The sequence below is a fragment of the Paraburkholderia sediminicola genome, assembly GCF_046026895.1.
Taxonomy (GTDB): Bacteria; Pseudomonadota; Gammaproteobacteria; order Burkholderiales; family Burkholderiaceae; genus Paraburkholderia; species Paraburkholderia sediminicola_C.
In genome coordinates, this window is record NZ_JAQQEU010000003.1 from 171,659 (window position 1) to 219,352 (window position 47,694).

The 47,694-nt window shown below is 62.9% G+C and carries 51 protein-coding genes and 1 pseudogene (1 of these 52 running past the window's edge); 27 read left to right on the top strand and 25 right to left on the bottom strand.

What is annotated here, in order from left to right; all coding sequences use genetic code 11:
• Window positions 1-408 carry the 5' portion of a cupin domain-containing protein gene (locus PQR02_RS03770; RefSeq protein WP_408225652.1) on the bottom strand. It extends 9 nt beyond the left edge of the window, so 408 of the gene's 417 nt are visible here — the first part of the coding sequence; the start codon lies at window positions 406-408; its stop codon lies off the left edge, out of view.
• A 249-nt stretch (window positions 409-657) separates the two neighbouring features.
• Between PQR02_RS03770 and PQR02_RS03775 the strand changes: the two genes are divergently transcribed.
• Window positions 658-1,260, top strand: a complete 603-nt coding sequence (locus PQR02_RS03775) for a peroxidase-related enzyme (RefSeq protein ID WP_408225655.1) — start codon at window positions 658-660, stop codon at window positions 1,258-1,260.
• Window positions 1,261-1,310: 50 nt separating this feature from the next.
• On the opposite strand, the gene PQR02_RS03780 is transcribed toward PQR02_RS03775, so the two are convergent.
• Both PQR02_RS03780 and PQR02_RS03785 read right to left on the bottom strand, forming a co-directional pair.
• Window positions 1,311-2,561: an MFS transporter gene (locus tag PQR02_RS03780; RefSeq protein WP_408225658.1), complete on the bottom strand. Its 1,251-nt coding sequence runs from the start codon at window positions 2,559-2,561 to the stop codon at window positions 1,311-1,313.
• 109 nt (window positions 2,562-2,670) lie between these two features.
• On the bottom strand, window positions 2,671-3,609 hold the full coding sequence (locus PQR02_RS03785; RefSeq protein ID WP_408225661.1) for a LysR substrate-binding domain-containing protein: 939 nt from the start codon (window positions 3,607-3,609) through the stop codon (window positions 2,671-2,673).
• Between the two features lie 258 nt (window positions 3,610-3,867).
• Here PQR02_RS03785 and PQR02_RS03790 point away from each other — a divergent pair, with 258 nt between their 5' ends.
• Window positions 3,868-4,608 (top strand): DUF899 family protein, encoded by a 741-nt coding sequence (locus PQR02_RS03790; RefSeq protein WP_408225664.1) that lies wholly within the window; start codon window positions 3,868-3,870, stop codon window positions 4,606-4,608.
• Between the two features lie 68 nt (window positions 4,609-4,676).
• On the opposite strand, the gene PQR02_RS03795 is transcribed toward PQR02_RS03790, so the two are convergent.
• Together PQR02_RS03795 and PQR02_RS03800 are read right to left on the bottom strand one after the other, a co-directional pair.
• Window positions 4,677-6,650, bottom strand: a complete 1,974-nt coding sequence (locus PQR02_RS03795) for a putative bifunctional diguanylate cyclase/phosphodiesterase (protein WP_408225667.1) — start codon at window positions 6,648-6,650, stop codon at window positions 4,677-4,679.
• A gap of 184 nt (window positions 6,651-6,834) precedes the next feature.
• Window positions 6,835-7,233: a hypothetical protein gene (locus tag PQR02_RS03800; RefSeq protein ID WP_408225670.1), complete on the bottom strand. Its 399-nt coding sequence runs from the start codon at window positions 7,231-7,233 to the stop codon at window positions 6,835-6,837.
• A gap of 351 nt (window positions 7,234-7,584) precedes the next feature.
• On the opposite strand from PQR02_RS03800, the gene PQR02_RS03805 reads away from it, so the two are divergent.
• Window positions 7,585-7,863 carry an HU family DNA-binding protein gene (locus tag PQR02_RS03805; RefSeq protein WP_006049832.1) on the top strand — a complete coding sequence of 93 codons (279 nt, stop codon included), beginning with the start codon at window positions 7,585-7,587 and terminating at the stop codon, window positions 7,861-7,863.
• Window positions 7,864-8,048: 185 nt separating this feature from the next.
• Here PQR02_RS03805 and PQR02_RS03810 read toward each other — a convergent pair whose 3' ends face one another.
• From PQR02_RS03810 to PQR02_RS03820, 3 genes are all read right to left on the bottom strand, one after another.
• On the bottom strand, window positions 8,049-9,167 hold the full coding sequence (locus PQR02_RS03810) for a 3-deoxy-7-phosphoheptulonate synthase (RefSeq protein ID WP_408225673.1): 1,119 nt from the start codon (window positions 9,165-9,167) through the stop codon (window positions 8,049-8,051).
• A 206-nt stretch (window positions 9,168-9,373) separates the two neighbouring features.
• Complete coding sequence (locus PQR02_RS03815) at window positions 9,374-10,153, bottom strand: DUF72 domain-containing protein (protein ID WP_408225822.1); 780 nt, start codon at window positions 10,151-10,153, stop codon at window positions 9,374-9,376.
• Between the two features lie 196 nt (window positions 10,154-10,349).
• The gene (locus tag PQR02_RS03820; protein WP_408225676.1) at window positions 10,350-11,096 is read right to left on the bottom strand and encodes a TetR/AcrR family transcriptional regulator; all 747 of its coding nucleotides are present in this window, start codon (window positions 11,094-11,096) and stop codon (window positions 10,350-10,352) included.
• A gap of 307 nt (window positions 11,097-11,403) precedes the next feature.
• On the opposite strand from PQR02_RS03820, the gene PQR02_RS03825 reads away from it, so the two are divergent.
• From PQR02_RS03825 to PQR02_RS03840, 4 genes are all read left to right on the top strand, one after another.
• Window positions 11,404-12,585 carry an isovaleryl-CoA dehydrogenase gene (locus PQR02_RS03825; protein ID WP_408225679.1) on the top strand — a complete coding sequence of 394 codons (1,182 nt, stop codon included), beginning with the start codon at window positions 11,404-11,406 and terminating at the stop codon, window positions 12,583-12,585.
• A 119-nt stretch (window positions 12,586-12,704) separates the two neighbouring features.
• On the top strand, window positions 12,705-14,312 hold the full coding sequence (locus tag PQR02_RS03830; protein ID WP_408225682.1) for a carboxyl transferase domain-containing protein: 1,608 nt from the start codon (window positions 12,705-12,707) through the stop codon (window positions 14,310-14,312).
• Between the two features lie 31 nt (window positions 14,313-14,343).
• The gene (locus tag PQR02_RS03835; RefSeq protein ID WP_408225685.1) at window positions 14,344-15,129 is read left to right on the top strand and encodes an enoyl-CoA hydratase/isomerase family protein; all 786 of its coding nucleotides are present in this window, start codon (window positions 14,344-14,346) and stop codon (window positions 15,127-15,129) included.
• An 89-nt stretch (window positions 15,130-15,218) separates the two neighbouring features.
• Window positions 15,219-17,285: an acetyl/propionyl/methylcrotonyl-CoA carboxylase subunit alpha gene (locus PQR02_RS03840; protein WP_408225688.1), complete on the top strand. Its 2,067-nt coding sequence runs from the start codon at window positions 15,219-15,221 to the stop codon at window positions 17,283-17,285.
• Window positions 17,286-17,302: 17 nt separating this feature from the next.
• On the opposite strand, the gene PQR02_RS03845 is transcribed toward PQR02_RS03840, so the two are convergent.
• Window positions 17,303-18,094 carry a phosphate/phosphite/phosphonate ABC transporter substrate-binding protein gene (locus tag PQR02_RS03845; RefSeq protein ID WP_408225691.1) on the bottom strand — a complete coding sequence of 264 codons (792 nt, stop codon included), beginning with the start codon at window positions 18,092-18,094 and terminating at the stop codon, window positions 17,303-17,305.
• An 18-nt stretch (window positions 18,095-18,112) separates the two neighbouring features.
• Window positions 18,113-18,391, bottom strand: a complete 279-nt coding sequence (locus PQR02_RS03850; RefSeq protein WP_408225694.1) for a DUF1488 family protein — start codon at window positions 18,389-18,391, stop codon at window positions 18,113-18,115.
• Between the two features lie 276 nt (window positions 18,392-18,667).
• Here PQR02_RS03850 and PQR02_RS03855 point away from each other — a divergent pair, with 276 nt between their 5' ends.
• The gene (locus PQR02_RS03855; protein WP_408225697.1) at window positions 18,668-18,856 is read left to right on the top strand and encodes a hypothetical protein; all 189 of its coding nucleotides are present in this window, start codon (window positions 18,668-18,670) and stop codon (window positions 18,854-18,856) included.
• Between the two features lie 40 nt (window positions 18,857-18,896).
• On the opposite strand, the gene PQR02_RS03860 is transcribed toward PQR02_RS03855, so the two are convergent.
• The 3 genes from PQR02_RS03860 to PQR02_RS03870 form a co-directional block, all read right to left on the bottom strand.
• Window positions 18,897-19,280, bottom strand: a complete 384-nt coding sequence (locus tag PQR02_RS03860) for a hypothetical protein (protein WP_408225700.1) — start codon at window positions 19,278-19,280, stop codon at window positions 18,897-18,899.
• A gap of 182 nt (window positions 19,281-19,462) precedes the next feature.
• On the bottom strand, window positions 19,463-20,476 hold the full coding sequence (locus PQR02_RS03865) for an aldo/keto reductase (protein WP_408225702.1): 1,014 nt from the start codon (window positions 20,474-20,476) through the stop codon (window positions 19,463-19,465).
• Window positions 20,477-20,607: 131 nt separating this feature from the next.
• Entirely contained in the window at window positions 20,608-21,516 is a 909-nt protein-coding gene (locus PQR02_RS03870; RefSeq protein ID WP_408225705.1) for a LysR family transcriptional regulator, read from the bottom strand.
• 202 nt (window positions 21,517-21,718) lie between these two features.
• Here PQR02_RS03870 and PQR02_RS03875 point away from each other — a divergent pair, with 202 nt between their 5' ends.
• Together PQR02_RS03875 and PQR02_RS03880 are read left to right on the top strand one after the other, a co-directional pair.
• Entirely contained in the window at window positions 21,719-22,438 is a 720-nt protein-coding gene (locus tag PQR02_RS03875; protein ID WP_408225708.1) for a carboxymuconolactone decarboxylase family protein, read from the top strand.
• A gap of 290 nt (window positions 22,439-22,728) precedes the next feature.
• Window positions 22,729-23,148, top strand: a complete 420-nt coding sequence (locus PQR02_RS03880) for a DUF1810 domain-containing protein (RefSeq protein WP_408225711.1) — start codon at window positions 22,729-22,731, stop codon at window positions 23,146-23,148.
• Between the two features lie 84 nt (window positions 23,149-23,232).
• On the opposite strand, the gene PQR02_RS03885 is transcribed toward PQR02_RS03880, so the two are convergent.
• Window positions 23,233-23,622, bottom strand: coding sequence for a response regulator (locus tag PQR02_RS03885; RefSeq protein WP_408225714.1), 390 nt, complete (start codon window positions 23,620-23,622; stop codon window positions 23,233-23,235).
• A gap of 114 nt (window positions 23,623-23,736) precedes the next feature.
• Window positions 23,737-24,201 (bottom strand): PRC-barrel domain-containing protein, encoded by a 465-nt coding sequence (locus tag PQR02_RS03890; RefSeq protein WP_408225717.1) that lies wholly within the window; start codon window positions 24,199-24,201, stop codon window positions 23,737-23,739.
• A gap of 179 nt (window positions 24,202-24,380) precedes the next feature.
• Between PQR02_RS03890 and PQR02_RS03895 the strand changes: the two genes are divergently transcribed.
• Window positions 24,381-24,833, top strand: a complete 453-nt coding sequence (locus PQR02_RS03895; RefSeq protein WP_408225720.1) for a DUF3597 domain-containing protein — start codon at window positions 24,381-24,383, stop codon at window positions 24,831-24,833.
• A 256-nt stretch (window positions 24,834-25,089) separates the two neighbouring features.
• On the opposite strand, the gene PQR02_RS03900 is transcribed toward PQR02_RS03895, so the two are convergent.
• Window positions 25,090-25,251 (bottom strand): hypothetical protein, encoded by a 162-nt coding sequence (locus tag PQR02_RS03900; RefSeq protein WP_408225723.1) that lies wholly within the window; start codon window positions 25,249-25,251, stop codon window positions 25,090-25,092.
• Window positions 25,252-25,809: 558 nt separating this feature from the next.
• On the opposite strand from PQR02_RS03900, the pseudogene PQR02_RS03905 reads away from it, so the two are divergent.
• Window positions 25,810-25,921: pseudogene (locus PQR02_RS03905) on the top strand (manganese catalase family protein); the annotation flags it as partial.
• 207 nt (window positions 25,922-26,128) lie between these two features.
• Window positions 26,129-26,641, top strand: a complete 513-nt coding sequence (locus PQR02_RS03910) for a phasin family protein (protein WP_408225726.1) — start codon at window positions 26,129-26,131, stop codon at window positions 26,639-26,641.
• A gap of 282 nt (window positions 26,642-26,923) precedes the next feature.
• Here the strand turns inward: PQR02_RS03910 and PQR02_RS03915 are convergent, their stop codons facing one another.
• Window positions 26,924-27,862, bottom strand: a complete 939-nt coding sequence (locus PQR02_RS03915) for a hypothetical protein (RefSeq protein WP_408225729.1) — start codon at window positions 27,860-27,862, stop codon at window positions 26,924-26,926.
• A gap of 270 nt (window positions 27,863-28,132) precedes the next feature.
• Here PQR02_RS03915 and PQR02_RS03920 point away from each other — a divergent pair, with 270 nt between their 5' ends.
• On the top strand, window positions 28,133-28,669 hold the full coding sequence (locus PQR02_RS03920) for a hemerythrin domain-containing protein (RefSeq protein ID WP_408225825.1): 537 nt from the start codon (window positions 28,133-28,135) through the stop codon (window positions 28,667-28,669).
• Window positions 28,670-28,727: 58 nt separating this feature from the next.
• Here the strand turns inward: PQR02_RS03920 and PQR02_RS03925 are convergent, their stop codons facing one another.
• Complete coding sequence (locus PQR02_RS03925; RefSeq protein WP_408225732.1) at window positions 28,728-29,081, bottom strand: hypothetical protein; 354 nt, start codon at window positions 29,079-29,081, stop codon at window positions 28,728-28,730.
• A gap of 189 nt (window positions 29,082-29,270) precedes the next feature.
• Here PQR02_RS03925 and PQR02_RS03930 point away from each other — a divergent pair, with 189 nt between their 5' ends.
• Window positions 29,271-32,489 carry an ATP-binding protein gene (locus tag PQR02_RS03930; protein ID WP_408225735.1) on the top strand — a complete coding sequence of 1,073 codons (3,219 nt, stop codon included), beginning with the start codon at window positions 29,271-29,273 and terminating at the stop codon, window positions 32,487-32,489.
• Window positions 32,490-32,529: 40 nt separating this feature from the next.
• Window positions 32,530-32,778, top strand: a complete 249-nt coding sequence (locus PQR02_RS03935; protein ID WP_408225738.1) for a nickel-binding protein — start codon at window positions 32,530-32,532, stop codon at window positions 32,776-32,778.
• 155 nt (window positions 32,779-32,933) lie between these two features.
• Here PQR02_RS03935 and PQR02_RS03940 read toward each other — a convergent pair whose 3' ends face one another.
• The 3 genes from PQR02_RS03940 to PQR02_RS03950 form a co-directional block, all read right to left on the bottom strand.
• On the bottom strand, window positions 32,934-33,263 hold the full coding sequence (locus tag PQR02_RS03940; protein WP_408225741.1) for a hypothetical protein: 330 nt from the start codon (window positions 33,261-33,263) through the stop codon (window positions 32,934-32,936).
• Window positions 33,260-33,634: a phage holin family protein gene (locus PQR02_RS03945; protein ID WP_408225744.1), complete on the bottom strand. Its 375-nt coding sequence runs from the start codon at window positions 33,632-33,634 to the stop codon at window positions 33,260-33,262. Before PQR02_RS03945 ends, PQR02_RS03940 begins: the two co-directional genes overlap by 4 nt.
• Window positions 33,635-33,699: 65 nt before the next feature.
• Window positions 33,700-33,987: a CsbD family protein gene (locus PQR02_RS03950; RefSeq protein WP_408225747.1), complete on the bottom strand. Its 288-nt coding sequence runs from the start codon at window positions 33,985-33,987 to the stop codon at window positions 33,700-33,702.
• 214 nt (window positions 33,988-34,201) lie between these two features.
• Here PQR02_RS03950 and PQR02_RS03955 point away from each other — a divergent pair, with 214 nt between their 5' ends.
• Window positions 34,202-34,543: a Kelch repeat-containing protein gene (locus PQR02_RS03955; protein WP_408225750.1), complete on the top strand. Its 342-nt coding sequence runs from the start codon at window positions 34,202-34,204 to the stop codon at window positions 34,541-34,543.
• 673 nt (window positions 34,544-35,216) lie between these two features.
• Window positions 35,217-35,495 (top strand): hypothetical protein, encoded by a 279-nt coding sequence (locus tag PQR02_RS03960; RefSeq protein ID WP_408225753.1) that lies wholly within the window; start codon window positions 35,217-35,219, stop codon window positions 35,493-35,495.
• A gap of 148 nt (window positions 35,496-35,643) precedes the next feature.
• On the opposite strand, the gene PQR02_RS03965 is transcribed toward PQR02_RS03960, so the two are convergent.
• The 3 genes from PQR02_RS03965 to PQR02_RS03975 all read right to left on the bottom strand — a co-directional run bounded on the left by PQR02_RS03965 (window position 35,644) and on the right by PQR02_RS03975 (window position 38,726).
• The gene (locus PQR02_RS03965; RefSeq protein WP_408225756.1) at window positions 35,644-36,630 is read right to left on the bottom strand and encodes a tetratricopeptide repeat protein; all 987 of its coding nucleotides are present in this window, start codon (window positions 36,628-36,630) and stop codon (window positions 35,644-35,646) included.
• A 66-nt stretch (window positions 36,631-36,696) separates the two neighbouring features.
• A complete protein-coding gene (locus tag PQR02_RS03970; protein WP_408225759.1) occupies window positions 36,697-37,404 on the bottom strand; it encodes a winged helix-turn-helix domain-containing protein in 708 nt (235 codons plus the stop codon).
• A gap of 17 nt (window positions 37,405-37,421) precedes the next feature.
• A complete protein-coding gene (locus tag PQR02_RS03975) occupies window positions 37,422-38,726 on the bottom strand; it encodes an MFS transporter (RefSeq protein ID WP_408225762.1) in 1,305 nt (434 codons plus the stop codon).
• A gap of 735 nt (window positions 38,727-39,461) precedes the next feature.
• On the opposite strand from PQR02_RS03975, the gene PQR02_RS03980 reads away from it, so the two are divergent.
• From PQR02_RS03980 to PQR02_RS03990, 3 genes are all read left to right on the top strand, one after another.
• Complete coding sequence (locus tag PQR02_RS03980; RefSeq protein WP_408225765.1) at window positions 39,462-39,899, top strand: cupin domain-containing protein; 438 nt, start codon at window positions 39,462-39,464, stop codon at window positions 39,897-39,899.
• A gap of 71 nt (window positions 39,900-39,970) precedes the next feature.
• Window positions 39,971-40,327, top strand: a complete 357-nt coding sequence (locus PQR02_RS03985; RefSeq protein WP_408225768.1) for a nuclear transport factor 2 family protein — start codon at window positions 39,971-39,973, stop codon at window positions 40,325-40,327.
• A gap of 182 nt (window positions 40,328-40,509) precedes the next feature.
• Window positions 40,510-40,905 (top strand): VOC family protein, encoded by a 396-nt coding sequence (locus PQR02_RS03990; RefSeq protein WP_408225771.1) that lies wholly within the window; start codon window positions 40,510-40,512, stop codon window positions 40,903-40,905.
• A 39-nt stretch (window positions 40,906-40,944) separates the two neighbouring features.
• On the opposite strand, the gene PQR02_RS03995 is transcribed toward PQR02_RS03990, so the two are convergent.
• A complete protein-coding gene (locus PQR02_RS03995; RefSeq protein ID WP_408225774.1) occupies window positions 40,945-41,925 on the bottom strand; it encodes a helix-turn-helix domain-containing protein in 981 nt (326 codons plus the stop codon).
• 490 nt (window positions 41,926-42,415) lie between these two features.
• Between PQR02_RS03995 and PQR02_RS04000 the strand changes: the two genes are divergently transcribed.
• The 6 genes from PQR02_RS04000 to PQR02_RS04025 all read left to right on the top strand — a co-directional run.
• Window positions 42,416-42,919, top strand: coding sequence for a tautomerase family protein (locus PQR02_RS04000; protein ID WP_408225777.1), 504 nt, complete (start codon window positions 42,416-42,418; stop codon window positions 42,917-42,919).
• Window positions 42,920-43,350: 431 nt separating this feature from the next.
• A complete protein-coding gene (locus tag PQR02_RS04005) occupies window positions 43,351-43,803 on the top strand; it encodes a MaoC family dehydratase (protein WP_408225780.1) in 453 nt (150 codons plus the stop codon).
• 231 nt (window positions 43,804-44,034) lie between these two features.
• Complete coding sequence (locus PQR02_RS04010; protein WP_408225783.1) at window positions 44,035-44,745, top strand: flavin reductase family protein; 711 nt, start codon at window positions 44,035-44,037, stop codon at window positions 44,743-44,745.
• A gap of 27 nt (window positions 44,746-44,772) precedes the next feature.
• Complete coding sequence (locus PQR02_RS04015; protein ID WP_408225786.1) at window positions 44,773-45,954, top strand: alpha/beta fold hydrolase; 1,182 nt, start codon at window positions 44,773-44,775, stop codon at window positions 45,952-45,954.
• A gap of 33 nt (window positions 45,955-45,987) precedes the next feature.
• Window positions 45,988-46,881: an alpha/beta hydrolase gene (locus PQR02_RS04020; protein WP_408225789.1), complete on the top strand. Its 894-nt coding sequence runs from the start codon at window positions 45,988-45,990 to the stop codon at window positions 46,879-46,881.
• A gap of 28 nt (window positions 46,882-46,909) precedes the next feature.
• Window positions 46,910-47,694 (top strand): enoyl-CoA hydratase/isomerase family protein (locus tag PQR02_RS04025; RefSeq protein WP_408225792.1); only part of this gene is annotated, 785 nt, incomplete at its 3' end.

The window sequence follows — 47,694 nt, forward strand, 5'->3', positions numbered from 1 at the left end:
CGCCGCCGGATCATACGGCACCACACGTTCGTGCTCGTCCGCATGGTTGCGCGCCACGATCGCTCGGGCGGCGGTAGTGGCGTCGAGATTGAACGGCTGATGCGGCACGCCCGGGGGAATGAACAGGAAGTCGCCCGCTTCGGTAATGACCGACTCGCGCAGACCTGGCCCATAGCGGGTTTCGATTCTGCCTTCGAGCTGGTAGATCGCGGTTTCGTAGTCGGCGTGAAAGTGAGGCTCGGCATGGCCGCCGGGCGGCACCACCACCATGTACATGGACAAACCCGTGCTGCCCGCCGTGCCCGCGGAAATGCCGACAAAGTAGGGCAGCCGCTGGGCCGTCGCCATCTCCCGGTCGGGGCGCACCTTGACGACGGGCGCCCGCGCGTCGCGCAAAACGTCTGACATAGTCGCTCCTGCGATGACTGCGATGACTGCGATGACTGCGATGCTCGCCGCCGCTGCAATCCGGTTTGCACCGCTCGCCGCAATCCGGCTCAAGCTCCCTGAACCGAAAGTCTAGACGATACAGGAGCCGATATCGGCCTTTGTCGAGCGTAACGGCCGCGGGCGGCTCGCCGCAGGTACGCCTCACGGCGTATTAGCCCCGTTGCTACAATCGTCGTCATGCTCATACAGATATAACGGAGACACCCCATGGCACATCCTCAGCCGATCAGCCGCTATCCCGTGCCGGAGCCGGGCGAATGGCCGGACGACATCCGCGCCCGCATCCTGGAGGTGCAGGAGAAAGCCGGCTTCGTTCCGAACGTGTTTCTGACTCTGGCGCATCGCCCTCACGAATTCCGCGCGTTCTTCGCGTATCACGACGCGTTGATGCTGAAGGAAGGCGGCCTCACCAAAGGCGAGCGCGAGATGATCGTGGTCGCCACGAGCGCGGTGAACGAGTGTCTGTATTGCGTGGTCGCGCACGGCGCGATTCTGCGCATCTACGAGAAGGCGCCGCTGCTTGCCGATCAGGTCGCCGTCAATCATCGCAAGGCCGATCTCACGGCGCGCCAGAAGGCGATGCTCGACTTCGCGCTGAAGGTCTGCCGCGCGTCGGGCACGGTCGGCGAGTCCGATTTTCAGACGCTGCGCGAGCACGGCTTCAGCGACGAAGACATCTGGGACATCGCGGCGATCACCGCATTTTTCGGCTTGTCGAACCGCATGGCCAACGTCATTTCGATGCGGCCGAACGACGAGTTCTTTTTGATGGGACGTGTGCCGAAGGCGCCCGACGCGCCGCGCAAATAGCCGCGAGCAAGCGGGTTTGGCGCGCTGTGGGCTCACGCTCAAGCTCGCGCTCACGCACCGGCCGGTTCGGCGCGAAGCGCGGGCGGATTCACGGCGGTGTCGTCGATCGGGAAATGCAGCATCGCGGCGATCAATCCCGTGACCACCGTCGCTTCCCACAGCAGCGCATAGGAGCCGGTCAGATCGAACGCGAGGCCGCCCAGCCACGCACCGAGAAACGAGCCGATCTGATGGCTCAGAAAGCACACGCCGAACAGGCTGCCCAGGTGGCGCGTGCCGAACACTTTCGCGACCAGTCCGCTCGTGAGCGGAACGGTGCCGAGCCAGGTCAGGCCCATCACGGCCGCGAAAATCACCACTGACGCGGCGCTTTTGGGCAGCAGGAAGAACGCGCCGATCGTCACGCTGCGAATCAGATACAGCCAGCCGAGCACATGATGCTGCCGGAACCGGCCGCCCAGCCAGCCGCATGCCCAACTGCCCGCCATGTTGAACAGGCCGATCAGCGCGAGCGCGGTGGCGCCGAGTCCGACCGGCATATGGCAGAGCGACAGATACTCGGGCAGATGCGTCGCGATGAACGCCAGCTGGAAACCGCACGTGAAGAAACCGAGCGTCAGCAGCCGGTAGCCGCGATGCCGGATCGCCAGAGCGAGCACTTCGCGAAGCGGCGCGGCGGCCGGCTCGTGGCTGGGTGTGCCGACGCTCGCGCGCCGGTCGAGCACGATGCCGAGCGGCGCGATCAGCAGCATCAGGAACGCGAGGGCGAAGAGCGATGCGGCGACGCCCGAGCTCAACCGGATGCCTTGCACGAGCGGAATCATCAACACCTGCCCGGCCGAGCCGCCGGCGCTCACGAGCCCCATCGCCATGCTGCGCTGTTGCGGCGTCGCGATCCGGCCGACTGCCGGCTGCACGACGCCGAACGTCGTGCAGCTCACGCCGATGCCGACCAGCACTCCCATGCCGACGATCAGCAGCGCGCCGTTCGGCGCCACCGCCGCAAGTCCGAGGCCGGCCGCGAAGGTCGTCGCGCCGAACGCGACCACCGGCGCCGAGCCGTAGCGGTCCGCGGCTGCGCCCGCGAACGGCTGCGCGAAACCCCACACGAGGTTGTGCAGCGCGATCGCGAACGCGATCAGCGTGACCGGCAAGCCGCGGTCGAACGAGAACGGTCCGATGAAAAGCCCGAAGGTTTGGCGGATGCCCATCGCGGCGCTCAGAATCAGCGCGCCGGCGACGATCACGAGCGTGGTCGGATTGAAGACGGTGGCGAAGCGTCTGCTGTTGGCGGTCGACATGGATCTGATCTCCTTCGACGCCATGGTCGCAGCGAGCGCGCAACGCGGCAAAGGAAAAGATTTCGACGACAGGTGAGCGCGGCTCACCTGTGCGCGCCCCGCACGCGCTTCAGTTCGACGCGCTGCGCGAGCCGGATTCCGTGGCCGCGGATCGCAGGTCGAACGGTTCGGCCTCGCTCACGAGCCAGCGTTTGAAATCGAACAGTTCCGGCCGGCGGTCCGTGCTTTCCGCGCTTACCAGCCAATACGCGGTGGTCGAGGCGACCGTCGTGGAACTCGCTTCGACGAGCGCGCCGCTCGCCAGATCGCTATCGACCAGCGGCCTTCTGCCGAGCGCGACGCCGAGGCCCATGCAAGCCGCTTCGAACGCGAGCTGGATCGTGTCGACGCGCAAGCCGCCGGCGGTTTCGATGCCGTCGGCGCCGGTCGCGTCGAGCCAGGTTTGCCAGTCCTCGCTCGCGGCGTTCACGTGAATCAGCGTCGCGTGCCGTAGTTCGATTTGGCCGTGCGCGCCGCGCAAGTTCTCCAGATAAGCGGGACTGCAGACCGGCACGAGCCGTTCGTCGAACAGGCGCGTCCAGGCCGTGCCGGCCACCGGCGCCCGGCTCAGGCGAATCGCGAAATCGAAGCCGGCGACCGGAAAACCGACCTGGCGATGCGACGTGTCGACGCTCACGTTCAGCTTCGGCCAGCGCGCGCGAAAACCGGCGAGGCGCGGCAGCAGCCAGCGTGACGCGAAGGTCGGCGCGCAGCTCAGCGCGATCGGGCGATCCGCCCGATGGTTCGGCAGCCGCTGCGTGCCGATGGCGATCAGTGAAAACGCCTCGGCAACGTAGGACAGGTAATCCGCGCCCGTCGCCGTCAGCGAGATGCCGCGCGGTTCGCGCACGAACAGTTCGACGCCGAGCGCCTGTTCCAGACCGACGATGCCGTGACTGACCGCGCTCGGCGTGACGTTCAACTCGGCGGCGGCAAGCTTGAAACTCTGATGCCTGCCGGCCGCTTCGAAGAAACGAAGGGCGGGCAGAGGTGGCAGACGAAGCGGCATGGTGCATCCCCATGAACGGCGCGCGGTGCGCCAGACGGCGGTTCTGGCGCGTTGGGCGCGCCTGGCTGTTTCGGGAAAGGATACCGCGCTGGACGGTTGAGGTTGCCGTTAGGGTTTTTTGCCGTGCGGGTGAGGCGGCGTTCGAACATGTCGGAAATTTTTTGCCATCGCCGTCGATTTGCGTTGCCCCCATTCGTCGTGGCTATATGGAGGGCGACCACTTGCCCTCTACCCCTTTCCCGCACAAGGAGACGGCCGATGACTGAAGCAACTCCATTCGCATCCACATCCACCCCGACCCTGAAGCCGGCCCGGCAGCTGGCCGACTTGCCGCCGCGCTTTCCCGGCGAGAGCGCCGAGTACCGCCGCGCGCGCAACGAGCTGCTGGCCGAGGAAATCGAATTGCGCCGCCATATCGAACGGGTCGCCGAGGAGCCCCGCGCGTTGCCGCCCGGCGGCCTCGTGCCCGAGGACTATCGCTTCGAAGGCGAGGCGGGCCCGGTGACGCTGTCGGAGATGTTCGGCACGCACGATACGCTCGTCACCTACAACTGGATGTTCGGCCCGCAGCGCGCCCGGCCCTGTCCGATGTGCACGTCGCTGCTGAGCGCCTACGACGGTGAAATGCCCGACATCCTGCAGCGTGTGGCGTTCGCGGTGATCGGCCGCGCCCCAATCGAAAAGCTCGTCGGGTTCGCCAAGGAGCGCGGCTGGCGGCATTTGCGGCTCTACTCGTCGGGCGGCAACACGTTCAACCGCGTTTACGCGGGCGAAGACCCCGCCGGCGACGACCTGCCCGCGCTCAATGTGTTCACGCGTTCCGGGGGCACGGTGCGGCACTTCTACGGCGCGGAGATGGGGGCGTCGACGGCGGACCCGGGCCAGGATCCGCGCGGCGCGCCGGACCTGATGCCGCTGTGGACCGTGCTCGACTTCACGCCGGCCGGACGTGGCCGCGACTGGTATCCGAAGCTGGAGTACCCGGGCACGCCGCGCTGAAGCGGTCGTCGCGCGGCGGCATTCCGGCGGCGGGGCGGCGCGGCGGCCCGAGATGGCGCGCGGCGTGTCTACCGCTGCGCCTCCAGGGCCAAGGCCTGCTCCGACGCCGCCTGCAAATACGCGCCGACGGCGCCGGCGCGCAGGGGCGGGCTGAACAGATAGCCCTGCACGGCGCGCGCACCCAGCCGCTTGACGACCTCGGCTTGCAGCGCCGTTTCGAGCCCCTCCACCACGCATTCGAGCCCGAGATTCCCGCACAGGTCGAGCACCGACTTGACGATCTTCTTCGACGCGCTGTTCGAGTCCACGTCGGTCACGAAGCTGCGGTCGATCTTGATCGTATCGAATGGCAGGCGGTGCACGTAGCTCAGGCTCGAATAACCGGTGCCGAAGTCGTCGAGCGACACGCGGCAGCCGGCTTGCTTGATCATCGTGAGCGAACGGCGGGCCTGTTCGAAATCGCGCGTCACGGCGGTCTCCGTGATTTCGAACGCCACGCGACCCGGCGGCACGCCGCTCGCCGACACGATATCGATCAGACGGCGGGCACGCGCCGAAGTGGAGATATCGATCGCGGACAGGTTGAACGACAGAAACAGATCGCAGGGCCAGCGCGCGGCTTCGTCGAGTGCCTTGCGCAGCAGCACTTCCGTGACGCGCAGAATCAGTTCGGTACGCTCCGCGATGCGAATGAATTCTTCCGGCTTGACCGTGCCGAGCCGCGCGTTATGCCAGCGCCCGAGCGCTTCCAGGCCAATCGGGCGATGCGTGAGCAGATCGTAGATCGGTTGCAGTTCCAGAAACAGCTCCGCCTCGAGGTCGGCATGGCGCAGCTCCTGGGTCAGGAGACTCGAACGGCGGATGCGCGTTTCATGTTCGGTGGAGAAGATCACCGGCGAGCCGCGCCGGCTTTCCTTGCCGAAGTACAGCGCGGCATCGGCGTGTTCGAACACTTGCGCGACCGTGGTGCCGGCTTCGGGAAACGCGGCCCAGCCGATCGTGCCGGACAGCCTGGCGATGTTGCCGCCCACCCGGTACGGCTGGCTGAGCGTCTCGCAGATGCGCTGGCCCACCGCGACCAGCATCTCGTTCGAGCGCTTGTGCTGGACGAGCACGCCGAATTCGTCACCGCCCAGCCGCGCGAAGAACAGACCCGGGTCGGCGAGCGCGAGCAGGCGCAAGCCGACTTCCTGTAGCACGAGATCGCCGCTCGCGTGTCCGTAGAGATCGTTGACCTGTTTGAAGCCGTCGAGATCGATCAGCCCGACATTGAAGCCGGTGCCGGCGGCGAGCGCCTGTTCCGACATCGCGCGCAGCGATGCGAAAAAGCTGCGCCGGTTCGGCAGGTCGGTGAGACTGTCGATGCTGGCGAGCCGGAAGTTCTCGTCACTGAGCCGCTGCGTATGCTGCTGGCTTGCCTGCAGCTCGCGCTGCGCGTGCACCACATCGGCAAAGGTGCGGCAATAAAGCTGGATGATGACGGCCAGAGCGATGCCGACCAGCGTCATGTCGACCGCCATCGCGATGAACACCGGATAGCCCGTGGAAACGAGGAAGCTGGAAAAGCTCAGGATGACGATTGAAAGCAGCAGCAACGCTGCCGCGCGCAGATGCATCAGGCAGAATACGCAGCCCACCAGCGTCGTCGCCATGTAGAACGCGACCTGCGCCTGTTCGAAGTCCGTGCCGTAAGGGAATAGTAGAAGTGACCAAACGCTGAACGCGACGCCGAGAATGCCAGCAAGCCAGATCACCTTGCGCAATTCGGGCACGGCTTTGTCGTGGGTCAGCACACGGTGACGGATGCGCCACCATCGAACGCAACGGATAATGCACAGCGCGCAGAGCGAGGCGGGCACATAGATGGACAACCATGCCGGGGCGCTGCGCAGATGTGTAACCGCGACGGCCATCGTGTTGACGAGCAGGATGAAATAAAGAAGTGGTATCTGACGGCTGAAAGCCTGAACCTGTGAACGCACGAGTTCAGGGTCGCCCTCGGCAACCGATAGTGCTTCCCTCAACTTCGCTAGCCCAACCATTCCCATTCCTTTCACGTTTGCAGGCGCACGTAACCTGATATATCGGCTGCGCATTTTGGACCTTGAGAGGTCCTGAAAGCAAAATAAATGGGGCGCTGGGCAAGCGGTAACTCCGACCGGGCAGTATCAGGCCGGACGTCATTTGTGCGCTGCGTATGGCACAGCTGACGCGCTTTTTACCGATTTAAAGCGCGGGGCACGACAGCACGACTTGCGGCGCAACGGTCGTGCCGGATTCGCCGTTGCCGGCCGGCGTCCCTCGCGGCGGCGTCGACACGAGGCGCACGGTGTTCACGCCCGCATTCGCCAGCACGTATTTTTCCGGGCTATTGTCGGGTTGCCAGTAAGCGCGAAACACCGCGTTGTCGCTGAACACCAGCAGCCTGCCGTGGACCACCTTCGTTGCGCTCACCAGATCGACCGGTTCGCCATCGCGCATTTGAAAGCCTTGGGGCGAATTCGAGCCGGATGGCGCGCCGACCAGTGTCGCGCAGCCTGCATTGTCGTCGGCGAAAGCGGTCAGAGACATTGCGGACACGGCGGCAAACAGCGCAGCTTTTGTTGCAAGACGGCAAAATTTCATTCTTTCACTCCCGCGGAATCCCTGATTTTTATCAGCACTGAACCCGCCCATGCCGAATCCCCGTAACCGAACCTAACATGGGAAGAAAGCCTGCCGAGAGCCGTCGCCCCACCGCTAAACCACTGAAATTGCAACGGATTGTGATGGAACGCAAGCACGGGGAAAACGCCGGAAGCACGTAAGCGCGCGATTCTTAGGGCAGTTTGCGACGAAAAATCGTCGAATCGGCTGTGGGCGGGTGATACAAGCCTTACACCGAAGGTTTGCGCGAATGCGCGCCTATGCGTTAGTGTGTCGGTCCCGGCGCGACAGATGTGGCGCCGGTTCCATGATTACCATACGGGAAGTGCTATGAACAAACAGGAACTGATTGATGCAGTCGCCGCAGCGACCGGCGAAAGCAAAGCGGCCACCGGCCAAACCATCGACGCGATCGTCGAAGCGGTGACCAAGGCCGTGGTGGGTGGCGATACGGTGCAACTGGTCGGTTTCGGTTCTTTCTCGACTGGCGCGCGCGCAGCACGCGTAGGCCGCAATCCGTCGACGGGTGCCGAGATCCAGATCGCGGCTGCCAAGACGGTGAAGTTCACCGCCGGCAAGGCGTTCAAGGAAGCAGTCAACGCGTCGTAATGCAACGCGCTTCGCGCCGGAGCATCCACGTGCGCCGTGAAGCGCGCGGCGAGCCATGCATCGGGCGCGAGGAATCACGCGCTGCCCAACCCCGGCAAGCTTGACCGACCGGCGGGTGGTGCGGCGCGTGTGCCTGAACTTGTCCCGAGTTTGCCGCGGGTTCTGTCGCGGCTTGTAACGCGCGCTCAGCCCGCGCGGCGCTTGCGGGTTGCGGCGGCAAGGGTGTCGAGCACCGGCTCGGTTTGCGCCCAGCTCACGCAGGTATCCGTGATGGACACGCCATAACGCAACGGCACCCCGGCTTTCAGGTCCTGACGGCCTTCTTCCAGATGACTCTCCAGCATCACGCCCATAATGCGGCGCTCGCGCTGCGATAGCTGCTGCGCCAGATCCTGCACCACCTCCAGTTGACGCAAATGCGACTTGCCCGAGTTCGCATGCGAGCAATCGATCATCACCTGCTCGCGCAGGCCGGCTGATTTGAGCGCCGCGCATGTGGCGTCCACCGATGCGCTGTCGTAGTTCGGTCCTTTCTTGCCGCCGCGCAGGATCACGTGCGCGTCGTCGTTGCCGCGCGTTTCGAAGATCGCGGCCATGCCCATTTTCGTCATGCCCATGAACGCGTGGCTCGCGCGTGCCGCGACAATCGCGTCCGCGGCGATCTGCACGCCGCCGTCGGTGCCGTTCTTGAAACCGATCGGGCAGCTCAACCCCGAAGCCAGTTGCCGATGACTCTGACTCTCGGTCGTGCGCGCGCCAATGGCGCCCCACGCGATCAGGTCGGCGATGTATTGCGGACTGAGCAGATCGAGAAACTCGGTAGCCGTGGGCAGCCCCAGACCGTTGATGTCGAGCAGCAACTGCCGCGCGAGCCGCAGGCCTTCGTTGATGCGGAAGCTGCCGTCCAGACGCGGGTCGTTGATATAGCCTTTCCAGCCGACCGTAGTGCGGGGCTTTTCGAAGTAGACGCGCATCACGATCAGCAGATCGTCTTTATAGGCGTCGGCCGCGGCCTTCAGCTTGCGTGCGTATTCGATCGCCTGGTCATGGTCGTGAATCGAACAGGGGCCGACGATCATCACGAGCCGGTCGTCGCGGCCATGCAGAACGTCGGCGATTTCCGCGCGCGTTTTCTCGACGAGCGTCTGCACGGCGAGCGGCACCGGCAGCTCGTCTTGCAGCAACGCGGGGGAAATCAGCGGACGGACCGCGCCGATCCGCACGTCGTCGATGCGCGTGGTGTCCTGGGTGGCGTCGGCCGAGCCGACTTCCTGATCGTGCAAAGGATTGTCGATGGCGCTCAAAATATTCTCCCGGGGCTTGATGGTGAGGCGGCGTGGCCGCCTGAATGTGCGCGCGTCCGCGCGCCGGCTTGGCGGGGACGCTGCGTGGGGTTGGTGTTCGATCGGCGTTACCGCTGCACTGCAAGCGCGCGGGATTCGCATGGAGTTTGCACCGATCCGCTGGCGCGATTATGACACCCGCCAGCCGTGGCCGGTCCTGCGCCGGCTCAGAGTTTGCCGATCAGTGCCATGGCGGCGGCCGGGTTGCGCTCCTTGAAGCCGCTGATCACGTATAGATAGACATCGCGCGCGGCTGCTTTGGCCGGCGGTTCGGCGGCGGTTTCGAGGTCGTCCGGCGTCGCGCCCGCGGCCAGCTGGCGCGCGCGTTGGGCCCATGCGTCGAGCGCTTTGGCCGAATAGCCTTTGGCCTGTTTATCGGTCGTGCCCATGATGCGCGCATATACGAACGGCGCGGTGAGGTCGGCGATTTGCGGGTAGTCGCTGTCGCCCGCCAGCACCACCGCGACTTTGTAATTGCGCGCGAGCGCGATGAAGTCCGGCGTTTTGAACGTGTCGTTGCGGACTTCGACGGCGTGCCTGAGCTTCTGGCCTTCGATGCTCGCGGGCAGCAGTTTCAGAAAAGCCTCGAAGTCTTCGGGGTCGAACTTTTTGGTCGGCGCGAACTGCCAGTTGACCGGACCGAGCTTCTGTTTGAGCAGCAGCACGCCGCTCGCGAAGAAGCGTTCGATCGTTTCACCCGCGTCGGCAAGCACTTTTCTGTTGGTCGCGTAGCGCGGCGCCTTCAGTGAAAAAACGAAATCGTCCGGAGTCTCCTGATACCACTTCTCATAGCTCGCCGGCTTTTGCAAACCGTAGAACGTGCCGTTGATTTCTATCGAAGTGAGTTGGCGGCTCGCGTATTCGAGTTCGCGGCTTTGCGTGAGGTCCGACGGGTAGAAGGTGCCCCGCCACGGCGCGTAGGTCCAGCCGCCGATGCCGATGCGGATATTCGCGCTTCCGGCGCTCCTGGCGGGTTTCGTGCTCTTCGTGCTGTTTGCACGCTTTGCGCTTGTTGCGCTTTTTTCTTCGGCCACGTGGGTTCTCCTTCTGGCTCCAGCCGGGGGAAGCAGTAGATTAGCTTCTTTTCGGCCGCGAGACAGAAGCGCGCAATCGTGCTGGCGGAAAACCGCGCGACATGACCCGCTACGCGTCGCGCGGCGCACCTGGCGCGCGGCGCGCGGCTTCTTCTTCGAAGCGCCGGTTCGCCTCTGCAACTTCCGCCCTGAACCGTTGCAACGCGTTCACCGCCAGGTCCGGCGGCGTGAGCGCGGTCCACAACACGTCGATCAACTGGTCCGCGGTCGCGTCGATGTCGATGCGCCGTTTGGTCAGCGTGGCGTCCCACAGCACATGCTCCATCGGCCCGAACACCATCGAGCGCAATAAACGCAGTGGCATGTCGGTGCGAATCTGTCCGCTCTGCTGGCCTTGCGCCAACACGCGCATCAACGGTGCGGTATAGCTGCGCTGCAGCTCGGTCAGCGCTTCACTCAGTTCGTGATGACGCGCGCGTCCCTCTGACAGCACCAGCGCGCAGAGATCGGTGCCGTTCACCAGCATCAGCCGCAAGTGCGTGCGCACGATGAAGGCGAACTGCTGGCGCACGTTGCCGTCGCGCGGCAAGCCCGCTTCGATCGCGCCGATGATCTCGTCGTACCAGTCGCCGATCACGCGCGCGCATAGCTCGCGCTTGCCGCGGAAATAGCTGAACACGGTCGCCTCGGAAATGCCTAAGCGCTGCGCGATCTCGGCGGTCGTCGCGCGCTCGTAGCCTTTCTCGGAGAAAACGTCGCGCCCCGCCTGAAGAATTTCCTTCACGCGTTGCTGCGATTTGCGCCCGGCCGGCTGGCGGCGCGACACGGGTAACTCGGCCTTCACGGCAACCGTCATATGAGTGGAGTTCAGATTTGAGGCGCGGACGGAGCCCGGTGAGCGCGCCCAATGAGCCAACCGAGGCTGATGAGCACGATTTTAACTGCAAAGCGGCGTCGAAGGCACGTCCGAACATTTTCTGAGTAACACTCAAAAATACCTATTGACGCATACGTCAATCTGGCGTGAAATGCGCAGTGAAACTTGTCGCGCGTCGTGCGGAGCGGCAGCAGTGGTGCAACCCGCCGCAGCCCACCGGCCCGCGCGCGGACCCGGCGGCGCCCACGAGGCCGACCCGCCGCCATCGAACTCTGGAGACACAGCAATGCGCAACCTGCCCGGTTTGCAGTTCCCGCTCGGCGAAGAAATCGAAATGCTGCGTGACAGCATCGCGGGATTCGCCGCCAAGGAAATCGCCCCGCGTGCCGCGGAAATCGACCGCACGGATCAATTCCCGATGGACCTGTGGCGCAAGTTCGGGGACCTCGGCGTGCTCGGCATGACGGTCTCGGAGGAATACGGCGGCGCGAACATGGGCTACACCGCGCATATGATCGCGATGGAAGAGATCTCGCGCGCGTCCGCGTCGGTCGGCCTGTCTTACGGCGCGCATTCGAACCTGTGCGTGAACCAGATTCATCGCAACGGCACCGACGCGCAAAAGCGTCAATACCTGCCCAAGCTCGTGTCCGGCGAACATGTCGGCGCACTCGCGATGAGCGAGCCGAACGCGGGCTCGGACGTCGTCAGCATGAAGCTGCGCGCCGAGAAGAAGGGCGACCGCTACGTGCTCAACGGCACCAAGATGTGGATCACGAACGGCCCGGATTGCGACACGCTGGTGGTCTATGCGAAGACCGATCCCGAAGCGAATTCGCGCGGCATTACCGCGTTTATCGTCGAGAAGGGCATGAAGGGTTTTTCGGTTGCGCAAAAACTCGACAAGCTTGGGATGCGCGGTTCGCATACCGGCGAACTGGTGTTCGAGAACGTCGAAGTGCCCGAAGAAAATATTCTCGGCCAGTTGAACGGCGGCGCGAAGGTGCTGATGAGCGGGCTCGACTATGAACGCGCGGTGCTCGCGGGCGGCCCGACCGGCATCATGGTTGCGGTGATGGACGCGGTCGTGCCGTATATCCACGACCGCAAGCAGTTCGGCCAGTCGATCGGCGAGTTCCAGCTGATTCAGGGCAAGGTGGCCGATCTCTACACCACGTTGCAGGCGTGCCGTGCGTATCTGTACGCGGTGGGCCGTCAACTCGATACGCTCGGCAACGAGCACGTTCGCCAGGTGCGCAAGGACTGCGCGGGCGTGATTCTGTACACCGCGGAAAAAGCCACGTGGATGGCCGGCGAAGCGATTCAGATTCTCGGCGGCAATGGCTATATCAATGACTATCCGGTTGGGCGGCTGTGGCGTGATGCGAAGCTCTACGAAATCGGCGCAGGCACGAGCGAAATCCGTCGCATGCTGATCGGCCGCGAACTGTTTGCCGAAACGCTCTGACATGGCGTGAGCGCGTTGCGCGTGCATGACATGTGCAGCACACGTGCGTTGCGCGCGCCGCATCGCGGCGCGCCGGGCACCAGCCTCTATAAGAAGCGGCGAAAAGGAGAAGCTACCCCATGCCGGTCATCGAATCAAAGCTCAATCCACGCTCGGACGATTTTCGCGCCAATGCGGCAGCGCTCGAAGCGCTGGTCGCCGATCTGCGCGCGAAGATCGCCAAGCTCGCACTGGGCGGCGGCCCGGCGGCGCGCGACAAACACACCGGGCGCGGCAAGCTGCTGCCGCGCGATCGCATCGAGAAACTGCTCGATCCGGGCACGCCGTTTCTCGAGTTCTCGCAACTCGCCGCGTACAACATGTATCACAACGATGCGCCGGGCGCGGGCGTGATCACGGGCATCGGCCGGATCGCGGGGCAGGAGTGCGTGATCGTGTGCAACGACGCGACGGTCAAGGGCGGCACGTACTATCCGGTCACCGTGAAAAAGCACGTGCGGGCCCAGGAGATCGCCGCGGAAAATCATTTGCCCTGCGTGTATCTGGTCGACTCCGGCGGCGCGAATCTGCCGAATCAGGACGACGTGTTCCCCGACCGCGATCACTTCGGCCGCATCTTCTACAACCAGGCGAATCTGTCGGCGGCGGGCATTCCGCAGATCGCGGTCGTAATGGGCTCGTGCACGGCGGGCGGCGCGTATGTGCCGGCGATGAGCGACGAGTCGATCATCGTGAAGAATCAGGGGACCATTTTTCTCGGCGGTCCGCCGCTCGTGAAGGCTGCGACCGGCGAAGTGGTGAGCGCGGAAGACCTCGGCGGCGGTGACGTGCATACGCGGCTGTCGGGCGTGGTCGATCATCTCGCGCAGAACGACGCGCACGCGCTGGCGATCGCGCGCAGCATCGTCGGCAATCTGAATCGCACGAAGCACACACCGCTTGCGTTGCAGGAACCCAAGCCGCCGCGCTACGACGTGAAGAGCATGTATGGCGTGATTCCCGTCGACACGCGCAAGCCGTTCGATATCCGCGAGGTGATTGCACGCATTGTCGACGATTCCGCTTTCGACGAATTCAAGGCGCGTTACGGGACCACGCTCGTCACCGGCTTCGCGCATATCTGGGGGCATCCGGTCGGCATCGTCGCGAACAACGGCATTCTGTTTTCGGAGTCGGCGCTCAAGGGCACGCACTTCATCGAGCTGTGCTGCCAGCGCAAGATTCCGCTCGTGTTCCTGCAGAACATCACCGGCTTCATGGTGGGCCGCAAATACGAAAACGAAGGCATCGCGCGCAACGGCGCGAAGATGGTGACGGCGGTCGCGACCGCGAAGGTGCCCAAGTTCACGGTGATCATCGGCGGCTCGTTTGGCGCGGGCAACTACGGCATGTGCGGCCGCGCGTATTCGCCGCGCTTCCTGTGGATGTGGCCGAACGCACGCATCTCGGTGATGGGCGGCGAGCAGGCGGCGTCGGTGCTGGCCACGGTCAAGCGCGACGGCATCGAAGGCAAGGGCGGCTCGTGGAGCGCCGAAGAAGAAGAGGCGTTCAAGCAGCCGATCCGCGACCAGTACGAGCATCAGGGCCACCCGTATTACGCGAGCGCGCGTCTGTGGGACGACGGCGTGATCGACCCGGCGCAAACACGCGATGTGCTCGGCCTCGGCCTCTCGGCGAGCATGAACGCGCCGATCGAAGACACACGTTTCGGCGTGTTCAGAATGTGACGAGGCGCGACGAAGCGCGGGAGCTGCGACGATGCAATATGAAACACTGAATCTGGAAATCGCCGGACAGGTTGCCACGGTCACGCTGAATCGGCCGGACGTGCGCAATGCGTTCAACGAAACGATGATCGCCGAAGTGACCGCGGCGTTCACGGCGTTCAATGCGCGCGACGACGTGCGCGCGGTGGTGCTCGCCGCGAACGGCAAGGCGTTCTGCGCGGGCGCCGATCTGAACTGGATGAAGAAAATGGCGGGTTACTCGGACGACGAGAACCGCGCCGACGCGATGTTGCTGGCGAACATGCTGGCATCGGTGTACCGCTGCAACAAGCCGGTGATCGCGCGCGTGAACGGTGATGCGTACGCGGGCGGTATGGGCCTGATCGCGGCGTGCGACATCGTGGTGGCCGTGCAGAGCGCGCGCTTCTGCCTGTCCGAGGCGCGGCTCGGTCTGATTCCGGCGACCATCGCGCCGTACGTGATCCGCGCGTTGGGCGAGCAGGCGTCGCGCCGCTATTTCGCCACCGCCGAGGCGTTCGATTGCGCGACGGCGTTGCGCCTCGGCTTCGTTAGCGAAGCGGTCGACGCGCAGCAGCTTGACGCCACGGTCGAGCAACTTGCTCAAACGCTGTGCGCGAACGGACCGCAAGCGGTGCGCGCGTGCAAGCAACTCGTGCAGGACATCGCGGGCCGCGAGCTGACCGGCGCGCTGATCGAAGACACGGCGGCGCGCATCGCGCGTACGCGCGCCAGCGCGGAAGGGCGTGAAGGCGTCGCGTCGTTCCTCGAAAAACGCACGCCGGCCTGGCGCAGCTGACGCGCGCGCCACGTCCATTTTGCGGGGCGCGTCGTGCAGCGCCTTGAACGGAACAATCGCCCCGAACCGCACACTTCATCGAGACACTCATGTTCAACAAGATCCTGATTGCCAACCGCGGCGAGATTGCGTGCCGCGTCGCCGCGACCTGCAAGCGGCTCGGCATCGCGAGCGTGGCCGTCTATTCCGACGCGGATGCCAACGCGAAACACGTGGCCGCGTGCGACGAGGCGGTGCACATCGGCGGCTCGACGGCGGCGGAAAGTTATCTGCGGGTCGAGCGCATCATCGAGGCCGCGCGTGCCACCGGCGCGCAGGCGGTGCATCCGGGCTATGGCTTCCTGTCGGAGAACGAAGACTTCGCGCATGCGTGCGAAGCGGCCGGCATCGTCTTTATCGGACCGCCGGTCGCGGCCATCGCCGCGATGGGCTCGAAGGCCGCCGCGAAGGCGCTGATGCACGCGGCCGCCGTGCCGCTCGTGCCCGGTTATCACGGCGACGACCAGGAGCCGCAGTTGCTGCATCGCGAGGCCGATGCGATCGGCTACCCGGTGCTGCTCAAGGCCAGCGCCGGCGGCGGCGGCAAGGGCATGCGCGTGGTCGAACGCAGCGAGGATTTCGCGGCGGCGCTGGCCTCGTGCAAGCGCGAGGCGGCGAGCAGCTTCGGCAACGACCGCGTGCTGATCGAGAAGTATCTGACGCGGCCGCGTCACGTGGAAGTGCAGGTATTCGCTGACCGTCACGGCGGCGCGGTCTATCTGTTCGATCGCGATTGCTCGGTGCAGCGGCGTCACCAGAAGGTGCTCGAAGAAGCGCCGGCGCCGGGACTGAGCGCTGAGATAAAGCGCGAAATGGGCGAAGCGGCGGTAGCCGCCGCGCGCGCGGTGAAATATGTCGGCGCGGGCACGGTCGAGTTCATCATGACCGGCAGCGGCGACTTCTACTTCATGGAAATGAACACGCGCCTGCAGGTCGAGCATCCGGTCACGGAGATGGTGACGGGCCAGGATCTCGTGGAGTGGCAATTGCGCGTCGCCGCCGACGAACCGCTGCCGCTCACGCAGCAGCAGTTGAAGCTCGACGGCCATGCGATCGAGGCGCGCATCTACGCCGAGCATCCGGCGCGTGGTTTCCTGCCGTCGACGGGTACGCTCAAGCATCTGCGCATGCCCGAGGGCGTGGAGTTTGCGATCGATGCGGCCGGTTCAGGCGCGGCGGGCCTGGGCGAGTCCGGACGCAAGGCGCCGGTGCGGATCGACAGCGGCGTGCGCGAAGGCGACACCATCACGCCGTTCTACGACCCGATGATCGCCAAGCTGATCGTCCACGGCGCCACGCGCGAAGAAGCGCTCGCGCGCCTGAGCCGTGCGCTGCACGCGTGTGAAGTGGTCGGGCCGCATACCAACGTCGAGTTCCTGCAACGCATCGTCGCCAGCGAGCCGTTTGCGACCGGCGACCTCGACACCGGTTTGATCGAGCGCCATCATGACGCGCTGTTCGCGCCGCTCAAGAAGCCCTTTAAGGAAGCGCTCGCGCTCGCCTGCGCCGCGTTGCTCACGCGCGAGGGCGGCACGGCTCACGGCGCGTCGCCGTGGGATGCGCTGTCGCACTGGCGTCTGAACGGCGGCTACACGCAAACGCTCGGCTGGCGCGCAATCGACGACAGTAGCAACAAAAGCGGCGACAAGGAACACGGATTCACCGTCACGTTCGCGCGCGACGGCGCCGCGCAAACGCTCGAACACGACGGCGTGCGCGAACACTTTTCGTGGTCGAACGGCACGGGCGCGCACGAGTTCCGCGCGACGCTCGGCGATGCGCGCATCACGGGCCGCGTGTTAGTCGACGGCGACACGTTTCATGTGTTCTGCCTCGGCGCGGCGCTCGCGTTCGAGTGGCAGAACCTGCTCGCGCATGTGGCCGACGCGGAAGGCGGCGAAGGCCGTTTGACCGCGCCGATGCCGGGCAAGGTGATCGCGGTGCTGGTCGAACCCGGCGCCGTGGTCGAGAAGGGCACGCCGCTGCTCGTGATGGAAGCGATGAAGATGGAGCACACCATCGGTGCGCCGGCGGACGGGACCGTGTCGGAAGTGCTGTACGCGGTCGGCGATCAGGTGGCCGACGGCGCGCAGCTTCTGGTGCTGGACGTGCAGTAGCTGCGCAGCCTGGCGGTTCAGCCGAGGCGCGCGTAGCCGGCGGCGCGCGCTTCGTTTTCGAGCTGCTCGATGCGTGCGTAGTCGACGAGCGGCAGCACGGAAAAGCCCTGCAAACGCAGGCGTTTTGCGCGCTCGGGGCGGATTTCGAGCGTTTCGTTCAGTGCCTCGCGCAGTGCGCGGATGGTGGCCGGCGGCACCGTGCTGGAGGCGATCAACGGCAGGCCCGGCGAGGCTGCCGTCATGCCGATCGCGCGAACCCGGCGGACCAGCTCCGGCATCACATCGCCAATGAAAGCGAAGGTCACGCAATCGACCGCGGCGACATCCGCGCGATCGTCCACCACCGCTCGCAACGAGCCGAGATGCGAGCCGGTGCGCAGCACCTTGCTGAAGAACATGCCGGCGCGCGCGTGAGGCGCGACCGCGTGACGGAACACGTTCATGCCGCTATTCGAGTCTTCCTGATTGTAGGCGGCGCGCGCGCCACGGCAGGCGGCGAGTGTATCGAACTGGGCGTCCGCGCGCGTCACCAGCATGCTCGAATAATGCGCGCCTTCGCAGCCCGGCGCGTCGAAGCGCGGCGTCGCGATCAACTGGACCTGCTCGTGCAGGCCACGCATCAGCGGGTAGCCGCAGGTTTGCGAGAGCAGCAGGTTGGGGCGCCGCCAGAAGCCGTGCAACTCCTCGTCCGGTTCGACGATGCGGCATGCCGGCTTGACTCTGCGCAGCACGTCGTCCAGCCATTCGCGCCATTCAAGGTCGAGCGCGGGCGTGACGTTGTACATCGGCAGGGCGGCGATCCAGGGCATGAGCCGATTCTCGCACAGCTAATGTCTGACCATACGGAACTCGTCGAGCCCGAGCCGCACCGGCTCGGTCGGCTTGAACGTCCACCTTTGCGCGGCGACTGACAGAATCTCCTGCTGCGCGTCCTCGAAGGCGGCCAGCAGGTCGCGCTTGCGCTTGCTCGCCGCACCGCAAAACGCGACGAGCGCTTCGGCGCTGACCTCGAAAATCTGCGCGCGATCGTCGCAGCACACGCGGAATGCGACCGTTGCGCATTCCGTCACACAGGGCCGGAACCCTTCATCGACATAGACTGACATGGCGAACTCCCCTACGACGCCCGAATCATGAGCATGACAAAGCGCGCCACTGGGGTATGTGGGAGAACCAGCATTTGCGATCAAATGCCCGTTGGCCCCGGCGCGCGCCGCGGCCGGCAACCGCGGCGAGCGGATTCATCGGCGCAAGCTTTGGTAAGCGTGCGCATCTTTCCGCCCGTTATTCGTCCGTTCTCCGGCTGCTCGCGCTGGCTACACTCGCTGCGGCGATTGCGCCTTGGCACAGGATGCGAACAACCGGAACGGATGGAGAAGAGGATGATCCATGGCAGTCGACATAGCAAGCTCGTGCGCAACCAGGCCCGGCGCCTGTTACTGGCCGCCACGCTGGCGTGCGCTTGCGCCTTGCAAGGCTGCGCGACCTCGCTCGAAACCTTCGGGCTTGGCGCGGGTGTCGGGCTCGTCGGCGCGTTCGGGTTGCTTGGTTGCGCGATCGGGTGCCGGTGAGTAGGCGGCCACGGGCAGGCCGGTGGCTGATCGCGGCGCGTCATGTCCCGGGCAACAAGGACTTCCTGCCGCGTCGGCGCGGCTTAGGCTCGACACCGACGCGATCGTCTCGCGCGAGCACGAGTGCGGTCAGTTTTTCCGCGACGGTTTCGAAAGCCGGATCGTCCTGCGGGACGTAAAGCCACTTTCCGAGCACCGGATGCGGCCGCAACGCAGGCATGTCGTCGATCAGCGCGGCGTGCCGCTCGTGTGACGTGCAGACCAGCAAGCCGTTCCACGGCGCTTCGCGATCGGCGGCGACCAGACACAACAAGCCTTCGACATAGGCGGCATCGCAGCCGAACATTGGCTTGCGTACGTAGGTCGCATCTCGCTCGAAGGCGTCGAATATCCAGACGAGCGAGTTGCGGATGGCAGATGGCATGGTCGTGAAGTCTTGGACGAGTGACGCGATTATGCGCTTGAGGAATAGTGTGATGTTGGTGCTCAAGGATTCTCAGCAAGCCTTCACAAGACCTCGTCGACGTTCTTTCAGCGCATGATGAATCCGCGGACAGCCACTCGCGTGCCATTGCCGCACGCGAGTGGCCTTCAAATGCCCGAAAGTCAGACGATGACGCGACGCCCTTCGACCGGATAGTTCGGGTCCGTATAGCCCGGGGTGGATGCGTGGCCCGGCGCGACCAGATTGTCGACAAACTTTTCGTCGTCCGGTCCAAGCTGCAGCTTGAGTGCCTGAATGTAGTTGTCCCAGTGCGCTTCTGTGCGCGGACCCGCAATCGCGGAGCTCACGAGGCGGTTCTTCAGCACCCAGGCAATGGCGAAGGCAATCGAAGTGGTGCCGCGTTCAGCGGCGTGCGCCGCGACTTTCTGTGCGATGGCCAGCGATTCCGGACGCCACTCGGTCTGTTGGATACGCTTGTCGCCGCGCCCCGCGCGGGAGTCCGCTGGCGGCGCGCCGTCGAGTGCGTATTTCCCTGTCAACACGCCGCGCGCGAGCGGGCTGTACGGAACCACGCCGATCCCGTAGTGTCCGGCCGCCGGCATCAGCTCGACCTCGGCGGTGCGATCGACCATGTTGTACCGCGGCTCGACTGCGACGGGGCGATCGATCCCGAGCTGATCGGCCAGACGCACGATCTCTGCAATGCGCCACGCGCGGAAGTTGGACAGACCAAAATAGCGCACCTTGCCCTGACGGATCAGATCGCCGATGGCACGCAGGCCTTCTTCCAGCGGCGCATCGTTCAACGACCGATGGAAGTAGAGGACGTCGATGTAGTCCGTGCCCAGACGTTTCAGGCTGGCCTCGACCGACTGGCAAATCCATTTGCGCGACTGCCCCTGTTCGTTCGGACCCGCATGGGCCGTCGCGGGATAGCCGAACTTCGTTGCGACGACCCAGCTGTCACGCCGTGGTGCAATCGCGCGGCCGACGATTTCCTCGGAGCGTCCAGCGTGGTAAACGTCGGCGGTATCAAGAAAGTTCACGCCCTGATCGAACGCCTTGTCGATAATCGTCCTGGAGGTGGCTTCGTCCGTTTCGCCGCCGAACATCATGGCACCCAGACACAGCGGCGAAACCTTGAGGGCGTTACGACCCAGATATCGGTAGTCCATCATTTCTCCATGCAGGCCGTGCCTGCGATTGTTCATGTCGAATAGGGGTAGATGATAGGCAGATCGGATCTAGCGATAAAGCCCCTAAAATGGCAAGCCGTTATGAACTGGGATCATGGATGCGGCGGGCGTCACCGCTTCCTCTCTTCCGGGCGATAGCGGATTGCGTCGATCACGATGGTCATTGCCCTCGAAAATTCCCGGCGGCTGGCGTAGTAGGCGTGCAAGCCGGGGAAGGTGGGACACCAATCCTCCAATACCCAGACCAGACGGCCCGCCGCGATATGGGTTTGAACCAGGTCGGCCGGCAAATAGGCCAGACCGTATCCGGACAAGGCCGCCTCCAGCATCTGATAGGTTCCGTTGAACGCGAGCTGGCCCTCCACCCGAGCCTGAACTTCGCGACTGCCCTTTTTGAGTTCCCACGGATAGAAGCCGCCAAGAGTCGGCAAACGAAGATTGATGCAGCTATGCGTGGTCAGGTCTTGCGGTTTCTTTGGCCATTCCCGCTTCTCCAGATACGCCGGCGTGCCGACGATTGCCATGCGCATATCGGGCGCGATGCGGACCGCGATCATGTCTTTGGCGACCTGATCGCCGATGCGAACGCCTATGTCGTAGCGATCGGCGACGATATCGGTCAAACCATAGTCGGTGATGATTTCGACGTTGATTTCCGGATACTTGCGCAGGACTTTCGATAAGCGAGGCCAAAGAACCGTCCTGGTCGCGTAGTCGGTGGCCGTGATGCGAATGGTCCCGGCGGGTTTGTCGCGAAACTCGGTGACGGCTGCCAGTTCGGATTCGATCTCCTCGAAGCGCGGCGCGACTGTCTGGAGCAGACGCTCCCCGGCCTCGGTCGGCGCAACGCTGCGCGTGGTGCGGGTCAGGAGGCGCAATCCGAGCCGTGTTTCGAGCGCGCGGATCGTATGACTCAACGCAGACTGCGATACGCCCAGTTGCGCGGCGGCACGAGTGAAGCTGCGCTCGCGCGCGACGGCGATGAAGGCGATCAGGTCGTTGTAGTTTTCGCGCGACATTAATGAGCTCGTTTCATAGGTGCTTGCCGATTTTAGCGTCTAGTCGGGCGCGCGTGTGAAGGCTAGATTTGCGGATGTCGCGAAACACCCATCGCAGGACTGCCTGGCTGCCGAGGGAAGTGACCCATGAAAATTGCCGCTGCGGCGACGCGGGCGCTTTCCTCAGGTTTCGCAGCCTGCTCACCGATCGAAAGGAAAACAAATGGAAAGCTCAACTCCACGCGCACCCGTCAACGCGATTGATAGTATGCGCACGGTCTCGCCAGCTCTTGAGCGCTATACGGGCGAAGTCGTGCTAGGCGATTTGTGGAAGCGCCCGCAACTGTCCGCGCGAGACCGCGGTCTCGTAACGCTCTCGGTACTGATCGCGCGCAATCAGAGCGCGGAGATGCCGTACTACCTCGATCTGGCGCTCGATAGCGGCCTGAAGGCGAGCGAGATTTCGGAACTCATCACTCATCTGGCCTTCTATTCCGGCTGGGCAAATGCAACGGCGGCCGTCAAGGTGACGAACACTGTCTTTGCAAAGCTCGGAATCGGTGCAGCGCAGCTTCCACCTGCCTCGGGTGCCCTTCTTCCTCTCGACGAGGCAGCCGAAGCGCAGCGCGATTCGTCAGTTGCGCAGAACTTCGGCGCCGTGGCCGCAGGCGTTGTTCAGTTCACACGAGACGCGCTCTTTCGGGACCTCTGGCTGCGACCGGGCCTCGCGCCGCGCGACCGCAGTCTCGTGACCGTCAGCGCGCTGGTTGCCACGGGGCAGGTCGCACAACTGACCTATCACCTGAACCGGGCAATGGATAACGGGCTGACCGGGGCGCAGGCGTCGGAAGTCATGACGCAACTGGCGTTTTATACGGGCTGGCCGAATGTCTTTACGGCACTCCCCGTCGTTAAAGATGTCCTTGAGAAGCGGCCCGATTGATCCGGTCCGCCCGTCGCCAGTTGATGGAAGTAACCGCCACCAGCGGCGTGGCCCGAGTCGCGCGTGCGCGGAGAACACGGCCAGGGAAAAGTCCGGAGTGGCGGCGATCACGAAGTGCTTATACTGAAACCGCATGCGTCTTCCATATGTATTTTGACCAAATCACCGAGGCGATCGAACGGAAACGCCGGCTCAATTGACGCTTCCGACCGGCACAATCGAGGCAGGTGTTTCATGATGTTCCCGGCCCGCCCGATCAACCGTCCCGATGCCTGACATAGGGGCTTGTCATGGACGATACGTACGACCTTCAGCGCTTTGTCGACGCGCAGAACCCTCACTATGCGGAAGTTTGCGAAGAGCTGGCCGATGGGCGCAAACGCAGCCACTGGATGTGGTTTGTATTTCCGCAGATCCGGGGCCTTGGATCGAGTCCGATGGCGCAACGTTATGCGATCGCGTCGTTGCCAGAAGCTGAAGCGTACATGCGGCATCCAATCCTGGCTGAGCGTCTGCGGGAAACGACCCGGCTCGTCAACCGCGTGGAAGGTCGCTCGATCGAGGACATTTTCGGCTATCCCGACTACCTGAAGTTTCGCTCGTCGATGAGTCTGTTCGCGCGCGCGACGAGTGACAATGAAGTATTCGTCGAGGCGTTGCGCAAATATTTCAACGGGGAGGCCGATCCTGATACGTTGCGGTTGCTGTAGATGACCGAGCTGGAGCGTCAGCGAAAAATGGGCCAATGCGATTGAGGCCACACCGGCTGACTATCCAGGGACCCCAGCGACCACCTAACGATCCAAGCCGGGGCCTGAAGCGCTCGCGAGCCGCTCGGAAACGAATATGTTCACCGTGTGCATGAGCACCGCGAGGTCGGCCGGTTTGCGAAAGAAAGCCGACCAGCAGACTGGTTCGTCTGGTGGCTCAGGCATGGATGACAGCATGACAATCGGCATTCCAGCGAGTGCGGGCTGGCATCTGATTCGACGGCATAGCTCTGCGCCGTCCATTTCAGGCATCTGCCAGTCGGTGACGATGAGAGGGGGAAAGACGTGCAAAAGCGTACGCAGCGCTTCGCGTCCGTTTTGGGCAAGCACTGCGTGATGGCCGCTGGATTCCAAAGCTAGTTGCAGAGCCCACAGATTGTCGCGGTCGTCGTCGACCAGAAGCACGATAGACATGGTGGTGATCCGAATCTTATCCAGCGCTGCCTCGCTGCTCCGGGAAATTTATCAACCGCGCCGTGCCTGTTCCGCTGGCATCGGCGCGGTTGTCGGTTGGAACCATTACGACGTTCAAATATCACTGTCGATTCCCGGGTCAAGCTCCCGCGTCGTCGACCAATATGGCGAACGGTTGTAGTACTGATGAACCTGCGTGCCCCACGTTACGTCGGCCATTGCAGGCCAGTGGTCCTTGTCAAAACCAGGGTCGTCCTTGAGTTGCTGGGCGGTGATGTCGACGCGGAAGCGTTTCGTGTCGGTATCGAGTGTCAACGCACTCCACGGAATTGCGTGGAGCGTCGAGCCCATTCCAAGAAAGCCACCTTCCGACAGCACTGCGTAGGCAATCCTGCCACCCCGAACGTCGAGCATGATGTCCGAGATTTTTCCGACGTCTTCGCCGTCGGAGGTCACAACCTTGGTTCCGTCAAGCGTGGCCGCCGCCATGACGTCCGGGCCCGGACCCTCACCTACGCCGCTGCCAACGATGCGGGCTCCGGCGCCACCCGGGGTGCCCAGCGGATCGAGTGTGCTCATGATTTTCTCCTTTACAAAATAGGTACAAACAGGCCCCGCAAGCAGTATGCCCAAGTGATCATGGAACGGTTCCGCTACGCCGAGCCGGAAGTAAAGCGCGCTGCTGCTTACCAGGCATGCCCGTTGCGCGGCCGGATTGCCGCCTCAAGTGGGGCGCCCACGGACCAAGGAGCCACAACATGAGCCTATTCTCAGCTATCCTGAACAAGATTTTTCCGCACGACCATCCCGCTAATACAACCGCTGGCTCGACCGCCCCGCCAGCGACACCTGCGGGATCAGCGCCTGCTGCCGCAACGGTGCCGACGGGAACACCGTCGACGCCGTCAGCTGCTGCGGCCCCAGCGTCGCAGCCGTCAAATACGCCGATGCCGACGGTCGACGTTGAGGCGGTCCTTGCCCGAATGCAGGAGGGAAGCGGCGAGCGGCTGAACTGGCGGACGTCGATCGTCGACCTGCTCAAGGTTCTCGGGCTAGACAGCAGTCTTGATGCACGAAAACAGTTGGCCTCAGAACTTCATTACACCGGCAACACGCAGGATTCGGCTGCAATGAACGTCTGGCTGCATCGGGAGGTCATGCTGAAGCTCGCGGAAAATGGGGGCAAGGTGCCGGACGACCTTAAAAACTGACGCAACGGGGATTGAATACGAGTTGGAGCGCGATTGCCGCAGCATAGGCTGCGGCGTTGTCGTGCCGGTGACACCTGTGTTCGCACGGGCGATGAGAGGTTTTGGTGTGCTACCGAATTCTGTGTGCGCTGCACCTACCACTGATCCCAAACACCATCAAGGCTCGGAGGTTGGAGCTGAAGTGCGCCAATGCGCTTTATGCCGGTCGCGGCAGTCGCGCAGTCGGCGCACTCCAGTCAAGAGCACGCTTGATCCTTCAACTGCCGCCCGAGGCCGGATTGGTGGCCGACGCAGGCATGGCGGCGCTGGGCTTCTTATGCATCTTCTTGTGGGACGTCGTACCGGAGGGCGCCATGCTGTTGGCTCCCGACGCGCCCGACACGGTATCGGTCGTACCTTCTGTGTTCGGCTTACTCATCCCCGTTCCACCTTGCCCGCCGGCCGCTCCGCCACCTGCGCCTTGCGCGTGGACGCTCCCTGATATACCGACAATTAATGCCGAAATTAAAAGGCCTTTCGTGGTTGCTCGCATGACAGTCTCCTCTAACGCGAAGGGGGCAGCACCCGAAAGGGGTCGCCCGTACGCTGCCCTTCGCAATTCCTGTGCCCCGACTCGGTCACTTCGGCTCCGCATCGACAGACTAAACAGCGATCACCTTGCCGGCGAGGGTTCACGCTTTCCGACGCCGAGCAGACTTCGTTGCAGCAGCGATCGCCTGGCATCCGCTCGGACAGACTCTTCTCCGGGCACGAGACATGCGCAGTCCGAGGCGCAGGTGCATCTCGTTGCGTTCCTGCGCCCGCATCACGCCAGAGTATTCGCTTTGAGACATGGGTCGGCGACATTCCGCACATGCGCTCGTCCTCGCCCGCATAACCCGTTTTCCAATCAAGTGTCCTCTGTCCGCCGTGCCTTCCGCCTCTCACGGCGGGACGAACTTCAACGGAACCCACAATCGTTTTCTGGAGGAATGCGATGTTTGTGCACAACAAGCGACTTCGATACACCGTCCGCGTGGCCGCGCCCAATCCCGGTCTCGCCAATCTGCTGCTCGAACAGTTCGGCGGCCCGCAAGGCGAATTGCCGGGCGTTCCAGAATTTACCAACGTCTACTACAACATGTCCGCTGGCCGCAGTAGTGTCGAAGTAAAAACGCTTGCATCAGCAATCAACGTCGCCGGTCCCTCTCTGTCGGCGACCGCGAAACCTGTTCGGTGCAGCGCAGTTCAAGCGACGCGAACAGGTAGACGCCGTATTAGGGCGCCGCGTGCGCCTCTTCACAAAAGGAGCCTTTATGTACGCTGATACCCTGAATCAGTTCTCCCCGCGTCAACGAGACGCTGTCGTCGAGGCCGCCTTCGACTGCACTGTGGAGATCTTTGCCGCTATCGAGAAAGTCGTCGAATTGAATGTCCAGACCGCGATAACCTTGATGTCCGAACAGCAGGCGTTGGTCGACGCGTCACTAATTTCTGGATCGTTCAGTGAGGTAGTCGATCTCCAGTCGCAACAATTCCCGGCCTCGATTAAAAAGGCCTTCGCATACTGGCGGCATGTGGAAGACATTGCAGTTCAGACGCGGGATGGACTTTTCGGGGTAATGCAGGAGCACTTCGGAGGTTTGTTCGACGCGTTCTCTGAGATGTTCGACGTTGCGTCCATCCGCTTCGCGCCGCCGCAGCGCCTCGGCAGGGCAAGTCCGCCGGTCATGGCGCGACCGACGCTTGCCAGCTACGAGCAGGTATCGATCGTGGACAGTTCGGGCAACGTTGTTGCCGGTGGCGATGTGAGGCGCGACTTGCATTAGAAGAGATCTGTTTGAGCGCCGACGGACGTGGATCGCTCCATTCCGTCGGCGTCATCCGGCGCTGGCCACGTTTGGTCCACATTAGCGCGGACGGAAGCGGGCGATGATCTTTTCGACTAGCCGCCGCCTACCACCGGAATACGCCCGGCGCCCGGCGGAATGTCGGCGGCGCCTAATGCCAGAAGAGCGCGATCAGGATAATGATGGGAATAGGTACACCGAGCATGTAAAGAAGAATTGAGCGCATGAACACCTCCTTCGGTAAATGAATTGAAGTCTCAATCAGAGTTGGCGTACTCGGCCGCCGTGAGTTGCCATCAGGCTCGCGGAGAATGCGCCCATCAGAAGCGATACGAACAACCACAACGATGCACCGATCGTGACTTTGCGCGCTTTGTCGGCGGCGTCTTTAGCAGCTGCATTGAGCGCAGTGATTTTCTGCAGCAGTCGCGTGTAGGTAGTCGCCACGCGAGCTTGCGCAGCTTCGGGCGTAAGGCCAGTACGTTGCGCGACAAGCTGACTCAGATAGGCCGTGTCTTCCGGCGACAGTTGATCGCCCGTTGCCGCGCTGTTGAGGAAGATACGCGCCGTTTCGGCGCGCTGCGCCGCGTTGCCGCTCGTTGTGGCGCTCGCCGATGCGGCGGATGATGAACCGGCGGGCATCCGGTACAGCGAATCGACGAAGTAGCCGAGCGGCCAGGTATTCGTCGCGGCATCCGCATCGCCGCGTTGCATCGATCCCATCGTCACGGAGCCGCCCGCCACTGCGGTCGTCGCGGCAGTCTGCGCGCCGGTCCGCACTATGCCCGACACTGCTGTCGTCAGTATGGCTGCGGTGAAAAGCGTCGCCACCGCCCAGCTCAGGAAACCGTGCGCGGTGTCGCGGAAGTGGATTTCATCAATGTCGATTGCGAGCCAACGGCTACGCAAGCGTCCCGCCAGATAGCCGCCCAATCCCGACGTGAGAATCGAGGTGACGCATACCCACACGACGGCGGCAAAGCCGAATGCTTTCGCATTCGAGGGCCCCGATGACCACGGAGAAATCGACGTCAAGCCGAGGCCCGTGCCCAATGTCAGCAGAATGAGCGCGAACGCGGCCGCAGCGACGCCGCCGGCAAAGACGGCTGCCCATGAGACGGCGCACTGGTGTTGATGTACGAATACCGTGGGGTCTTTCGTAGCCAGCGCATAGCCCGCTGGATCTCTTGTGTTGTTCATTGACAGCCTCCGTGATTCTGGCGAAGCGCCGATTGTCGATATCCCGACCTGTGCAGCGTCAGTAAGACGCCGCGCGGTTGCAGATCGCCTGCGTGCTCAGCATTTCTTGTGCCGCTTGCGCCCGGCCGCGTGTTGCTCGGGACCACCGCTGTAGACCCGGAGATTGCCAACGCAGGTCCGCTGGTAGGCATAGCGCGTGCCGCGTATGTGTTCAGCCTGTTCAGCCACGGCACTAGCCGAGCAGCCAACTGCATCATTACGGAGATCAGCATGGAAGCGACGAAACAGGACAAGACAGGGACCGGACACGACTCGCAGGACGCAGTGGACTTTCTCGAGGCAGAGCACCGCTCCGTCGAAAAGCTGTTCAAGGCATTCGAGAAGACCGCGGAGGATGATCTCGAAGCGAAAGCGGCGCTCGTGCAGCGAGCCTGCGAAGAGCTCTCCATTCACGCGATGCTTGAAGAGGAACTGCTTTATCCAGCCGCTCAGGAAGCGTTACCTCACAGCGACACGATCAACGTCGAGGAGGCGTATATCGAGCACTTCCTCGTCAAGGCGCTGATCGCCAAGTTTGAAACGATGAAAGCAGGCGATAAGGGCTTCGACGCGACCTTCAAGGTGATGAGCGAGATGGTCGGCCATCATGTCGAGGAAGAGGAGGATGAGCTCTTCCCGGAACTTCGCAAATCGAAATGCGATCTCCGCGCGCTCGGCGCAAAGATGGCCGAACGCAAGACGAAGTTGCAAAGCAAGCTGGATGCGGTGGGCAGCAGGTCGGTGGGTGACAAAACCACGACGCTCTGAGTTCAGCGACGCATCGCCGCCTCGCGTGTCGCGAGCGCCGGAAAAAACATCGCTCCTGTCACCTTGGGAATAGCTTCGTATTGCGCAGCGTTGCGAACGCATCTCTCATGAACGCGTACTCAGGCTGCTGCGCAAGCGCATACGCCTGCTGTTCGGTCATCCAGAACCTCTGGCTGGCTGCGTCGTACTGGATGTGGCCGCGAGCGGCGCGGGGCGCCAACCATTCTTGTACGCAGCGTAGATCGGTCCCGGTCTTTTTCGCCAGTTCTTCTGCTGACAACGGCTTATCAGCCAGCACTTGGTAAAGCCCGGGCCACTCGTCAACTGCTTTCGACGGAACGCCTATGACTGCGTCCCGTCGATGAAGGAAACCGCCGATAAACGCATAAAACTTTCCTGCGTCGAGAGCCATGATTGCCTCCTGAACTCTCATAGGCACAAGGACCGTTTGCACCATGTCGATGCGTCGGGAACGGAATGAACACGAGTAGCAGGGCATCTCGTCTGGTAGTAATCTGCCTGACAGACTGACGAACAGATAGCTGCCCTCGCGACAGCATCACGATGTACCTGCATCGTTGTATTGACGGTGGGAGCCAGCGTGAGAAGCATCGAGGTTCCTGACGCCAGGTCCGAACCATCGTTAAGCATCCGGTTACTTGGCGAGATCAAGGTCACGCGCAATGGCGCGGGCGTGCCGCTGCCTGCCTCGCGACGCACGCGCGCACTGCTGGGCTATCTCGTGTCGGCCGATGGCGAGGTGGCCAGATCGACCCTCTGCGATTTGCTATGGGACGGACCCGGCGACCCACGAGCCGCCCTTCGCTGGAGCCTGTCCAAGCTGCGTGTCGTAGTGGACGATGCATCGCACACTCGAATCGTCGCGGACCGGGCACACGTCGCATTCTCGGCCGCGGATACGTGCATCGACACACTCAGGGTTCAGACGCTGCTTGCACCGGGGATTGACCGGATGCCCCTTGCGGCGCTCGAAGAGGCCGCACGCCTGCTACGCGGCGAATTCCTCGGCGGACTCAACCTGCCCACCTGCTACCGGTTCCACAACTGGGGTGTCGGTCAGCGCGAACGCTACGGGCGGATGCGCGAAGCAGTTCTTCGCAGCCTCGTGGGTATGTCGGCGGCCGAGCCGCTCGTCGCTTTGCAGTACTGCCGTGAACTGGTCGAGGCCGACCCGGTCAGTGAATCGGCCCATGCAACGCTCGTGCGACTGCTTGATGCGGCAGGCCGCTGTTCAGAAGCGGAAGAGCACTATGCGTATGCGCGTGATCTTGTTCGCCGTGAATTACGCACTGGCGCGTGTGCCATCCTCGATGAAGCCATCCGCCACGTGCGGCAACATCCGCGGCACCGGGCGGCCAACGCGGATTTGAATTCCACCGTCCCCGAAACCACTGGCTTGACAGTTGCTGGTCAGGAACGCGCATCGGCGAACGGCTCAATGGCTGACACCGTCGGTGCGGCCCCCGCGAAGGAGAAACAACGCGAGCCTGCCAGCCACGAGGACGGCGCTTTCCTGCCACCGTTTGTTGGACGCCGACAGGAACGGTCGATGCTGGATGGTCTGTGCCAGGCTGCGTCGCCCGGCAACCGACTGACGTTGCTGACCGGCGAGCCGGGCATCGGGAAGACACGCCTGCTCGAATACCTGAGCGAGCAGACCCAGCGTGCAGGCTATATCGTCCTTCGTGGCCGTTGCTACGAGGCTGAAATGATCCGGCCGTACGGGATCTGGATCGACGCTTTGCGCGCGGTGTCAGTCAACGAGTTGCAGGCAGCCGGTGACAACGTGGCTCCGCTCGTATGTCCAAAGGCAATCAGCGCTGCCGAATCGCAGGGCGATAGCGGCAACCGCGAACGGTTCTTCGCAGCCGTCGTCACGCTTCTGGAGCGACTGTGCGCTCGACATCGGCTGGCCATCGTGCTGGATGATCTTCAGTGGCTCGATGAAGCCTCGGCCGCGCTGCTGCACTTTGTCCTGCGGAAGCTGGATTCGCAGTCGCCGGTCGTCTTTGCGGCGGCTGCTCGCGCGGCCGGGATGGACGACAACTGGTGGGCCCGGACGCTGGTGCAATCGTTATCACGCGAGAACAAGTTGACCCGCGTTCCACTGACGCCGCTTGCGGCGGCGGATGTCGCCAGCTTGCTCGCAGCATCCGGCAACGACATTGGCGTTGACGAGGTGCTGCGGCAAAGCGGTGGTAATCCGCTCTACGTGCTTGAACTGGCGCGCGCTGAGACCGCTCGGGAGAATGGGTCGGCGCGGACCGTGGATGCGCTGATCTCGAGCCGTCTTGATCCCCTCGACCGAGTGACGCGCGAGTTGCTTACGTTCGCGGCCGCAATAGGCCGTGAATTCAGTCCTGAGCAGCTCGCTGAATTGCTCGACAGGACGCTGGGCGATGTGCTCTTCTGCGTGGCAGAGCTGGAGCGCCATGGGCTGCTTGCTCCTGTGACAGAAACGCAATTCGATTTTGCGCACGACCTCGTGCGGCAGACCGTTTATCGCACGCTCTCGCAGCCGCACAAACGCGCGATCCATCATCAGATTGCGCGGCAGCTTCTTGCCGCGAGCACACACGACCCGCGACTCTACGGCGAAGTGGTCCACCACGCCACCATGGCGGACGATCCGCGCATGACCGCGCGAGCGTCTATCGACGCCAGCAATCATTGTCTTCGGGTGTTCGCGGTTGCCGAGGCCCGTGCGGTGGCCGAGCGCGGACTGGCTCACGCACGCGCACTGCCGGCGGGGGGCGAGCGTGTCCATCTGGAGATACAGCTTTTGACCGCGAGCCTCGTTGCCGCCGCCAGTTCGGGCGACCGGCAGTCCGGGTCGCTCATGCAGGAGCTGGAGCAGGCTGTGCGGGAGGCGCAAGCGCTGTCGCTCCACGCGGAGGCCGTGCAGGGCTTACATAGTCTGTCCTGGCTGACGCAGCAGGCAAACGACATCGAACGTACGCGGCAGGTGACGCTGGAGGCCGAACGCGAGGCACGCAGGGCGGATGCGGCGACGCGCTGCAAACAGCTTGCCAACACGGGCCGCTGTCTGCTCGAACTGGAACGGAATCTGCCGCGAGCGCGCGCAGTCCTGGGCGAGGCGAGCACGCTGGCAGAACAACTCGATCTCCGTGTTCTCGAACTCATGTGGGGCGAGGCGCTGCTGGCCCGCGCCGACGGCCAGCTCGACATCGCATGCGCAAGGATCAGCGACGCCGTGGAGCAATCGCGTTTGACGGGCGATCATTGGCGTGAGTATCAGTGTCTCGTCTGGCTCGCGACGCTGGATCTGGAGCGTGAAGCTTATGCTGAAGTCATTCCGCTGGCCGGCTCGATCGTGACGGCCGCTCAACGGATGGGCGACTCGGGCGCTCCCTATGCGGACGTGATCCGTGAGATCTCGGCACTGCGCCTCGGCGCTAGCGATCCGCGCGAGGCCCGGTTTCAAGGCTTGGCCGGTCTGCGCGAAGCGGACGACAAGCGGCATCTTTGCTACGCACTCAACGAAGTAGCGAGGGTTCTGCTCGACTGGCACTGCGATGAGGCGGCCAAGGCTTATGCGGCCGAGGCACTTCAGGCTGCCGAGATCCTGAACTCCACAACGGAGATTATTGTTGCCACCGCCAACCTCATTGAAACGACGTTCGCGTCCGGCGAGGACGAACGCGCAATGCATCACCTGCTTTCGTTGCGTGAGCGCGTTGGCGAACATTGGCTGAGCCCCCGGGGCGAAGCGGCGATACGCCGGCTCCGTCTCCGGCATCCAATGACTACAACGATTATTTCAACGGCGATGAAGTAGTCTGGAGCGGATTTACCGTTTCTGCAACAGGAGGACCGAGATGGCGTACGTCGTCGTTGAACGCAGTTTTTCGTCCCCCCAGTCGGATGATGACCTGGCGAGGGTGGAGGACAGGTTGGCTCCGTGCAGCGGGATGCACGGCGTGGTCTGGAAACGCAGCGTCGTCTCCGTGGATCGAAGACACATGATTTGTGAATACGAAGCGCCTGATGCCGAAACTGTGCGTCAGGTCCAGCGGGAGGCTGGCGCGAGTTTCGATTTCATCTGGTCGGGTGAAATCATTGAATAGCCGAAGCGAGCCGCGGAACGGGCACGGGACCTGTGCAGCCACTTGCGCGAGGAGGACTGCGTCGCGACGATCGGCCGATCGCTGCAGCGCGCCAGTCAGGTACCGCTGCCTGAGAAAGAGTAACGATCCAGCCGTCGCGCGCCGGTGCGTTGCGGCTATTTATCGACTACGACCAGTTCACCCTGCCTTGCGACCAGTTTCCGCACGCTGCCGCCTACCCATGCGGCGACCCCCGAGCGGCCGGCAATCGCGACGGTCCGGCGAGGTCCCAGAATGATCGCGCCGACACAAAGCGCGAGGACCACGGTAACGCGTGGTGCTTCTGCCATGGCACCGACGAAAGTGGCTGCGGGTAGCCTGGTCTGGCGGCGTGCCACCGAAACGTCAGTGGGAGTGCTGTTCGCTTCGAGCAACGCGACGCGCGACGCGGCCATGCGTGCGAGGATGGCGGCCTCGGCTTCCTTGCAGGTCATTACGCGGTTCATTTAAGCGCCTCCTTCAACGTGTCGAGGTCGCTTCGAATCTCCCGCTGCAGAACATGAAGCGATCGCCCCGGTTTCCCGGAACGGACGAGGAGCAGGGAAACGACGGACACAATCAGCCACATCGCGGCCACGCCCCACACCACTTGCAGAAAATAAGGCGTCTGCCACGCCGTTGCGATGACCGCGATGCAGACAAATGAAAGGGTGAAAAGTCCGGCAACGGCCAGGGCGACGAGGGCACTTAATTCATGGACCAAACGCTTCCTGGTTTCCTCGAGTTCGACACCGAGAAGCTCACCATAATCGCCGGCTCGCTCGACACAGAATCGGCCGACGTTTCGCCACTTCGTGACTTTCGAGCGCACGGACATGTCGTGACTCCTCGGTGGATGGTGGTTCGGTTCGACAATGCTGGACGTGCAATGCCTGACTGCTGCTATCTCGTGTCGTCTCGCCCGTAGTCGGGCCGCGAGCGGTTTGCCGCGTGCAACGCGCCAAGCACGAAGCCGACACCCGCAGCGATCGCGAGCGCCGCGAACGGCCGCTCCACGGTGGCTTCGCGCACGACGTTGGTGAAATCGGCATAGAGCTGTCGCGCCTGGTCGCTCAATTCCTTCACGTGCGCGCTGACTTGCGTCACCGTATCGCCGAGCAGATCCTCCGCGGCCTGCTGCGCGTCGCCGGCGGCCGCCCGTACAGTTTTTTCTCCGTTGGTCGTTTCCATTGCCTGTTCCTCAAGTGAGTGCGGTGACGCCCGCACGAAACGCGTCGGTAGAACCGACAATGACGCTTTTTCGCGCGGGATCGGCGGGGCCGCCGAAAAGCCGTGTCAAATAGTGAGTGTGCTACAGATGCGCAAGAGCCGGGCCCACCAGGCAGGCCGGCGGTAAAGGGCACATTGGAAGCAAAGTGTAAGGCGAGCCGCTTGCTTACCGAGTATGGACACCTTCGATTTCAATACGGGCATGCATGTCGGCTACGATCCGAAAGCGGATAGGCGGGAGGAGCGGGCGCCGATGCCTACACCTCGCTCGGGCCATGGCGGTGCGGTATGGCGCGACAAGTTCTTTTGCATGGGAGGCGAGGGCACGCGCCGGGTCTTCGGACAGACCGAGGCTTACGATCCGCGCAGCGACGCATGGGAAGCCTATGCGACGATGCTCACACCCCGCCATGGAATGGGCGCCGCGATGATCGCCGATTCAATTCACGTGGCGCGTGGCGGTCCGATGAACGGTGGGGCTTTCCAGAGTTCGGTTCACGAGGTACTTGTTGCCTGAGTGCCGTACGATCTGGTCCGAAAAAAATAATTGAACGGAGATCTACGGTTTCGGAGATCGGTGCCGATAAGACCGCTCATCAGTCCCCCCGCCAGACGAGGCTTCCCAATGCCATTTGATTTTATCGCCAGCCGCCCGACCCGATTCAAGCGCACGCTCGTTATCCTGGTTGGCTGTACAGGCGTTCTTGCCAGCCTTTCAATTTGGGGCCGCGTGCCCGCCGATGTACTCGCTGACGCGGATAGAGAGGCCGCCCACTTCGGCCCTGCACTAGTGGACACCGCGTGTCCGGTCGAAGGCGCGGTCTCAAGGGACGCTCGCGGTACCTTTCTCATGTGCTGGAAACAGGTCTGGAGCAAGCCGTAGACGCTACTCCCATCTCGCCCGGCGTCTGTCGTAACGCGTGGCGCACAATTTGGACTTTCTGATTGAATGTCCGGCACGAGTGGTCGCCGGAATACGGGCGCTGGTTTTTACTGATCTTCCGCAAGTGCGCCGCGAATCACCGCCCTCGCGGGCGCGGGCGCGTGCAAGTTAACGATTTCTTCATACTGTGTCGATGGTGGTTTCGGCAGTTCGATCGGAACATGGGGCAAGCGCTACGAACGAGACGCTTCGCGCGCAGTAATTCGAAACCGCCATTGCGGCCGACTGTTCTGTTGACCGCGTCCGCATGACCTTGCTGGAGTCAATTGACATGAAAACACTTCGACTCGTGGCGATCTGCGCTTTCGCCCTCTCTCTTGGACAAGCGTGGGCGCAAGACAAACCAGTGGCGTCCGAAGCACCGTCCGCCGCTCAGGACGTCGGCGGCACGCCTGGCTCCTCAACAGGCGAAGCAGGACACGCAATGCAAGTCTCGCGACAACAGGTTTACCAGGATCTCGTTCGCTCAGAGCAAAGCGGAGAACAAGCCCGCCTGTGGAGCGACCTCTATCGCGGCGGCCAATGAAGAACCGGTGGCCTGCGCCACCGGTCGACCGTCACGCCGGAATGACGCAATCCGCGCAACGTATTACTGTGCGCGTGGCGGACCCACGGTGCCGAGTCGACGAGCCCCATGCACTTGCTTGCTTCCGGGCGTTGCTTCGACCGTCCGATCAGTAACCAACGTGCTTTTCGATTTTGCGGAACCGTCCCATCGACCGGTAGCGCTGGAACCATGCGTTAGTGCGCAGCTCACATAGTCGCGGCGAGCGTTCGCCAACCGCTGCCTCGAGCCAGTGAAACATCTCGTCCGGCTGTGCGAGGCGTGCATACAATTCCGCAAACAGAAGCGGCGATGTATAGCGCTTGCGGCTCCTTGCCTGCAAATCCTGCAGATACCACTGCAGAACCCGCTGATAGCCGCCGGACTCCCAGATCGCCCGAATGGACGCCGCCCGGGCAAACTCATTGCACCGTTTCAACGCATCGACAGTCGCTTCGATCGCCTCTTCGTATCGACCCTGGACCTCGAATGCCGTGGCCAGCAACTGGTAGACCAACGGCGGTCGATCCTCGTGCGCGTGGCCGCGATATTCGCGGATCGCCTCTTCATATCGGCCGGACTGTATGAGACCGAAGATGCGCGAACCTTCGAACCCCAGCGGGTCCACACTTTCGGCGAACTCCATCCGCGCTTGCCCCTCCGTTTCCTGCCCACGCACCAGCAAAAGTCGTCCATAGAGGCGGCTGGTCTCCGCATGGCTCGGGTTGAGCCGCAATGCCTTCAGAAACTCGGCTTCTGCGCGCCGCCAGTCCCAATCGTAGAAGTAGTGCACACCTGCAAGCGCCTGATGAGCCTCCGGAAGATTCGCGTCGAGTTCCAGCGCACGAAGTGCCGACTCGCGTGCTTTAGGGTAGCCCTGCGATGGTGCGTAGAACCCGTGCGTCGCGGTCGAGCCGAAGATATTCGACAAGCCGACATAACCCAGCGCGTAGGTCGGATCCCGATCCACAGCACTCTCGAAGTAGCTCCGTGCGCGAATGAAGTCCTCATCGCTCAACGCGTGATGTGCGGCGAACCCCGCATCGAAATGAACCCGTCGCGTCCAGTAATAACGGCCGCGCAGGTAGGCATCGTGCGCCGCCGGATCGACCGGCAAACGCCTCGCCAGCATGTGTTGTTGCTGTTGCGCGAGCGCCGGCGATACCTCTTGAGCAAGGGCGGCTCAGACCTCTTTCTGAATATCCAGTGCGGCTCGTGTCGTCGGTTCGTGCGCACGGCTCCAGATCTGTACCTGATCGACACAGCGGATCAATTGCGCCAGGATGCGAATCCTTCCCGCGTCCCGCGTCAGCGAACCTTCCAGCACATAGTCGACGGACAGTTCGTGCGCGATCTCCGCGATGCTCTTATTCACCCGCCGGTATCGGGCGGCCGTCGTCCTGGCAATCACCAGTATCCGCGTGGGATCGAGCATGCCGAGGTTGGCGGAGGTCTCGTCTGCAAGCGCGTCACAGAGACTGTCCTCGCGCAAGTCGCCGGTCTTGTTTTCGAAAGGCAGGACCAGTACGCGAACTGCTTCCAGGGGAATAGGCAAAGGCTCCTCGGAGGATGTCCGCGTACCGTCCAGGCGATATCCCTTTCCCTTGACTGTAGTTAGAAGCAATGGGTGGTCGGGACGTTCACCGAGTGCAATCCGAATTTTTCTGATTGCTGTATTGATGCTGTTGTCCGTTTCGCGAAAAGCATTGCCACCCCATAGCGTCCTGACGATGTCCGCGCGCGTCACGAGTTGTCCGTCGCGGGACGCCATCAGTATCAACAACTCCATCGGCAGGCGTTCGAGGCGGATCGGCTGTCCAGCCCGACGCAATTCGTAGCGCTGGATATCGAGTTCAATGTCTCCAATCCTGACGAATTCCGGAGGATTCATTTTCGCTCCTGCAACAGCTACTCATTGCCCATTTCGAATGGTACGGCCGCCGACAGGGGACGCTTCATTCGAAACGACGCCGCGAATGCGAACGTTGCGCAAAGCAGCATGACAAGCGCAGGCGCAGGCGTCCAGCGCATTCTGGATGCGAGAATGCTCGCGGCGAGCGGCGCCATTGCCATCGGCGCAGCGAGACCAAGATTCATGGCGGTAGCAAGGCCGCTGAATCGCACGTCGACGGGAAACATCTCCGCAATCGCACACGCGTAGGTTCCATTTGCAAACGAAGCGACGACACCCGCCATCAGAAATAGCAGGGGCAAGTTGGCCTGATGTCGGGTGACCGCAATGTAAAAGAAAGGAGCGAACAGCGCTGACATGACGGCGCTCAACCGGAAGACATAACGTCGCGACAACAGGTCGCCGACGTACGCTGTAACGAGGATGCACCCCGAGATGGTGGCTACATACAGCGTCTGGGCACTGGCAATCTGCTGCGGATCATAGTGAAGCATCTGAAGGTAGGCGGGCATGTGCACCACGAAGAGACCGCTGGACGCGCCCACCAATGACGCCGCCGCAACGCCGGCCACCACCGACACGGCATGCTTGCGGAACAGAACCGCGAGCGGTTCCCGGTGCCGGGTGCTGACTGTCCTCGCATATTCGTCGGTTTCGACCAAGGTGCGCCGCACGGCGAAACTCAGGAGGCCCAGCAGGCCACCGATCAGAAAGCCGATCCGCCATCCGAATGTGCTTACCTGTTCAGATGGGAGAATCATCTGCAGGCCAAGATTGATGCTGGTTGCGAGTATCAGCGCAATATTGACAGCAAGAAACACAATGCCGCATAAAACGCCGGGTTTATCGTGAGCTGTTTCAACGGCATAGATGACCGCTCCCGGCAATTCACCGCCCAGACACAAACCCTGCGTGAGTCGCAGCAGCACCAGGAGGGTTGGCGCGGCAATGCCGATTGATTCGTATGAGGGAAGTATTCCGATGACCAGGGTCGACACGGCAGCGATCATTGCCGACGAGGCGAAAACAATGCGCCGTCCGTACTTGTCACCCAACCGGCCGAGGAAGATGCCGCCCACGAGTCTCGACGTGTAACCGACGGCCAGCACTGCGAACGACAGTGTCTCTGGGGGCAGGCCCATTCGGGCCGGGAAGAATGCGCGGCCTATGCTCTGCGCGAAAAAGCCGTAGACAGCGAAATCGAATACCTCGAGCGCCCCTCCGGTGCTCGCGACAAAAATCGTCCAGCGCTGGCGGGCGTTCAACCGCGCGTTATGGACTGTAAGCGAATCGTCGATCATGCGACCTTTGATTCGGTAAGCGTCGCGGTTACCAGCGTTTGACAGTCGCAGTGTCTTCGATTGTCAAGAGCGACGCGGACATGAGGCTGCGAGGAGGGTGCTCGTTATTCCTCACAATATTCTGGACAACAATCGGCGCGTTCGAAAGATTTTTTGCGTGGCCTGAGCGGTGTTCGAGGGATAAGGTGAGAGAAGCGTCCCGCTGTAGCGAAGGGACCAGCAGCGCGTTCAGCGCGTGCCCTGAAGCTGCTCCGTGAACACAACTTCAAGCTCGCCAAGGCCGATGGCCGACTGCTGACGGACCTCTGCAACGAAAGGGTGCGGCAACCGAATGGAGATGCCAGGAACTCTTGGACGAAGCTCACGGACGGTCCTTGTCGTGCGTTAAAAGCTGGCGTTGACGAGGCGCCATACGTTGGGTGGCCGCTTATCACGCACTCGCAGTCTGGTCAGGTCGCACGCTGACAATTGGCTGTCGATGGCCAGGTTGAATATCGCAAGATTGCGGTCCGTGCGCCCAGTTGCAGATGAATCCGGAACGCCCGGATCTCCTTCAGTTTTAGCGGCGGGTTCTGACCGGTTATCCGTCAAGGCTCCCATAACCATCCATGCACCAGCAGGCAAGCGGACCTGCGTTATCGGGCAAGCATTTTCTGATCTGTCGGGGGTATCGTTGTCTCACCGCGCACAACCTGCCGGCCCCGTCGGGGAGCGGCAATATCAGAGGAGACGACGATGGAAATCAAGCCGAAGGTCTGTGAGGAAGCTGTCCAACTCAACGATATTCCCTGGAAGGCGTTTCCCGATGCGCTTTCCCAAGGCGGCATCCGCTGGAAGATGCTGCACGCCTCGCCGGAGATGGGTGCCTGGACGGCGATTTTCGATTGCCCGGCCGGCTCATCCTTCAATGCCCACTTCCATGTCGGGCCCGGCGAATATCTTCTGACAAAAGGCCGCATGGATGTGCGCGGCGGTACCGAGCACGGTGGCGACACCGTGGTCGCTCCCGCATACGGCTACGAATCCGCGAACGCGCGGCACGACAAGACGTATTTCCCCGTCGACAGTGAGTTCTACATGACGTTCCTCGGCCCACTGTCATTCATCAGGGAAGACGGCACGCCGATCGTCGTGGTGACGTGGGACGAAGCGCAGCGCGCCTACGCGGGCTAGGCCTGAACTGAGCCGAATGCCCGGGACAGCCTGTTCGCGGGCTCTGCAACCGGTTTTTGGAGAGATTGAACATGACCATTGCTTCAGCACAAATCGATGGAGCCACCCAGCAGGTGTTCGACCATCATCTCGGCGCGTTCGCTCAGGGTCTCGACGAGCTTCTGAAAGACTACGACGACAGCTCGACGATCATCACGCCGGACAAGACCTATAGTGGCAGCGCGGAGATCCGCGCGTTCTTCAAGGCGTTCCTCGAAAGCGCCGATCCCGGATTCTGGCCAGCCTTCAAGATCACGAGTAAGAGTACGGCTGGCGAAGTCGCCTATATGGCGTGGGAGGCGAAGCCCTGGGTGACGCTTGCCACCGATACGCTGGTCGTCAAGGATGGAAAGATCGCGGTCCAGACCTTCACCTCCTTCTCAGGCTAAGAGCCACTCGCACCGGTCGGCAGAAACCGTAGCGACAGGCTCGACGTTATCGTTTATATAGGATTGCTACATAGGACAAGTCATGGAGGGAGGGCTTGAAAACCGCATTGCGGTCATTTCGGGCTCCAGTCAGCCGACGCGGAACTGTCCATGTCAACATCTGCATATTCTGGAAGAAAAACTTGGCCAAGATCATTCACTCCATGATCCGTGTTCACGACCTTGACCGGTCGTTGCAGTTCTACAGCGATGCGCTCGGACTCTCGACCAGCCACCGCCTGGATTTCCCCGACTTTTCGCTCGTGTATCTGCGCAACGAAGAGAACGACTTCGAGATCGAGCTCACCTGGAACAAGGGGCGCGAGCCAGCCTACACGCATGGCGATGGCTACGGGCACGTTGCTGTCGCCGTAGCAGACGTCGAATCCGAGCGCGAGCGGATGGCGGGACTAGGCATCGATCCGACCGCGGTGAAGGAATTCAAACGTGGCGACGAGATGCTCGCGCGCTTTTTCTTCATTCAGGACCCCGATGGCTACAAGATCGAGGTGCTGGAGCGCGCAGGGCATTACGTGTGATGCGGCGCGGCGGTGAATCAGGCGCGCCGCCGCCCCATGTCAAACGACGTCCGCGCCCGCAGTGCCACTCAGCGCTGCGCGGCGCACATCGCTGGGCGAGGCGCCATACTGCTCCCGGAAGGTCCTGCAGAAATGGCTTACGGAATTGAAGCCCCAGCGGAATGCGATCTCGGAAATTTGCAGGCGCTGGAAGGCGGGATCAATCAGCGCGTGTCTGCATGCGCGCAAACGACTGTCCAGCACGAATCCTGAGACGGTCAGTTCGCTGCGTTGGAACAGCATGTGCAGGTAGCGCAGCGAGATGTTGTTCGCCTCTGCGATGCGTGTCGGATTCAGATCTTCCTCATGAAGGTGCTGCAGGATGAAGTCCTTCACGCGGCGCAGCATCGCTGCACTCGCATCGAAGACCGCCGACGGCTGCTGGCCCGAGAGCGCAATGCCAAGTAGTTCGAGCGTGGACCGGCTCACAGAAGCCTGAACACTCTGGTCGAGGCTGTCGATCTGGTTCGATAATGCGAGCAGGTGGACAGCCAGCAGCGAGCCGACGCCCGTACGGCTTTCGATCATGCCGCCTGATGGCGGCTGCTTTCGTTCCGGCAAACGCTCCCGCATCAACGTCCAGGGGATCATCAGCGTCACCTTGTGTAGCCGCTCGAGCACTTCGAACTGGACCACCTGGTCGGTGGTCCATACAACGAGGTCGCCCGATGTCACCTCCACCCCAGAATCGCCAATCTTGAAGCGCTCACGGCCACTCGTGGTAAGTTGCACACCAACATACAGCTCGTCGTCATGTCGTACTTGAGCGCGTGTCCGTTGTCCGATGCAAGGGTCACATACCGTTTCAACGATCCCGGCGCCGGCGAAGTCGTGTTGTTTCACGCGAGCATAGAACGTCGCAGGCAACCGTTGCGGAACCTGCCACTCCCTGTAGCTGTGACTCAGCACATCCTGCCAGGCGTCTGTGCGATCGTTCGTGGGAACCCTGTCGATCGACCATTCGGTGAAAGCATTTGGCACGTCGGTCTCCTACCAGAGTTGGCGCTTTAGCGCTTACTCCGGTCCTATTGCGCTCACCTTCAGCGGGCAACGCGTTGGCCTTATCGTACCAGTCGCTAACGTCAATGGTCGAAGGGTCACATCGAAGCGAAAACTCGATGGTGGCGAGCGTCTACTGAAAGGCCATCTCTTTAAACGTCACACAAAAGCGTCTCCCATTCTCGTTCTCATTGTGGTCCCACGCTTGCTTCATGGTGCAAAGGGAGTTGACCTTGCGCGCACTGCCACGCCGCAACCCCGATTCGGTTACCCGAGCGCTATACGGCAATTCTCCGTGCACGGAGACGCAATCAGTACTCCCCGACGACGGCTACGATAACTCCATCAGTCCGCACGGGTTCCGCTGGCGACCCGGAAGGCCGAAGCCCGCCTGGGGCGAGTGAGATATCTCACCAGCCCAGGCGCGAGGCAAATCTTGATGCACCGCCCGTCAATATCAGGAGTACTGGTCATGCCACTCATGGATGTTACCTTTGCGCAAGGTTCATTGGACACAGACGCCCAAAGCAGGCTCTCGGCGAAGCTGTGGTCCATCGCGCTTCGTTGGGAGGGAATCGAGATTAACCAGACGTCCGCGTCCGTCGCGTGGGTCTACCTCGACGAACGTCCTCAACATCAGGTCACCGTCGCCGGAAAGACTCCCGGGCAGAACATTTATCGAATCAATGTTCGGGTCATGGCCGGATTCATGGATCAAAAGCGGATAGACAGTCTCGCCCGCGAGCTGACCGACTCAATCCTTGAAGTCGACGGAACGAAGGGCGACGGCAGCGGCCCACGCGTATTTTGCATTATCGAAGAGATTTCGAGCGGGACCTGGAGTATCGACGGGCGGACCTGGACCACTGCCTTTACCGCTCGTACCTTGCAGCTCGATAGCGAACGCATCGACGCGATGGAAAAAGCCGTGGCTGGCCGCCCCCGTATCGATGTTCCCTATACGGTCAAGAAGTAAACGAAGTTTGCGGCAAGCCTGGAGACTACGCTGCCGCAACCGCGAGCGACCGGCAGGACATCCCTGATCTTCGTCATTACCCGTCGCTCGTCAGGGTGGTCCTCCCCGACGACTTTCAGGACGTACGTCCACCTGACTTCGCGGCCCAGCAGATCACGCACCAGCCGACCTTTAGAAATGCTTTCGAATGTCGGCGGGCCCCCCCAAGCGACTTCGCACACGGCGGAAGTGGCAACACTCTCGCCCTGAGGCGCAGTATTTCCGCTGCGTAGAGCCGGCCCGTACCGATAATTGATCGAATTGAAATGATGCTTTCACCCGTGCTGTCTTTCTCCTCTCAGAGATATTCCCTACAGTAGCTGCAATACCCGCGGGACAGCGAACGACATCAGTCGATCGGCCCGCCATCCTCAACTTCATAGGACAGGGCCATGAGTCAGGAGACGCTCTATTTCGACGACCTCAAAGTCGGCGATACCTTCACCACCGGTACGCATGAAGTCAGCGCTGCCGACATCAAGCGGTTCGCCGCGGAGTTCGATCCACAGCCGTTCCATCTCGACGATGAAGCCGCGCGCGACACGATGTTCGGCGGGCTCGCCGCGAGTGGCTGGCATACCGCGGCGATCACGATGCGTCTGCTCGTCTCCGGTGGCCCCAAGCTGGCCAACGGCGTGCTTGGCGCCGGTGGCGAGATCGAATGGAAGAAGCCGACGCGCCCCGGCGACGTCCTGCATGTCGAAAGCGAAATCGTCGAGCTGACGCCGTCTCGCTCGCGCACCGATCGCGGCATGCTGGTGCTGCGCTCCAGAACGATCAATCAGCACGGCGAAGTGGTGCAGAACCTGACCGCAAAGCTGATCGTCGCCCGCCGGCCCGCGTAACGCCCAAGACCCGATCCATTTACAGCAACCATCTTTCATGGGACCGGAGTAGGCGTTATGGGACCAGAGTAGGCGCTAAAGCGCCAACTCTGGTCGACAGCTTTGCATGGGACCAGAGTAAGCGCTAAAGCGCCAACTCTGGTCGACACGCCAACTCCGGTCGACATACAACTTGCATGGGACCGGAGTAGGCGCTAAAGCGCCACCTCCGGTCGACACAGGACACATATCATGATCGTCGATCCCTCCACTCAGGACGCCACTGCGAACTACAAATTGCTGATTGGCTCGATCCTGCCGCGCGCAATCGCATGGGTCAGCACGCTCTCCAAAAACGGCGTCGCGAATCTCGCGCCGATATCGTTCTTCACCGCGGTCGGCCGCAAGCCGCCGATGGTGTCGATCTCGATGCAACCGCGCTCGGACGGCGTCACGCTGAAAGATACGTTCGTCAACATCCGCGACACCGGCGAATTCGTCGTGAACATCGTGAGCCTCGAGCTTGCGGACGCGATGCACCGTACCGCATTCGAATTCCCGTCCGAAGTCGACGAGTTCGACGCGGTCGGCCTCAAGAAGGCCGAGTCGCTGACGGTCCGTCCGCCGCGCGTGGATGCCGCGCCGATTGCGCTCGAATGCAAGGTCGACCGGATCATCCCGATCGGCGACCAGAACGACCACGTGGTATTCGGCGAAGTGCTCCGTTTCCAGATCCGCGACGATCTCTACCTCGATCGCGGCCGCATCGACACCGCCGGCCTGCAGGCGGTCGCCCGGCTCGCCGCCGAATACACGGTCGTGCAGAACGCGTTCACGACGCCACTCGACCCACAGGCGCTCACGCTGCTGCAGAAAAAGAGAATTGGCCGGCTCGACGGGTTCGAGGACGGCTACTCGCCGATCGACGCGGTGAACTGGTCCGCCTCCGGCGCGACGCGCTGATGTACGAACCAATCAAGTGAGACACGCATGAATCCGACTCATTCGACCCAGCCCGCGCTCGTGTTCATCCACGGGTTCCTGGACGGTGCCGACGCGTGGGACGACCTCGCCCGGCACCTGGGCGACCGCGCGGCCGGCGCACTGCGCATCGATCTTCCGGGAATGGGCGCGCGCGCCGGCGAACCCGGCCCGTACAGCCTCGACCGCTTCGCCGCGGACGTCACGACGCAGGTCCGCGCGCTGTCGCGCCCGGTCGTGCTCGTCGGGCACAGCATGGGCGCGCAGATCGCCGAACTCGTCGCCCAACGGCTAGACGCGCAGGTCCGCGGCCTCGTGCTGCTGACGCCGGTGCCGCTGCGCGGCACTGGCCTGCCTGACGACGCGATGCGCACCTTCCATGCGCTCGGCGGCAATCCGGCCGCGCAGCGCGAGTTGCGCCGCAACCTGTCGGTGCAGCTCGACGACGGGCAACTCGAACGTCTTGGCCAGCTAGGCGACCGCGTCGACGCCGCGGCGGTCGGCACCTTCGCCGATCTGTGGAACAACGGCCATCCGTCGGGCGCCGAACCTGCGCGATACCGCGGGCCCGTGTTGATCATTCGCGGCGGCGGCGACGCATTCGTCACCGCCGAGCTGATTTCGTCGGGCGTGACGCCGCGCTTCGAAGCGCCGACCGTGGTGTCGATCGAGCGCGCGGGCCACTGGCCGCAAGTCGAGCAACCGAACGAGGTCGCGCGCATCGTCGGATCGTTCCGCGCGGACGTCGAACCGGCCTCACACGTGGCGCGCAGGCTGGCCGTGCCGGTCGCGCCGCAAGGATGGACGCGCGCGTTCGAGCACAAGTCCGCGGACGCATTCGCGGACGCGTTCGCGCCGAACGTCGTGCTCGAAGCGGGCGTGCTCGCGAAGCCGGTCGTCGGCGTCGATCAGGTCAAAACCGTGATGAGCGCGGCGAGCAAGATCTACGAGGCGCTCTCGTTCACGCACCAAGCGCACAACGACATGCGCGACTACCTCGAATGGGAAGTGCAGGCATTCGGCGGCGAGCAGATGCGCGGGATCACGGTGCTGACGAAGAACGCAGAAGGCAAGATCGCTCATGTGGCGATCCATCATCGCCCGCTCGGCGGCGCGCTGAAATTCTCGGCCGAACTCGGCCGCGTCCTGCAAGGGCAGGTCGACGCAAGCGTTTTCTATCGCGGCGCGTAATTCGCGCGCCCACCCAGGATTCAGGAGATCGAAATGATTAAACGTACCGATGTGGAATTCGAGGTCGATGACGGCGTGAAGCTGCGCGGGTGGCTCTTTGTGCCGCCCGGCGAGGGGCGGCGACCCGCGATCACGATGGCGCACGGCTACGCCGGCGTCAAGCAGCACGGGCTCGAGCCGTTCGCGCGCGCGTTCGCCGAAGCCGGCTTTGTCGTGCTGCTGCACGACCATCGGGGCTTCGGCGCGAGCGAAGGCACGCCACGCCATGACATCGATCCGTGGCGTCAGATCGCCGACTGGCGACGCGCAATCAGCTTCCTCGAAACGCTCGACGTCGTCGATCCCACGCGCATCGGCCTGTGGGGCACGAGCTATGCGGGCGGCCATGCGATCGTGCTGGGCGCGACCGAGCGGCGCCTGCGCTGCGTCGTCGCGCAGGTGCCGACGATCAGCGGCTACGAACAGGGGCTGCGCCGCATTGCGCCGGAGAACGTCGCGGCGATCGAGGAAGCGTTCGCCGACGACGATCGCGCCCAATTGCGTGGTGAGCCGCCCCGGCGTCAGGCGATCGTCAGTGCCGATCCCGCGATCCCCGCGTCGTATCGCGCGAAGGACGCGATCGGCTTCTATCTGCAGCCGCTCCCGGACGGCGCGTGGGAAAACAACGTGACGGTCCGCTCGACACGCGCCGCGCGCATGTACGAGCCCGGTCACTGGATCGCGCGCGTATCGCCGACGCCGCTGCTGATGGTGGTCGCCACGCGCGACACGATCACGTTGACCGACCTCGAACTCGCAGCCTACGAACGCGCGCTGCAGCCCAAGCGCCTCGTGACGATAGAAGGCGGCCACTTCGATCCCTATCTGTCGCAATTCCGGCTTTCCAGCGAAGCCGCGCTCGAGTGGTTCAGGCAGCACCTCGGCTAACGTCCACGTTCACGACAAAGGACTTCCCATGTCTCACCTGACTATCAGCTTCGACGACGGGCTCGCGACGATCGTCATCAACCGTCCTCCGCAGAATCGCATCGACGACCAGATGGTCGACGAACTCGCCGCGGCCGTCACCGAGATCGAACGCAGCGACGCGCGCGCGGTGCTCGTGCGCAGCGAAGGCGAAAACTTCTCGTTCGGCGGCGACATCATGACCTGGCCCGATGCGAGCTTGCGCGAACTGCGTGCCCGCTTCGGCCACTACATGTCCGTGTTCAACCGCTTCGAGCACCTGCCGCTGCCGGTCGTCGTTGCGGTGCAGGGCCTGTGTTTCGGCGGTGGTCTCGAACTTGCGCTGCGCGCGGACGTGATCTTCGCGGCCGAATCGGCGACGTTCGGCCATCCCGAACAGACGCTCGGGATCGTCACCGTGCTGGGCGGCATCTACCGGGTCGCCGAACGCGCGGGCCGTTCGCGAGCGTCCGAGTGGGCGCTGACGTCGGAGAAGGTCCCTGCCGCGACGATGGAACGCTTCGGCGTCGTGAACCGCGTGGTCGCCGATGCGGACCTGCTGAAGGATTCATCCGACTTCGCGCGCAAGATCGCGCGCGGGCCCACCCGGGCCTATGCTGCGCACAAGGCGTTGCTGCGCGCATGGGCGGTCGGCGGCGTGGCGGCCGCGGACGAGGCGATGCTCGACATCGCGATGCCGCTGTTCGACACCGACGACGCGCGGCGCGGGATCCGCTCCGCGGTCGATGCGCTGAAGGCGGGACGCCCGCGACCCGTGATGGATTTCAACGGGCG

Bases quoted from the DNA above. Each gene is read 5' to 3' on its own strand.
- PQR02_RS03855 (WP_408225697.1), top strand. From the start codon at position 18,668: ATGATCCATGGCAGTCGACATAGCAAGCTCGTGCGCAACCAGGCCCGG.
- PQR02_RS03950 (WP_408225747.1), bottom strand. From the start codon at position 33,987: ATGGAAACGACCAACGGAGAAAAAACTGTACGGGCGGCCGCCGGCGAC.
- PQR02_RS03915 (WP_408225729.1), bottom strand. From the start codon at position 27,862: ATGAACAACACAAGAGATCCAGCGGGCTATGCGCTGGCTACGAAAGAC.
- PQR02_RS04005 (WP_408225780.1), top strand. From the start codon at position 43,351: ATGAGTCAGGAGACGCTCTATTTCGACGACCTCAAAGTCGGCGATACC.
- PQR02_RS03955 (WP_408225750.1), top strand. From the start codon at position 34,202: ATGGACACCTTCGATTTCAATACGGGCATGCATGTCGGCTACGATCCG.
- PQR02_RS03940 (WP_408225741.1), bottom strand. From the start codon at position 33,263: ATGAACCGCGTAATGACCTGCAAGGAAGCCGAGGCCGCCATCCTCGCA.
- PQR02_RS03840 (WP_408225688.1), top strand. From the start codon at position 15,219: ATGTTCAACAAGATCCTGATTGCCAACCGCGGCGAGATTGCGTGCCGC.
- PQR02_RS03825 (WP_408225679.1), top strand. From the start codon at position 11,404: ATGCGCAACCTGCCCGGTTTGCAGTTCCCGCTCGGCGAAGAAATCGAA.
- PQR02_RS03885 (WP_408225714.1), bottom strand. From the start codon at position 23,622: ATGTCTATCGTGCTTCTGGTCGACGACGACCGCGACAATCTGTGGGCT.
- PQR02_RS03970 (WP_408225759.1), bottom strand. From the start codon at position 37,404: ATGAATCCTCCGGAATTCGTCAGGATTGGAGACATTGAACTCGATATC.
- PQR02_RS03985 (WP_408225768.1), top strand. From the start codon at position 39,971: ATGACCATTGCTTCAGCACAAATCGATGGAGCCACCCAGCAGGTGTTC.
- PQR02_RS03800 (WP_408225670.1), bottom strand. From the start codon at position 7,233: ATGAAATTTTGCCGTCTTGCAACAAAAGCTGCGCTGTTTGCCGCCGTG.
- PQR02_RS03875 (WP_408225708.1), top strand. From the start codon at position 21,719: ATGGAAAGCTCAACTCCACGCGCACCCGTCAACGCGATTGATAGTATG.
- PQR02_RS03780 (WP_408225658.1), bottom strand. From the start codon at position 2,561: ATGTCGACCGCCAACAGCAGACGCTTCGCCACCGTCTTCAATCCGACC.
- PQR02_RS04020 (WP_408225789.1), top strand. From the start codon at position 45,988: ATGATTAAACGTACCGATGTGGAATTCGAGGTCGATGACGGCGTGAAG.
- PQR02_RS03865 (WP_408225702.1), bottom strand. From the start codon at position 20,476: ATGGACTACCGATATCTGGGTCGTAACGCCCTCAAGGTTTCGCCGCTG.
- PQR02_RS03830 (WP_408225682.1), top strand. From the start codon at position 12,705: ATGCCGGTCATCGAATCAAAGCTCAATCCACGCTCGGACGATTTTCGC.
- PQR02_RS03945 (WP_408225744.1), bottom strand. From the start codon at position 33,634: ATGTCCGTGCGCTCGAAAGTCACGAAGTGGCGAAACGTCGGCCGATTC.
- PQR02_RS03860 (WP_408225700.1), bottom strand. From the start codon at position 19,280: ATGCCATCTGCCATCCGCAACTCGCTCGTCTGGATATTCGACGCCTTC.
- PQR02_RS03910 (WP_408225726.1), top strand. From the start codon at position 26,129: ATGTACGCTGATACCCTGAATCAGTTCTCCCCGCGTCAACGAGACGCT.
- PQR02_RS03820 (WP_408225676.1), bottom strand. From the start codon at position 11,096: ATGACGGTTGCCGTGAAGGCCGAGTTACCCGTGTCGCGCCGCCAGCCG.
- PQR02_RS03920 (WP_408225825.1), top strand. From the start codon at position 28,133: ATGGAAGCGACGAAACAGGACAAGACAGGGACCGGACACGACTCGCAG.
- PQR02_RS03975 (WP_408225762.1), bottom strand. From the start codon at position 38,726: ATGATCGACGATTCGCTTACAGTCCATAACGCGCGGTTGAACGCCCGC.
- PQR02_RS03925 (WP_408225732.1), bottom strand. From the start codon at position 29,081: ATGGCTCTCGACGCAGGAAAGTTTTATGCGTTTATCGGCGGTTTCCTT.
- PQR02_RS03960 (WP_408225753.1), top strand. From the start codon at position 35,217: ATGACCTTGCTGGAGTCAATTGACATGAAAACACTTCGACTCGTGGCG.
- PQR02_RS03980 (WP_408225765.1), top strand. From the start codon at position 39,462: ATGGAAATCAAGCCGAAGGTCTGTGAGGAAGCTGTCCAACTCAACGAT.
- PQR02_RS03790 (WP_408225664.1), top strand. From the start codon at position 3,868: ATGACTGAAGCAACTCCATTCGCATCCACATCCACCCCGACCCTGAAG.
- PQR02_RS03900 (WP_408225723.1), bottom strand. From the start codon at position 25,251: ATGAGTAAGCCGAACACAGAAGGTACGACCGATACCGTGTCGGGCGCG.
- PQR02_RS04000 (WP_408225777.1), top strand. From the start codon at position 42,416: ATGCCACTCATGGATGTTACCTTTGCGCAAGGTTCATTGGACACAGAC.
- PQR02_RS03890 (WP_408225717.1), bottom strand. From the start codon at position 24,201: ATGAGCACACTCGATCCGCTGGGCACCCCGGGTGGCGCCGGAGCCCGC.
- PQR02_RS03870 (WP_408225705.1), bottom strand. From the start codon at position 21,516: ATGTCGCGCGAAAACTACAACGACCTGATCGCCTTCATCGCCGTCGCG.
- PQR02_RS03835 (WP_408225685.1), top strand. From the start codon at position 14,344: ATGCAATATGAAACACTGAATCTGGAAATCGCCGGACAGGTTGCCACG.
- PQR02_RS03775 (WP_408225655.1), top strand. From the start codon at position 658: ATGGCACATCCTCAGCCGATCAGCCGCTATCCCGTGCCGGAGCCGGGC.
- PQR02_RS03785 (WP_408225661.1), bottom strand. From the start codon at position 3,609: ATGCCGCTTCGTCTGCCACCTCTGCCCGCCCTTCGTTTCTTCGAAGCG.
- PQR02_RS03845 (WP_408225691.1), bottom strand. From the start codon at position 18,094: ATGCCCTGGATCGCCGCCCTGCCGATGTACAACGTCACGCCCGCGCTC.
- PQR02_RS04015 (WP_408225786.1), top strand. From the start codon at position 44,773: ATGAATCCGACTCATTCGACCCAGCCCGCGCTCGTGTTCATCCACGGG.
- PQR02_RS03880 (WP_408225711.1), top strand. From the start codon at position 22,729: ATGGACGATACGTACGACCTTCAGCGCTTTGTCGACGCGCAGAACCCT.
- PQR02_RS03895 (WP_408225720.1), top strand. From the start codon at position 24,381: ATGAGCCTATTCTCAGCTATCCTGAACAAGATTTTTCCGCACGACCAT.
- PQR02_RS03850 (WP_408225694.1), bottom strand. From the start codon at position 18,391: ATGTCAGTCTATGTCGATGAAGGGTTCCGGCCCTGTGTGACGGAATGC.
- PQR02_RS03795 (WP_408225667.1), bottom strand. From the start codon at position 6,650: ATGGTTGGGCTAGCGAAGTTGAGGGAAGCACTATCGGTTGCCGAGGGC.
- PQR02_RS03805 (WP_006049832.1), top strand. From the start codon at position 7,585: ATGAACAAACAGGAACTGATTGATGCAGTCGCCGCAGCGACCGGCGAA.
- PQR02_RS03935 (WP_408225738.1), top strand. From the start codon at position 32,530: ATGGCGTACGTCGTCGTTGAACGCAGTTTTTCGTCCCCCCAGTCGGAT.
- PQR02_RS04010 (WP_408225783.1), top strand. From the start codon at position 44,035: ATGATCGTCGATCCCTCCACTCAGGACGCCACTGCGAACTACAAATTG.